Origin of the sequence: Cupriavidus sp. DF5525, from assembly GCF_040149425.2 — a bacterium.
Taxonomy (GTDB): domain Bacteria; phylum Pseudomonadota; class Gammaproteobacteria; order Burkholderiales; family Burkholderiaceae; genus Cupriavidus; species Cupriavidus pickettii_A.
In genome coordinates this window covers 455,880-511,344 of record NZ_CP168266.1, presented here as the reverse complement: position 1 = coordinate 511,344, position 55,465 = coordinate 455,880, and the positions used below count along the sequence as shown (strand labels likewise).

The following is a 55,465-nucleotide window of genomic DNA, read 5'->3' as shown; positions in this document are numbered from 1 at the left end:
GCCGCCGCATCACCGGCACCGATGCGGTGGCCATCGGCCTGGCCGACGAACTGGTGGCCAAGGCCGACGTCAACGACCGCGCCATGGCGCTGGCGCAGGAGATCGCTACCTCCGCGCCGCTGGCCGTGGAGACCACGCGCGCCACGCTGCGTGAGGGGCTGGCCGACCGCATCGCCGAAGTCAACCAGCGCGAGCTGGCGATCCAGCGCGGTCAGTTCCGCAGCGAAGACTTCCGGGAAGGCGTGGCCGCGATGGCCGAACGCCGCACGCCGGTGTTCCACCGCCGCTAAGCCATGCAGCCGACAAGGAGGGAACCCGTGCCCCGACAAGACCCCCGCGCCACGCCCGCCGGCCCGCTGGACGGCATCCGCGTACTGGACCTCACCTCGGTCGTGCTCGGCCCGCTGGCCACGCAGGTGCTGGCGGACTTTGGCGCCGACGTGATCAAGATCGAAGGGCCGGAAGGCGACCTGATGCGCGCCAACGGTGTGTCGCAGCACGCCGGCATGAGCTCGATCTACCTGGCGCTGAACCGCAACAAGCGCTCGGCCGTGCTCGACCTGAAGACGCCAGAGGGCGCCGAAGCGCTGCGCGCGCTGATCGCCGGTGCCGATGTGCTGGTGCACAACATGCGCGTGGCGGCGATCGAGCGGCTGGGCTTTGGCTATGACGCGGTGGCGCGCATCAACCCGCGCATCGTCTACTGCGTGGCGACCGGCTTCGGCCAGGACGGCCCGCACCGCGACAAGCCCGCTTTCGACGACATCATCCAGGCTGGCTGCGGGCTGGTGGCGCTGGGCTCGGGCAGCGGCGAACGGCCGGAATACGTGCCCAGCCTGATCGCCGACAAGACCACCGGGCTGGCGCTTGCCAATGCCGTGCTGGCGGCGCTGCTGCACCGCGAGCGCCATGGCGTGGGCCAGTCGGTCGAAGTGCCGATGCTCGAGACCATGGCCGCCTTCGTAATGGCCGAGCACCTGGGCGGCCTGACCTTCGAGCCCGCCCCTGCCGGCGCCGGCTATGCGCGGCTCTTGCAGGGCGGGCGCCGCCCCGCGCCCACCCGCGACGGCTGGATCTGCGCGCTGCCCTACACCGAACGCCACTGGCACGCCTTCTTCCGCGCGGTCGGCCGGGACGACCTTGCCGACCGCTACGAGGTAGGCGACCGTGCACAGCGCAATGCCAATATCCGCGCACTGTACGGCCACCTGGCCGAACTGACGCCTGAGCGCAGCACCGACGAATGGATGGCGCTGTTCGAATCGCTCGACATCCCCGCCACGCCGATCTACGGCCTCGATGCGCTGGTCGAGCATCCGCACCTGCGCGCCGTGGGACTGTTCCAGGCCACCCACCACCCCACCGAAGGCCCGCTGCGCGAAGTGCGCCCGGCTGCGCGCTTCTCGGCCACACCCTTGTCATTGCGCCGCCACGCACCGGCGCTGGGAGAACACACCGCCGAGGTTCTGCAGGAAATCGGCATCACCCCGCCCGCCGCGCATGGCGGCGGCCCGGCATAGCAAGGAGAGACACGCATGAATTTCGAGCTGGATGAAGAACACCGCATGCTCAAGGACCTGGTCGCGCGCTTCGTACGCGAGCAGCTGATCCCGCTGGAGCCGGCGGTACTGGCCCGCGAGGCCGAGGGCGGGCAGCTCACGCTGCTGCCGGAAGAACACGCGCGCCTGGACGGCATGTCGCGCGAGCTTGGCCTGTGGGGGCTGGACGCCCCCACCGAGATGGGCGGCGCCGACCTGCCCGCGGTGGCGATGGTCGGCGTCAACGAAGAACTCGGCAAGACCATCACGCCGTACGAGCTGCCGCCGGACTCGCCCAACCTGCGCATGCTGATGCTGACCGCCAGCGAGGCCCAGCGCGAACGCTACCTGGCGCCATATGCGCGCGGCGAAACGGTCTCGGCCATCGCCATTTCCGAGCCCGGCGCCGGCGGCGACCCCGCCATGATGACTACGCGCGCGGAACGCGACGGCGACCACTGGGTACTCAACGGCCGCAAGATCTGGATCAGCCGCGCAGCGCGGGCCGACTGGACCATCGTGATGGCCGTCACCGACAAGGCAAAGGGTGCGCGTGGCGGCATCTCGGCCTTTATCGTCGAGCGCGGCACGCCCGGCCTGCGCGTGGAACGGCGCATCCCGATGATCGGCGGTGCCTCCACTTATGAAGTCGTGCTGGAAGACTGCCGCATCCCCGCCTCGCAACTGCTGGGCACCGAAGGCCAGGGCTTTGCGCCGATGCAGGCGCGCCTGTCCACGCGCCGCGTGCAGATGGCCGCGTGGTGCATCGGCCGCGCCCAGCGCGCGCTCGACATGATCTGCGAGTACGCACCGCAGCGCCAGACCTTCGGCGCGCCGCTGGCGCAGCGCCAGGCGATCCAGTGGTGGGTGGCGGATGCCGCCACGCGCATCCACGCCTGCCGCCTGATGACGTACGAGGCCGCCAGCCGCATCGATGCCGGCGATGAGGCGCGTACGCAGGTATCGATGATCAAGGTCTTCGCCACGGAAATGGCCTGGGAGGTGATCGACCACGCGATGCAGACCTTTGGCGCGATGGGCATGACCAAGGAGCTGCCGCTGCAGCAGATGGCCAATGAAACCCGCCTGATGCGCATCTATGAAGGGCCCAGCGAAGTCCACCGCTGGGTGATTGCGCGCGACCTGCTCGGCCTGCGCCGCTGAGCCACACCGATCCCTTGCACCGGCGGGAACACGCCGGGTTTTCCGACCGAAGGAGACACCATGCAACAGCCTTTCCGTTCGCGCCGCCGCTTCCTGGGCATGGCCGCTGCAGCGCTGGCCGGCATCGCCGCACCGCTGGCCGCGCCGGCCGCGGAAGATGCCTTCCCCACACGCCCGATGCGCTTTATCGTGCCGTTCCCGGCCGGCAGCGGCACCGACACAACCGCCCGCATGTTCGCCAAGAAAATCGGCGAACTCACCGGCCAGGGCGTGGTGGTGGAGAACAAGCCCGGCGGCAACGGCTTTATCGGCGTGCAGACCGCGCTGAATGCGCCGGCAGACGGCTACACGGTGTTTATCGGCAGCAATTCCACGCTGTCGACCAACGCCGCCACCTTCCGCAAGCTGCCCTATGACCCGCTGACCGACTTCGCGCCGATCACCCTGCTGTCACGCGGGCCGTGCCTGATCATCGTGCCGGCCAGCTCGCCCTACCGCACGCTGGCAGACCTGCTGGAAGACGCCCGCAAGCGGCCCGGCGCGCTCAACTACGGCTCGGGCTCGATCTCATACACGTTGTACAGCGAATGGCTCAATGAGCTGGCGAAGATCAAGACCACCTCCGTGCCGTACAAGGGCGCGGGCGATGCCATCAATGGCGTGATGGCGGCCAACGTGGACTTTGCCGTGGTCGATGCCACTGGTGCCATCGAACTGGCGCGCGGCGGCAAGATCCGCGCGCTGGCCTTTACCGCGCCGCAACGCTCGCCGCTGCTGCCGGAAGTGCCGTCGATCGTCGAGGCCGGCCTGCCGGACTTCCTGGCCTACAACTGGGTGGCCGCGGCGATTTCCGCCAAGACCCCGCCGGCGGTGGTGAAGCGGCTGCAAGACCTGTTCACGCAGGCCGGCAACGCACCGGACGTGCGCGACTACTACACGCGCCAGTCGACAAAGCTGATCCTGTCGTCGCCGGCGGAAATGCGCCAGTACCAGAAGGACGAGATCGTGCGCTGGAAGCGGCTGGCCGCCGTGGCGAAGATCCCGCTGCAATAAGCGCCGGCGCTGCTATCGGCTGTGCTCGCGCAGCAGCGACGTCAGCCGCTGCGCCAGCGGCGACAGGTAGGCGCCGGCGCGAGTGATCACGCCGATGCGCCGGCGCAGGTCGAGCTCCTCCAGCGCCAGCGGCAGCGCGCGCAGGCCGTGCTGCATGGCATCGCCGCCTTCATTGGCGATGCTCAGCATCTGCGTGCCCTGCATCAGCGCGAACAGCGAGGTGCTGCCGAAATCGATCTCGATACGCAGCTTAGGCTCGGGCAGCCCGCGCTGGCGGAACGCGGCATCGACCTGCTGGCGCAGCGTGATATGCGCTTCCGGCAGCAGCCACTCCTGGTCGGCCAAGTCCGCCAGCCGCAGCTTGCGCCGCTGCAGCAGCGCATGTCCTTCATCCGCCACCACGACCAGGCGGTCGTCGAACAGTGGCTCCACCGCAAAGTCCCCAGCGCTGGTCGGCTTTTGCGGGGCAGGCGCTACTGCCATATCCAGTTCACCCGCGGCCAGCAGGTCCAACAAGTCGCGCGCCAGGCGCCGGCGCAGCCGCAGCCGCGCCACCGGCCGCTCGCGCACCAGTTGCCGGCAGGCACCCAGGATCACCTTGCCCGGTATCGACGGTGAATAGCCCAGCCGCAGGATGCCCTGCTCACCGGTGCGGATGCCCAGCATCTCCTTGATCCCGTCCTCGTACTCCAGCCGGATCCGCTGCGCCCGCTCCAGGAACCGCGTGCCGGCGTAGGTGGCGGTCATGCCGTTGGCGGTGCGCTCGAACAGCGGCAGCCCCGCCTGCATCTCAACGCGCTGTACCGCCTTGGTCAGCGCCGGCTGGCTGATGCCCAGCGCGTCGGCCGCGCGGCCAATGCCGCCGTGCGCCGCCACGGCGAGGATGTATTCGATATCCCGCGTCTCCATTACCTCATTCCCAATGGTTATGACTTTATAGCCATTGCTTCATTGTGGTGATGCCAGCCATCTTACAGACTACGGCGCACGGGTACACACAAAAATGCCCGCCCAGAACCATCGAGCATCACGGAGACAGCATGGGTTTCGCGTACTTCCTGCGCCGCGCCGCGCGCTACTGGGGCGACCAGCCCGCCATCCTTTATCACGACCAGGTGGTGACCTACCGCCAGCTGGACGAGCGTTCTACCCGCCTGGCCAACGCACTGCTGGCGCTGGGCCTGCAGCGCGGAGACCGCGTGGCGGTACAGGCGCGCAACCGGCCCGAGCTGGTCGAGCTGGAATGCGCGCTCTACAAGGCCGGGCTGGTCAAGGCGGCGCTTAATCCGCGCTTCACCGCATCCGAGGCCAGCGATGTGGTCGAGAACTGCACGCCGCGCGTGCTGATCGCCGGGCCCGGCTATACCGGGTATTCGGGCGCGACGCCGGGCTTTGGCAGCATCGAGACCTTTATCGCCATCGGCGAGGCGCCGGCAGGCTATGTCGAATATGAAGCGCTGCTCGCCAATGCCGGCACGGAGTCGCCTGACATCACCCCCGCTGCGGACGACCTGGCGGTGCTGCACTTCTCATCGGGCTCCACCGGCAAGATCAAGGCCGCCATGCAGAGCTACGGCAACCGCATGGCAGCGCTGCGCAAGATGGTTTCCGGCATGGACCGGCCGGCCCGGCCCGGTGACCGGCTGGCGCTGATCGGGCCGGTCACGCACGCCTCCGGCATGCTGATGCAGCCCTACCTTTACCTGGGCGCCACGCTGGTGCTGTTCGACAAGTTCGAGCCCGCGCACTTCCTGGCCGAGGTGGCGCGGCTGCGCATCACGCACGTGTTCATGGTGCCGGCGATGATCAACATGCTGCTGGCCGAGCCCACGCTGGCGCAGGCGGACCTGTCCAGCCTCAAGACCCTGGCCTACGGCGCCGCGCCGATGGCGCCGGCGCGCATACGCGAGGCGTGGGAGCGCATCGGGCCAATCCTGTCGCAGGGCTACGGCGCCAGCGAATCGACCTCCGGCGTTACGCGCCTGTCGACGGCGGACCACGCGCAAGCGATCGCACATCACCCCGAACGCCTGGCCTCGTGCGGCCGCGCCTTGAACGAAACCGAAGTGCGCGTGGTCGACGAGCAGGGTCAGGAGGTCGCGGTGGGCGAGATCGGCGAACTGGTGATCCGCGGCGAAGACGTGTTCCAGGGCTACTGGGGCGAGCCGGAGCTGACCCGCGAAACCATCGTCGACGGCTGGCTGCACACCGGCGACATGGCGCGCGTGGACGACGCCGGCTACCTATACCTGGTGGACCGCAAGAAAGACATGATCATCTCCGGCGGCTTCAACGTCTATCCGACTGAAGTGGAAGCCACGCTGTACCAGCACCCCGACGTGCTGGAAGCCTGCGTCATCAGCATCCCCGACGACACCTGGGGCGAAAGCGTCAAGGCCGTGGTGACGCTGCGTCCGGGCCGCGAGGCGACCGCGCAACAGCTCATCACCCATTGCCGCGAGCGCATCGCGGACTACAAGTCGCCGCGCTCGGTGGATTTCGTCGCCGAGCTGCCCAAGAACGCCAGCGGCAAGCTGGCCCGCAAGATCGTGCGCGAGCGCTACTGGCAGGGCGTCGAGCGCCGCGTCAACTAAGGAGCCAGACTGTTATGTTCGATCACCTGACCAATCCCGTCCTGGCCGAAACGCGCGCCGGCATCCGCCGCTTTATCGACGAAGAGCTCCTCCCGCTGGAGCGCGAACTCGGGCTGGACTCTGAAGACGTTTGGCCGCGCGAGACGCTGCGCAATGTCTGGCGCCGCTCCGGCGAGCTGGGTTTCTACGCCGCCTGCCTGCCCACGGCACTCGGCGGCAAGGGCCTGAACATCCAGGAACAATGCGCGCTCAAGGCCGACCTGGCCGCCAGCGGCTCTGCCCTGGCCCCGCACGTGCTGGGCGACCTGGGCGGCCCGCCGCGCGTGGGCAATATGCTCAGGTACGCCACGCCGGCGCAGCTGAAGCAGTACTTCGAGCCCGTCATCCGCGGCGAGAAATCGACCTGCTTCGCGCTGACGGAAACGCACTCCGGATCGGACGCGCAAAGCATCAAGACCAGCGCCATCGCCGACGGCGACGACCTCATCATCAACGGCGGCAAGCATTACATCAGCGGCGCACCGTTCGCGGACTTCGCCATCGTCATGTGCGTGACCGACGCCAGCACCACGCCGCCCGCCATCAGCGCGGTGCTGGTCGACCTGGACCTGCCCGGCGTGACCGTGACCAACGAGTACGTGCCGATGTCCGGCCAGCACATCGATGGCGATATCCACTTCGACAACGTGCGCGTCCCGCGCGCCAATATCTTCGGCGGCGAGGGCAATGGCTTCAAGCTGGGCATGTCGCGCATCAACGTCAACCGGCTGCTGCACTGCCCGACCATGCTGGGGCTGGCGACACGGGCGTACCAGTCGTCGGTGGAATACGCCGGCAAACGGCGCCAGTTCGGCGGCCCGATCGCGCGCTTCCAGGCGATCCAGCACATGCTGGCCGACATGGCCGCGGCGCTGTGGGCCTGCGAAAGCATGATCGCGCACACCGCCGCGCTGGCCGATGCCGGCGCCGACCTGCGCATGAAGGCCGCGGCCTGCAAGCTCTTTGTCTCGGAGCGCTGCTTCGAGGTGGCCGACAAGGCCGTGCAGATCCACGGCAACGTCGGCGTCACCCGCGGCCACCCGGTCGAACAGACCTTCCGCAAGCTGCGCATGTTCCGCATCTTCACCGGCACCAGCGAGATCCAGCGCAACACCATAGCGCGCGCTATTCTCGAACCGATGCAGCAGAACGCCTGACCGTGCCGGCGGCACGGTCGCCGCCGGCATGAGGACAATACGACAAGACCACGGAGACTACGCATGAACCGCCGAGACTGGCTTGCCACCGCCGGCGCCGCCGCGCTGGGCAGCCTGCTGCTGCCCGCGCGCGCCGCCACCCCGTACCCCAGCCGCCCGATCCGGCTGATCGTTCCTTTTATCGCCGGCAGCACGCCGGACAACGTTGCCCGCACGCTGTCGGCGGAGCTGGGCAACAAGCTCGGGCAGCCGCTGGTGGTCGAGAACATGCCCGGCGCCGGCGGCATCATCGGCGCCAGCGCGCTGCGCCGTGCCGCGCCGGACGGCTATACGCTGGGGATTCTCGCCAACACACATGTGATCAACGTGCACATGTACCGCAAGATGCCGTACGACCCGGCGCGTGACTTCACGCCGATCACGGCGCTCTCCGGTGGCCCGACGGCGCTGGTCGTGCCGGCATCGTCGCCCTACAAGACCGCCGGCGAACTGGTCGCAGCGATGAAGAAAGCGCCCGGCAGGTTCAACTACGGCTCCGGCGGCAAAGGCAGCATCGCCCATCTCGCGGTCGAAACCATGCTGCACCAGGCCGGCTGCGATGCCGTGCACATCCCCTACAAGGGCGCGCCGGAGATCATCACCGCGATGCTGACTGGCCAGACCCAGTTCGGCATGCCGGTGCTGGGCACTGCCACGCAATACGTGCGAAACGGGCAGATCCGCGTACTGGCGGTCACCGCCGCGGCGCGTTCGCCATTCTTTCCCGACGTGCCGACGATGGCCGAGGCACTGCCGCCGGGCTTTGTCATCGACAACTGGAGCGGGCTGTTCGCACCGGCCAATTTCCCGGCCGAACTGACGCAGAAGCTCCATGCCGCCGTCAGCGCCCTGCAGACCGCCGGCGTCTTCGACGCCCAGCTCAAGGCCAACGCGGGTGAGCTGCGCCGCAGCGCCTCACCCGCGCAGTTCGGCACCGTGGTCGCCGCCGACAATACCCGCTATGCCGAGCTGATGAAGTCGATCGGCATGCTTGGCGACCTGGGCTGAGCCCCTCCGCATTGAAAACGGGATTCCGCATGAAGCCAGAATGGTCCTGCCTGAAGGACGTCACCATCATCGATGCCAGCCAGCTGTTGCCAGGACCGCACGCGTGCAGTCTGCTGCGGCAGTTGGGGGCCGATGTGATCAAGGTCGAGCAGCCCGGTACCGGCGATACCGCACGACAGCTTGGGCCGGCGGTATTTGCGCAGTTCAATCGCGGCAAGCGCTCGGTTGCGCTGGACCTGAAGACGGACGCGGGCCGCGAAGCCTTTCTCGAGCTGGTGCGCAATGCCGATGCCGTGGTGGAAGGCTTCCGGCCGGGCGTGATGGCGCGGCTGGGGCTGGGCTATGAAGCGCTGGCGGCGGTCAATCCGGCCATCGTGCTTTGTTCCGTGTCCGGCTTCGGCCAGACGGGTCCTTATGCGAAGCACGCCGGACATGACCTGAACTACCTGGCGCTGGCGGGATACTGGGCGACGCCGGTACAGGTGCATGACGTGGTGTCGCGTCCGCGCGTGCGGGTGTCAGACTATGCCGCTTCCGGCTACGCGGCGCTGTCGCTTGCCGTTGCGATCATGAGTGCGCGACAGCATGGGCGAGGACAGCATCTCGATGTCTCGATCCATGATGCGATCCTGTCCTGGACCGCGCACGGGGCATGGGCGGCGCGGGGACATGAGGCGGCGCCGCATGAATCGCCGACAGTGATGCCGGAGAACGACCTGTTCGAGACGCGCGATGGCCGTCATCTCGCGATGGGGATTCTGGAGAACAAGTTCTGGGTCAACCTGTGCGAGGCGCTTGGCGATGAGTTTCCCGACCTGCGTGATCCGCGTTTTGCCACGCGTGCGGGGCGGCACGGGCACAAGCTGGCGGTGAATGACCTGCTGGCAGCGGTGTTCCGTACCCGTGACCTGGCGGATTGGGAGGCGCTTTTCGGACCACTGGATATTCCATTCTCCCCGGTGCTGGGGGCGACGGCGTTGTTCGAAGACCCTCACGTCCAGGCGCGGCAGGTGGTGCGGCGGGTAGCCGGCGAGGACGGGATTGCTGTGAATTTTCCGGTAAGGTTTTCGTTGGGGTTGCCGGAGGGGGAGGATTTTGTGGCGGGTGTCGGCGAGCACAGCGCCGCTGAAGGTTGAAAGGGATTCGCCCCAATAAGATATCTTTGCTGCACTTACAGAGGCAACGGTCACGCCCATAGCGCATGGTTTAGTACAAATTATGGCTAGGCTATAATTATTGGAATCCAATAATTTCCATTAAGTGCGCCATGGCCAACATCTATCGCCGCCCTGCCCTTGCCGCCCAGATGGCGCGGCAATTGCTGCACCCTGGGGTCCTGGACGAAGGCTTGCGTTCCGGCCTCTTCTTGTCCGGCCTAAGGCGCACCGGCAAGACCACGTTCCTGCTCAACGACCTCGTTCCGGCCCTGGAGGCCGACGGGGCGATCGTGATCTATGTCGATCTCTGGAGCGACACGCAGCGCAGCCCTGCCGCACTCATTCTGGCAGCAGTGAAAAGAACATTAGCCGATCTGGAGCAGCCCGGCTCTGCAGCCCTCAAGCACCTGAAGCGAGTTGCCGGTGCTGACATCGGCGCCTTTGGCTTCAAGTTCGGATTCAAGCTGGACAGCGTAGGGGAGCCCGGCGGGGCCACGCTGGCACAGGCGCTGGCGGAAGTGGTCGACAAGGCAAAGACCAACGTGGTCCTCATCGTGGACGAGGTGCAGCACGCCATTACCTCCGAGGAAGGCAACCGGATGTTGCTCGCGCTCAAGGCCGCGCGCGACGCCATCAACCCGCGCCCCGGCACGCCAGGGTACTTCCTCTTCGTAGGCACTGGATCGCACCGGGCGCTGGTGGGCGAACTGACGGCACGCCGCAACCAGGCCTTCGCCGGTGCCACCTCGATCTCTTATCCGGTACTCGGCGAAGACTATGTCGCGTACCTGCTTGAACGCCTGTCGGCCGAGGGATTCAGCGCCCTGCCGTCGCCGGAGGTAGCGGTCCAGGCGTTCCATGCGTTGGGCAGCCGTCCAGAAGAGATGATCAAGGCCTTGCGGCAATTGCACTTCCACCTGCCGCCAGGCAGCGATCCGGACGAACATCTGCCGGTGATCGCCAACACGCTCCGATCGACAGCCGCGGACCTCGAACTGATGAAGCTCGAACAGTTGGGCGGATTAGCCACAGCGATTTTCGACCGCATAGCCTGTTCTGACGGTGACGCCCGCGGGTTGTTCTCGGCGGAGTCCGCCGCCGCGTATTCCGCGGCAATCGGACGCGAAGTCCGGATTGAGGAGGCACAACCGGTGGTCAATGAACTGATGGCGACGAACCTGATCATGCGCAAGGGGCACGGGGTCTATGGCGTCACGGATCCCTTCGTGCAGGAAATCTGGCTGGAGCGCAAGTCGATTGAAGGGAAGCTGTAGGGCCTGCCGGGCCGCCCCCCCCAGAAGGGCCAGCGATACAGCACTCCGTCGGCTGCTTGCTGGCTCTCGCACTCATTTGAGAATCACTGGATAGGAAGCCAACCAACCTTCAAACCGCCAGCGTTCCAACCACCCTCTCACGCCGTACCACCCCCAGCGAGAACATCGACAACGCGGCGACCAGTGCAGGCACGCCGATCAGCGCGAACAACGCCGGCATCCCCAGCCCCATCGACAGCATCGTCGCCCCGCCAACCGATCCGACCACCGATCCGATCCGGCCAACGCCGTTGGCCCAACTCACGCCGGTAGCACGGCAATCGGTCGGATAGAAGCTGGCGGACAGCGCATTGCCACCCACTTGCGATCCCGAGATGCAGAAACCTGCAAAGAACACCGCGATGCCTGCCGCAACCGGATCGGTCGCAACGCTTCCCACCGCCGCGACGCATACCGCAGCCAACGAATAGCTCGACGCCAGCACATAGTGCGGATTGAACCGATCCATCAGCCAGCCCAGCACAATCGCCCCCACCGTCCCGCCAACCTGGAACATCGTGGTCACCAGCGCCGCGGTCCGCATCGACTGGCCGGTCCCGCGCAGCAACGTGGGCAGCCAGCTCGACAGCAGGTAGATCACCAGCAAGCTCATGAAGAACGTCAGCCAGAACAGCAGCGTGCCGCGCAGCAGTTCGGGGCGGAACAGGTGCCGCACCGGCGAACTGGCGGTGCGCTGTTCACCCACCGAGAACGTAGCATCCCGCAGATCCTCCTTCGGCGCGATCCGCTGCAGCGTGGCCACGATCCGGTCCCGCGACTTGCCCTTGAGCACCAGATAGCGCACTGACTCCGGCAGCAGCCACACCAGAAGGACAACCAGCGCCAGTGGCAGCACACCACCCACCACAAGCACCGAGCGCCAGCCGAACGCTTCGATCAGCCCGGCCGAAGCAAGGCCGCCAAAAGCCGAACCCAGCGTAAAGCCGCAGAACATGGTCGTGACGAGGAAGGAACGGCGCTTGTCCGGGCAGAACTCGGACGTCAGCGTGATCGCGTTGGGCATCGCGCCACCCAGGCCGAGCCCCGTCAGGAAGCGCAGCAGCACCAGCGTCCACAGGTCATGGGACCACGCCGAAGCCAAACTGGCCGCGCCGAAGAACAACACCGACAGCACCAGCACGCTCTTGCGACCAAAGCGGTCGGCCAGCGGGCCGAACAGGAACGCGCCGACCATCAGGCCGCCGAGCCCGGCGCCGAACAAAGGTGCGAGCTGCGCCGGCGTGAGCTGCCATTCCGCACGGATGGCAGGTGCGATAAAGCCGATCGCGGCGGTATCGAAGCCATCGACAGCCACGATCAGGAAGCACAGTACGACGATAGTCACCTGGAACGCCGACAGCGGCTGGCGGTCGATGAACGCGGTGACGTTCAGGGGTTGGCTGGCAGGCATGGTGTCTCCTCCTTGTTGCCAGGGATTAGGGGCGAGTCACGGCCGGCGGCTCCATAGGCCGCCGGTTCGCTATCGGGATTTACGGTGAGAGAAAAGAAACCCGCCGTCAGCGGACTAGAGCCACGGCGTCTGACTGAGGCACTTCTCGGCGCGCCAGCCGTGCAGCCACTGCAGCGCGTCGTAGAACTGGGCCTGCGTGCGGCCGGTCCACAGGCTGTTGCGCACCAGGCGGTCGACGCCCTTGGCGTGATAGACCCGGCCCATGTCGCGCGCGGCGTACAGCACGCGTGCGGTGCGCGGGATGCGTGCCTGCTCGTAAAGCTTGAACGCCGCTTCGAAATCACCGCCCGCCGCCTTCACCGCTTCGCCCAGCGTGACCGCATCTTCCAGTGCCTGGCAGGCGCCCTGCGCCACGTACTGCGTCATCGGGTGCGCGGCGTCGCCCAGGATGGTGGCGCGGCCGAAGCTCCAGCGCTCCACGGGGTCGCGGTCGGCGGTGGCCCAGCGCTTCCAGGAGGTCGGGCGGTCCAGCATCTGGTGCGGCAGCGGGTGGATGCCTTCGAAGTACGACAGCACTTCTGCCTTGCTGCCGTCGCGCACGCCCCAGGTTTCCTGTTCGCGGCTGTGGAAGGTCACCACCAGGTTGTACTGCTGGCCGCCGCGCAGCGGGTAGTGGACCAGGTGGCAGTGCGGGCCGGCCCATACCACCGGTGCGTTGACCTGCAGGTCCTGCGGCATGTTGGCGACGTCGACCACGGCGCGGTAAACCACATGGCCGGTGACGCGGGGCTCATCGCCGATCAGCGCCTGGCGGATGGCGGACTTGACGCCGTCGCAGCCGATCACCGCATCGCCACGGTGGTGCTCGCCGTGCTGGTCGATCACGGTCACGCCCTTGTCGTCCTGCAGCAGCTGCTCGACGCGCGTGCTGGTGCGGAAGGTGATCAGCGGGTGGTCCTGCACCGCCTCCAGGATCGACAGGTGGATATCGGCGCGATGGATCACCGCATACGGATTGCCGAAACGCTCGCGGTAGGCCTGCCCCACGTCGACGCGGGCGATCTCGCTGGTGTCGATGGCATCGCGCAGGCTGAGGTAGTCGGTAAAGACCGCGCGGCTGCGTGCGGCCTCGCCCACGCCGAGCGCATCGAGCGCGGCAAAGGCGTTGGCGGCGAGCTGGATGCCGGCGCCGATCTCGCCGATCTGTTCGGCCTGCTCCAGCAGTTCGATGCGGATGCCCTGGCGTGCGAGCGCCAGCGCCGCGGCCAGGCCGCCGATGCCGCCGCCGATGATGAGGACCTTGCCGGTCGCGTTGTTGGTACTGCTCATGTCTTGTCTCCTGGCCTGCGCGATGCGTCAGGCGGTGTAGTCAGGCTGGCGTCCAGGCGCCGCCTGGGCAAAGGCGGGATGGGCGCTGGCGTGGGCGTAGACCGCCATCGCGCGCTCGTAGCGACCGAGGTCGCAGCCCATGCGCAGCGCATTGGCTACCTGCGGCACCAGCGTGACGTCGGCCAGCGTGGGCGCATCACCGAAGCACCACCTGCCATGCCCGTGCAGCGCCAGCAGGCGCTCCACGCCGGCCATGCCTTCATCGATCCAGTGGCGGTACCAGGCGTCCTTCTGCTCGGGCGTGACCTTCAGCACATCCTGCAGGTAGCGCAGCACGCGCAGGTTGTTGACGGGGTGGATATCGCACCCGATCAGCGTGGCCAGTTCCAGCACCCGCGCACGCTGTACCGGGTCTTGCGGGAGCAGGCGCGGCTCGGGATGGCGGGCGTCCAGGTAGTCGATGATCGCGAACGACTGCCCGAGCGTAAAACTGCCATCCACCAGCGCGGGCACGGACGCGGACGGGTTAATGCCGTCGACATACTCCGGCTCGTGGTGCTGGCCGGTGCGGATATTGACCGGCAGGTAGTCGTACGGCAGGCCTTTGAGGGCCAGCGCGATGCGCACCCGGTAGGACGTCGAGCTGTTGAAGAAACTATAGAGCTGCATGATCGGTAATGCCTGTGTGCTGCAATTCACGCGGGTTCAGACTACGCGCACGGTCAACTCGCCGAGGCCATCGACGCCCGTGACCATGGTCTCGCCGGCCTTGACCGCGCCCACGCCTTCCGGCGTGCCGGTGAAGATCACATCGCCCGGCTCCAGGCGGAAGAACTGTGACAGGTAGGCCACCGTCTCCGCCACCGACCAGATCAGGTGCGACACGTCGCTGCGTTGTTTGGTCTCGCCATTGACGGTCAGCCAGATGCCGGCCTGTTGCGGGTGGCCGATCTCGCTGGCGCGGTGGATCGGGGCGACCGGCGCCGAGGCATCGAAGGCCTTGCCGATTTCCCAGGGGCGGCCCATTTCGCGCATCTTCATCTGCAGGTCGCGGCGGGTCATATCGAGGCCGACGGCATAGCCCCAGACGTGTTCGAGTGCCTGTTCGACGGGGATATCCGAACCGGCCTTGCCGATGACTGCCACCAGCTCGGCCTCGTAGTGGTAGTTCTGCGTCTGCGCCGGATACGGCAGGTCCAGCGTGGTGCCGGCCTGCACCGGGACGATCGCGTCGGCCGGCTTGCAGAAGAAGAACGGCGGCTCGCGGTCGGGATCGAAACCCATCTCGCGGGCATGGGCGGCGTAGTTGCGGCCCACGCAGTAGACGCGGCGCACGGCGAACTGGTCGTCGCTGCCGGCAACGGGAATGGAAACGATGGCGGAGGGCGTGAAGACGTAGGACATGGTTCGGAGTTTCCGGAAATCGTCAGGTATGCGGGAGGCCTCCGGCGGTGCGCGCAGGCACCGCCCGGGGCAGATCGGACCAGGGTTGCGGGATGCTCAGGTGCGCGCTTCGCGCAGCAGGTTCATCGCGGACAGCACGGGCCGGTCGGAATAGCTGAACAGCACCGCGTCTTCCAGCGCCCCCAGCTGCACCGGCGCCCACGACGGGGCGACGAAAACATCGCGCGGCTCGAACTGGAACTGCGCGTCGCCAATGCGGACCGTGCCGCGCCCTTCCACCACGCAGTACACGGTGGCATCGGTGCTGCGGTAGGTCTTGCCCTGGAAGCCCGCGGGCAGGTACTGCATGAAGGTGGCGATGGTGGGCATCGGCCAGCCACCGGTGGCCGGGTTGATATAGCGCAGCTTGACACCGTCCCACGCATCCAGCTCGCCGTTGCGGTAGAGCTGGTCCAGCGCCACGCGCGAGCGCTCGTACGGGTAGCTGAAGATCGGCGACGTGGGATCGGTCACGCGGTGCCGCACCGGCACCATGTTGTGCCCGAAGCGGGCAAAGCTGTCGCCCTCGGCGCGGGTCACGGGCTGCTGGGCTTCCGGGTAGTTCTCGGCAAACCCGGCATCGAACTGCTGCACCAGCGGGATATCCAGCCCGTCCAGCCATACCACCGGCTCGCCACCGTCCTCGACGGCCGGGTTGCCATGGTCATGCCAGGTCCACGACGGCGTGATGATGAAGTCGCCGGGATGCATGGTGGTGCGCTCACCGTTCACGGCGGTCCAGGCGCCTTTGCCTTCGACGATAAAGCGCAACGCCGACTGGGTATGGCGGTGGCTGGGCGCCACCTCGCCCGGCAGGATCAGTTGCAGGCCGGCGTAGAGCGTGGAGGTGATGCTCGACTTGCCGGGGATGCCAGGGTTCTCCAGCACCAGCACGCGGCGTACAGCTTCCTCGGCGCTGATGACGCTGCCCGCCTGCATCACCAGCGGGCGGATCTGCGCGTACTTCCAGATGGCGGGAACGATCTGCGGCCGCGGTTGCGGCGGCACCAGCGCGTGCAGCGACTCCCACAACGGGGTCATGTGGCTGCGGCCGATGTGTTCGTAATAGGCCACGCGGGCCGGATCAGGGGTGTGCTCGGACATGCTGTCTCCGTAACTTTGTGCAGGGCTTTGGGAGCGCTCTTGTGGGTGCGTCGTCATCGCTCGCACCGTGTTGTTGTCGTTATACGCCCGGCCCTATAAGATTTGAAATGAACTTTTCATCTTATCGATACGATTTTTTATATAGGTAGCCCCATGGACTGGACCCAGAGATTGCGGCTGCGCAACCTGCAGATGCTGCTGAGCCTGGCCGAGACCGGCAACATGAGCCAGTCGGCGGCCATGCTGAATACGACCCAGCCGGGCCTTTCCAAATGGCTGAAGGACCTGGAGGACGATATCGGGCTGCCGCTGTTCGAACGCCAGGCGCGCGGGCTGCGGCCCACGCCCTACGGGGAGTCGCTGATCGAGCACGCGCGCCGGATCGAGGCGCAGCTCGATTCCGCACGCGACGATCTGCAGGCCATGCGCGATGGCGGCAGCGGGCTGGTGGTGGTGGGCACATCCGGGGCCTCGGCGGCCGATACGGTGCCGTTGGCTGCCCTGCAACTGCTGCAGCAGATGCCGCGCGCCAGCATGCGGCTGGTGGAAACCACCATGGACCGGCTGATGAACCAGCTGGCGCGCAGCGAACTCGATATCGTGGTGGGTCGCTCCGCTCCAGAGTTGCAGGGCGCGCATATGCGCACGGAATCGCTCTACATGGAGCCGATCCACTTTGTCGCGCGGCCGCGCCATCCGCTGCTGCAGGGTGGGCGCATTGGCTGGGACGACCTGTACCGCTACCGCTGGGTGGTATGGCCGCGCGGTACGCCGATCCGCAATGCGCTGGAAGGTGCGCTGGTCAGCGCCGAACGCGCGCTGCCCGCCGACTGCGTGGAAAGCAATTCCACCGTCCTGAATCTCACGCTGTTCAACAACAGCGACATGATCGGCCTGGCTTCGCACCGCACCGCGCGCCGGCTGGAGGAAATGGGCGCGCTGCGCATCGTGCCGCTGCGGCTGGCGGGCTTTGGCTCGGTGTCGATGTACTGGCGCGAGGACGGGTTGTCGCGCGCGGCGGTGGTGGCGATGCTGGAGTGCTTGCGGCGGGCGGCCGGGGCGCAGCAAACCCCGGCCGAGTTTCCGGCGTAGACGCGGTGCTCAGAAGCGGTGGCGGATGCCGACGGCTACCGCCGTCATGCTGCGATGGCCGCTGCCGAGGAAATACCCGTTGGCGAGGCTGACGGCTGAAGTGTCGAAATTGATGCCGGCGTGCTGCACGTAGGCCATGGTCATGGTAGACATCGGTGCGAACCAGCGGTCATGCGGAAGCGAGAGAAATCGCGAAGGGAATGCCGGCGCTGCCGGCCGGCTCAGCGGCTGACCGCGCGGTGGATTGCCAGTGCCGCGGCCACCATGGCTTCGGCTGACTCCAGCGCGCGCGACGGATCGTCGCGCTTGCGCACGCCGGCGGCGCTGGTCGCGCGCGCGGCGCTGTCCGGGCTAGCGGAGAATTTCACTACCGTCAGCGCCTTGGCCGGATTGATGTAGATCTTTTGGCCGAAGCGCCCGCTGGCCTCGATGCTGCCGTCGCCGTCGTTGCGCTGGAACCAGTAGTTGCGATAGCCATAGCCATCGCGGCCCGGCGCGGTATTGCCTCGCGCAACGCGGGCCTGGTTGCCGGCCGGCTGCAGCGCGATGCGCACGGCGCCGGGCGAGATCCCGCCCGAGGCATCGCCCGCCGCCGCCCTGCGCACCGCCTCGGCAAAGCGCGCGGCGTCACGCAGCGTGGAATTCAGCCCGCCGCTGGCCATCTCCGTGCCCTGGCGATCCACGCTGGTATAGGCGTCATCCTCGGCAAAACGCGACCACAGCCGGTCGGTGACCAGTTGCGCCCAGCTCTTGCCGGTGATGCGGCGCATGGCCCAGGCCACCGCTTCGGGCGAGCCGTTCTGGTAGTACCAGACCCCGCCGTCGCCGGTGCCGCTGGTCGCGTGCACGACCTTGAGGAAGTCATAGATGTTGTCCGGCGCATCCGCCTTGCGCGGCACGATGCCCACTGCGCCGAACAGGCCCAGGTCCGGCGGCAGTGCTTCCGGATAGCCCACCGGCACCTCCATGTCCAGGTTCTGCTGTACCGTGGCCTCGCCGAACGGGTTGTCCGCCAGCTCCGGCACATACTGCGCCAGCCGCGCCTGCGGGTCGAGCTTGCCCTCCTCGATCAGCATCGCGGCCAGCAGCCCGGTCACCGACTTGGTCATCGAGGCCCAGATATGCGGCTGGTACGGGCCAAAGCCTGCCAGGTAGCGCTCATACACGATCCGCCCCCGGTGCAGCACGATAAAGCCGTCGGTATGGGTATCGCGCAGGTAGTCGGCCAGCCGGACCGTGTTACCCGCTACGGCGAACGTGGCGCCGTCCAGTTCGGTGCCCTGCTGTCCCGCCAGCGCCGTTGGCTGGCTGGCATGCCGGATGCCCGCCGTCGGAGACATCTCGCGCGCGTGGCTCAGCGCCCAGCGCATGAAAGGCGGGCGCAGGCCGTTGCCGCGGCTGACCTGCTTGTCGGATGGCGGCGGAAAGCCCTGCATGATGCCCTCCCCGGCCGCGGCGTCCTGCGCCAGCGACACGCCCGCCGGCACCGCCAGCAGCACCGCGGCCAGCCATGCCCGACCCAGCCCGAACCCCGTCCTGCGCGATGGCGAATGCGCTCGCATGCTGTCTCCTGTCTTGTTGCGGCGTCCGCACGCATGGTCCGGCGCCGCTGTTTGCCTGGTTGCAGGCCTGGGTGATACAGGCTGCGGGCGCCATATTGACGGAGGCAAGGCATGACCACAATGACGTATTCGGCATGGCGCCATAACCCGTTGGAATGTCCTCCGCGCCCGCGGCGCTCAAGGTTGGGCGGCCGTGGCCGTCATTGGGAACTGGCGGCGGCTCCGTCCCGACCGCCGGCCGGCGGCGCTCCCGCCGTGTCTTTCCCAACCTTCAACGAGGAACCCCCTTCATGGAAATTTCCAACGTCACCGCCGGCCTGGCGGGCGATCCGGGCGCCGATCCGGTGGCCCTGCTGATGCTGCGCAAGTCGCTGGACATGCAGGCACAGGGCGTGGCTGCACTGCTGCAGGCCATGCCCCAGCCGGTTGCGGCCAGCAACCCGCCGCACCTGGGCCAGACCATCGACATCAAGGTCTGACTTCACGCGGTGGGAACCGCCGCGGCGCGGGCGCTGCCGGCACCACAGGCCGGACACATGGGCGCCCGCCGACGCATAATGTCGGCACCTGCCCTCTCCGGTGTCCGCCATGCAGCTTCTCGACGCCCGCGTCCGCGACCTGCTCCGTCATCCGGGGCGCTTCGTGTGGCGCACGCTGGTGCAGTTCCGTGCTAACCAGGGCCTGCTGCTGGCCGGCGCAGTGGCCTACTACGCGCTGCTGTCGATCGTGCCCTTGCTGATCTTGATGGTGATCGCGCTGTCGCATGTGATCGACCCTCGACTGCTGCTGTCGACGCTGGCGCGCTACCTGGAGTGGGTAGTGCCGGGTCAGTCCAAGGCGCTGGTGCCTGAACTTGCGGCGTTCCTGCGCAACCGCGCCACGGTGGGCTGGGTGCTGCTCGGCACGATGCTGTTCTTCAGCTCCCTGGCGTTCACGGTGCTGGAGAACGCCATGTCGGTGATCTTCGTCCATCGCGTGGCGATCCGACGCCGGCATTTCCTGGTCTCGGCGGTGCTGCCCTACTGCTATATCGCGGTGCTGAGCGTGGGGCTGCTGCTGGTGACGCTGGTATCGGGTGGACTGATCGCCATTGGCGAACGGCATGTGGAAGTGATGGGCCATGACTGGTCGCTCGACCGGCTTTCGACCACCCTGCTCTACCTGCTTGGCTTCCTGGGCGAGGTCCTGATGCTGACGTCGATCTACATGGTGATGCCGGTGGGCCGGCTGTCGCTGTGGCATGCGCTGTGCGGCGCGGTGCTGGCCGCGGTGCTGTGGGAGATCTCGCGCCATGTGCTGGTGTGGTACTTCACCACGCTGTCCCAGGTGGGGCGGGTCTATGGCTCGCTGACCACCGCGATCGTGGTGCTGCTGAGCCTGGAGATCGCGGCGACGCTGCTGTTGCTGGGCGCGCAGGTGATCGCGGAGTTCGAGCGCAGCGGCTGGGAGCGGCCACCTTCCTCGGATGCCCCCACTGGCGAGTTCCATACCTGACGCCTGCCGCTTCGGGCCAGTGCAGACTGCCATGCAGGCGCGAATGGAATCGGCTCCCGCGGCATCGAAGGCGCCGATGAAGACCAGCGCGGATTCGCCAGCTTCGCCGTGCGGCAGCGGCCGCACCATCTCGCCGACAAGCGGGCGCCGGATCGAGCAGCCCGATCTGCGCCGCTGCGGCCGCTATGGCATCGCGCGCATGGCCGCGCGCTCGCTGTCGCCCGCACTGGAAACGTTCTACGCCTTTACGCGGGAGCACTGGAAAGAACTGTCGTCAGCGCCCGCCGGCAACGGCGCGCGACGCTGACCAGCGCGCAGCCGCTGTTGTATCCTCCGCCCTGACCCCTAGCTCAAACCCGGCATGCCCGACTCCAAGCCAGACCGCCCCCGCCGCCTCACCATCCATGACGTCGCCCGCGCCGCCGGCGTGTCGCTGACCACGGTCTCGCACGCGCTGAACGACCGCGGCGTGCTGGACCCGGCCACGCGCGCGCGGGTCAAGCGCATTGCAGCGGAGTTGGGCTACCGCCCCAGCGTGCGCGCACAGCGGCTGCAGTCGGGCCGCGCCAACTGCATCGCGCTGCTGTCGTCGATGCCGTTCGCGGTGGCGGGTGGCACCTCGCGGCTGGGGTTCATGATGGAAGTGGCGGCGATCGCGGCGGAAGCGGCGATGGGCCGTGGGCTGGGCGTGGTGCTTGTGCCGCCGCTGGAGGGCGCGGGCGGATTGCTGGATACGCTCGATATCGACGGCGCCATCGTGATCGAGCCAATCGCCGGCGACCCGCATATCGCACGGCTGCGCGAACGCGGTGTCAGCATCGTGTCGATCGGGCGCGAGCCGCTGACCGATGCGCCGGTGCCCTGCGTCGACCTGCAATCGGCCGAGACCGCCCGCCTGCTGCTGGAGCACCTGCATGGCCACGGCCGCCGGCATATCGGCCTGATGATAGGCGCTGCACCGCGCCAGTCGTACGTGGAAACCGAGCGCGCCTATCGCGAGTTCACGCAGGCGGCCGGGCTGCCCTGCCATATCGTCAAGGCGCCCGAGGAGCGCGGCGAGGCCGCCGGTGCCGATGCCTGCGCGCAATTGCTGGCACTAATGCCGCAGCTGGATGCACTGTGCGCGCCGGTGGATGCGTTTGCCGTGGGCGCGATGACCTACCTGCAAGGCCTGGGCAAGTGCGTGCCCGACGACGTGCTGCTGGTGACGCGCTACGACGGCATCCGCGCCCGCGGCGCACAGCCGCCGATCACCGCGGTCAACCTGCATCTGGAGCGTGTGGCGTCGCTGGCGGTCGAGTTGCTGTTCGCCCATCTTTCCGGCGACCGCAGCCGCACGGTGATCGCAGGGCCCGCCCCAGAGCTGGTGGTGCGGGCCTCGTCCACGCCCAGCGCTTAGCCGCGCAGCAGCACCACCGCACCCGACACCAGCGCGAACACCAGCACGCCGATGCGCAGCATGCGCTGGTTGATGCGCCGGTGCACCAGGTGGCTGGCCACCATGCCCACGCCCAGCACCGGCAGCAGGCCGACGGCATAGAGCACCTGCTCCATGCCGAGCTTGCCACTTAGCGCCAGCACCACCAGCGAGATGACCTCACCCACCAGGAAGCACAGCGCCACGGTCGCGCGCAGCGTGGCCACGGGCGCGTGCTGGTAGGCCAGCGCCAGCGGCGGCCCGCCCACGCCGGTGGCGGTCTCGGTGACGCCGGTGATGAGTCCGGTCGAGGCGAACGTCAGCCGCCCCGGCGTAAAGGCCGGCGCCAGCAGCGACGCCAGCGCGGCCGCAATGGTGCTGCCGCCCACCAGCGCGTTGAGCCACGCCATCGGCATCGCCACCAGCACCCACAGCCCGCCGAAGGTGCCGGCCAGCCGTCCGGCGCTGATCCAGCCCGCACCGCGCAAGTCGATGGCGTGGCGCTCGCGCCAGGCCACGTAGGCGTTCAGCGGCAGCATTGCCAGCAGCAAGGCGCCCGGCAGCATCGCCGGCGCGGCCAGCGCCAGCACCGGCACCACGATCAGCGCGAAGCCCATGCCGGTCGCGCCCTGGATCAGCGCGCCGGTGAAGACCGCCACGCCGACACTGAACCACGTCATGTCCATCGTCAGGCTTCCGTGTTGGTGGGCGCAGCGCTGGTCGCATGGCGCGCGCGGTGGATGTCGGCGGCTTCATGCAGCTTGCGGATCGGCGCGTTGGCGACGGTGTCCTCGGCCATCGCATGGATGGCCCGCATCAGCGCGCGGGCATCCCAGTCGGTGGGCCAGCCCTGCCACAGGCGCAGGCTGCCATCGACAAAGACTGCGCGGATCTGGTCGCGGTTGGCCAGCCGCACCAGTTCCCAGGTCAGGTCCCAGGATGGCGCCAGTTCCGGCACGTCCAGGTCGACCAGCAAGAAGTCAGCGCGCTTGCCTGTAGCGATCTCGCCGGTCAGCGCACCCAGGCCCGCGACATCGGCCGCGTCATGCGTGGCCATGTCGACCCAGCGCCAGCCCGCGCCGCACGACGAATCGCCCACGCCGATGCCGAAAGCGAAGCGCTGCGCGGCCTCGGCATAGTCGAGCAGGCGGAAGCCGTCGCTGCGGGTGCCGTCGGTGCCCAGGCCAAGGCGCACGCCAAAGGTGGCCATGGTTTCCGCCGGCGCCACGGCATTGCCCTTCCAGGCGCTGGCGACGGGGTTGTAGGCCACTGCCGCGCCGCTATCGGCGAGCAGCCGGATTTCATGCGGCGTCACCAGCGTGGCATGGGCCAGCAGCGCCGCGGGGCCAAGCGCGCCCACCGCCGCCAGGTGTTCGATCGGGCGCCGGCCGCAGGCGTTGAGCGAGCGCTCCACCGCCACCAGATGCTCGTTGGCGTGCGTCTGGAAGATGCGGCCGGACTCCGCGCAGAGCTGGTAGACGTGGTGCAGCATCGCGTCGGAAGCGACCTCCGGGATCGAGATCGCCAGCGACGGCGCCACCAGCGGATCGCTCGCGTACTTGTCCACGTGCGCGGCAGCGCGGCGCAGGATCGGCGCGGCGTCAAGCGTCTCGGCGCCGGGCTTGTCGTTGCAGATCAGGCCCAGCACGCAGCGCACGCCGGCATCGGTGACCGCGCGGGCCACGGCGTCCAGCCCCGCGTCGCTGCGCGTGCCGGCATCGACCACGGTGGTAAAGCCGCCGCGCAGCGCCTCCAGCGCCGCCAGCTTGGACGACAGGTACAGGTGCTCCGCCTTCAGGCTGCCCTCCAGCGGCACCCATACGCGCCGGAAGATCTCGGACGGCTCGCCGAACACCAGCGACTTGCCGAACGACTGGGTCAGGTGGTGGTGCGTGTCGATCATGCCGGGCATCAGCAGCATGCGCGGCAGCGGCAAGGTTTCCAGCTCCGGGAAGCGCGCCGTGATTTCGTCAGCCTTGCCCACGGCCGTGAAGCAGCCGCCCTCCACCACCACCGCGTGCCCGCGTACCGCGCCCTGGCGCAGCAGCGTCCATTCCGGCAGCAGGATGCGCGGTTGCGCGAACAGGTCCGGCTGCAGCGCCGGGGTGTTGTCGCCGGGCCAGGCCGGCGCGTATGCATTGCGTTCAGTCATTGCGATTCAGGAAACGGGATCAGTGCGTGGCGGCGGCATCGTCGCCGACCGCCGCGGCCGGTGCCGCGGCACGCAGTCCCGTGTGGAAGAACAGGAAGTTGAGCAGGGCCGCGGTAATGGCCCCCATCGCCACGCCGTTGCCCACCAGGATGCGCAGGTTTGCCGGCAACCCGCCGTAGATGCCCGGCACCAGGATCGGCAGCAGGCCCACGGCCAGCGCCACGGCCACGACGTACATGTTGGCGTGGTGGCGCAGGTCGACCTTGCGCAGCATGTCGATGCCCATGGTGCCGACGATGCAGAACACCACCAGCCCGGTGCCGCCGACCACCGCCTCGGGGATCGCGCTGATCAGCGACGACACCGGCACCAGCAGGCCAAAGACCACCAGGATCGCGCCCGACACCGCGGTGACAAAGCGCGAGCGCACGCCGGTGGCCCGCACGATGCCAATGTTCTCGCCGCTGGTGATGATCAGCGAGGTGCCAAACATGCCGCCCAGCAGCGAGGTCAGCGCATCGGCGCGGATGGTGCGCGGCACGTCGCGCTGCTGGTCCACCGGCCGGCCCACTGCATCGCTGATTGCCAGCGTCTGCCCGGTGGCCTCCACCATCGAGATCACGGCAAACACCATCAGCGGGATCGCAGCCACCACATCGAAGTGCGGCATGCCGAACGGGAACGGCGTGGGCAGCGCCAGCACCGGCGTCATCGACACATGGCCGACGTGGAACGCGCCGACCAACGCGGCTACCAATGCCCCGCCCAGCAAGCCGAGCAGGATCGCCAGTTGCGCCAGCATGCCGGTCAGCAGCCGCGATGCGGCCACCGTGCAGGCGATGGTGGCAAAGGCCAGCAACAGGTTGACCGGATCGACCGTGGCGCCGGCGGCAGGGTGCCCCGCAACCAGCCGGCCCGACACCTGCGCCAGGTTGATCGCCACCAGCAGCAGCATCGTCCCCACCACCACCGGCGGGAAATAGCGCAAGCAGCGCCGGAACACCGGCAACACGCAGAAGTAGAAGACGCCGGTCAGGATCACCGCGCCGGCCGCGGTCTGCACGTCGGTCTGCTGCGCGATCAGGATGAACAGCACGATCGGCGCGCCGCCGGGCAGCATCACGAACGGCAGCCTTGCGCCGATGCCGCGCTTGCCCAGCGACTGCAGCAGCGTGCCGAGGCCGCAGATCACAAAGGTGGCGCTGAGCAACTGCACCGCCAGCGCCGGCGGAAAGTTGAGCGCCTTGCTCATCAGGAACACGGACGCGATCGGCGACGCGGCCATGACCAGGACATGTTGAAGGCCGAAGACGAACAGGCGCCGCCATGGCAGCAGTTCATCCACCGGCGCGGGGGCGGCGTGGGACATGCAGTTGCTCCTCGTTTTGGTGTGTCGGGCGTTGTGCGGCTGGGTTTCAGGCCGGCCGCTGCGTCTGTGCGCAATTCGCCTCAGATATTATCGATTTCCGCTAACAAAAACGTTTTGGTAAGTGTAGGGAAACGGATTCTGCGATGCAAGCGGATTCTTCAGGGCGTTTACCGCGGACTTCCCTATATCGATTGAATCGATAAGCTCTAGCAGGAAAAGCCGTTTCACAAGTTGACGCGCCGGCAGCAAAGTTAGCGCCACAACGCATTGCGCACGCCCAACGCGCCAAGGAGACGCCCCCATGCGAGACAAGAACAACCACGCCGACCCTGACGGCGCTTCCCGGCTGCTGTCCGACCGCCGCCGCTTCGTCCGCAACGCCGGCTTGCTGGCGCTGGGCGCCACGCCGCTCGGCGCGCTCGCCGCCAAGACCGCCGACGGCGTCACACTCGCCGACGGCCCGCGCCCGCTGGTGCGCTACCCCGGCAAACGCCCGCTGGTGCGCGTCAGCACCCGCCCGCCGCATCTGGAAACGCCCTTCTCCACCTTCAATGAAGGCCCGATCACCGCCAACGATGCGTTCTTCGTGCGCTACCACCTGGCCAACATCCCGCTGTCGGTAGATCTGGCCACCTTCCGCCTGAGCGTGGGAGGGCATGTCAACAAGCCGCTGCGGCTGGCGCTGGAAGCGTTCAAGAAACTTGGCGAGCCGGTCGAAGTGGTTGCAGTGAACCAGTGCTCGGGCAACAGCCGCGGCTTCTCCGAGCCACGCGTGTTCGGCGCACAGCTGGCCAATGGCGCGATGGGCAATGCGCGCTGGACCGGCGTGCCGCTGCGCAAGGTGCTGGAGCATGCCGGCGTCAAGGCCGGCGCCAAGGTAGTCACCTTCAACGGCATGGATACGCCGGTGCTGCCGAGCACGCCGGACTTCCGCAAGTCGCTCGATATCGCCCATGCGATGAACGGCGAGCCGCTGCTGGCGTGGGGCATGAACGGCGAAGACCTGCCGCTGCTCAACGGCTATCCGCTCAAGCTGGTGGTGCCGGGATACTTCGGCACCTACTGGATCAAGCACCTGTCCGAGATCGAGGTGCTGGACCACCCCTTCGAAGGCCATGACGCCTTCTTCATGACCAAGGGCTACCGCGTGCCGGACAACGACTGCCAGTGCGTGGCGCCGGGCACCCCCGCCACCAAGACGCGGCCGATTTCGACGCTGGCGGTGCGCAGCTTTATCACCAGCGTGGGCCCGGACGGCGTGCTGCCCGCGGGGCGCACCGTAGAACTGAAGGGCATCGCCTTCGACGGCGGCTCGGGCATTCGCACCGTGGAAGTCTCGGTCGACGGCGGCCTTCACTGGCAGGCTGCCACGCTCGGCCAGGACCTGGGGCGCTTCTCGTTCCGTGCGTGGCAGCTGCCGGTGAAATTCGCCCGCAAGGGCCCGGCGGTGCTGATGGTGCGCGCAACCAGCAACAACGGCGAAACCCAGCCGGCCAAGGCCAGCTGGAACCCCGCCGGCTACCGCCGCAATGTCATCGAAGCCACACCGGTCACCATCGCCTGAGGAGCGCGCCATGAAAGCAACCATCGCCCCCGCGCTGCTGGCGCTCGCGCTGCTCGGCGCCGGCCACGCCTGCGCGGCACCGCAGGACATCAAGCTGCCAGCGGAGAACGTCAGGCTCAAACCCGCCAAGCTTCCGGGCTACGGCGTCGCCATGCAGAAATGCGCGATCTGCCATTCGGCCGACTACGTCTCCTACCAGCCGCCCGGCTTGAGCCTGGCGCAGTGGACCGCCGAGATGAAGAAGATGCAGCAGGCGTACGGCGCACCGATCGACGATGCCGAGGTCGAGCAGCTCGGCGCCTACCTGGCCGTGGCGTATGGCTCGGCCAAGGCGAAGGATCCGGAGATCGTGGCGATCGCACAGAAGGCCGCCAAGCCGGCCGCGCCGGCTTCCGCGCCGGCGGCCGCCTCGGCCGCCGCGGTCGACGTGCAAGGCCTGCTCGCCAAGAATGCCTGCCTCAGCTGCCACAGCGTGACGCAGAAGGTCGTGGGCCCGGCGTACCACGAGGTTGCCGTGCGCTACAAGCAAGACGCACAGGCCCAGGCAAAGCTGGAAGCCAGCATTCGCGGCGGCAGCAGCGGCAAATGGGGTGCGGTACCGATGCCGCCGTTTGCCAGCCTGAAACCGGACAAAGTGCGCGCGCTGGCAGCATACGTTCGCCAGCAATAGGCCCGCCCCGCCCCCTTGCTCGCCTGACAGCGCCCCGGCTTATCCCCGGGGCGCTGCGCATTTAAGTCTTGCAAGTCGCGCCGCCCTCCCTATACTTAGCCACATGGCTAACCATTACGCCGAGCTTGCCACCGTTCCCGAGCTGTCCGACGTGTTCTACGCGCTGGCGGATCCCACCCGCCGCGCCATCGTCACCGTGCTCGGGCGCGGGCCGGAAACGGTCTCGGCGCTGGCGGCCCCGTTCGCGATGGCGCTGCCCTCGTTCATGAAGCACCTGCAGGTGCTGGAGCGCAGCGGGCTGATCCGCTCGCGCAAGACGGGGCGCGTGCGCACCTGCGAGCTGGTACCGCAGCCGCTCACCGACGCGCAGCAATGGCTGGCCGATCAACGCGCGCTATGGGAAGCCAGGACGGATCGCATGGCCGCCTTTGTCGAAGCGCTCCACCAGGAGGAACTGTCTGATGCCGAACCCGGAAGCAAACCAAAACGCCGCCAGCCCTGAGAGCCAGGACCTGGTGATTTCGCGCCTGATCAAGGCCCCGCGCGCCAAGGTCTGGCGCGCCTGGAGCGATCCGCAGCTGCTCAAGGAATGGTGGTGCCCCAAACCCTGGACCACCGAGGTGCGTGCCTTCGACATGCGGCCCGGCGGCGCATTCCATACCTTCATGAAAGGCCCCGACGGCGGCACCAGCGACAACCCGGGCTGCTTCCTGGAAATCGTACCGATGGAGAAGATCGTCTCCACGTCGGCGCTGGTGGCGGGCTATCGGCCGGCTACGCCGTGGCTGTCGATGACCGCAGTCATCTCCATGGCTGACGAAGGTGACGGCACGCGCTACATCGCCCGCGTCATGCATCCGGACGAGGCCACGCGCAAGCAGCATGAGGAGCTGGGTTTCTACGAGGGCTGGAATACCTGCATTACGCAGCTGGAGGAGTTTGCGTCGCAGCTGTAGTCCGAGTTCTTATGGATCAGATGTGGGCCGCCGCCGCACCCCTCAGTGCGAGAACAGCACCGGCACCGTCATCGACTGCAATACCACCCTGGTCACGCCGCCGAGCACCAGCTCGCGCAGCCGGCCGTGCCCGTAGGCGCCCATCACGATCAGGTCGGCACCGAAGTCCGCCGCGCGCGACAGGATCAGCTCGCCGATGGCCAGATCGGCGCCGCCGGGGCCGTGCTCCACCTCCACCGCCGCGCCCTGCCGTTCCAGCACGCGCACCGCGTGGCTGACCGGCGTGGCATCGGGGCGCGGCTCCCTGGCCACGGTTTGGGCGCTCAGCACGCGCGCCCGCGCGCCGGCCAGCAGCGGCAGCGCGTCATGCAGCGCGCGCGCGGCCTCGCGGCTGCCGTTCCATGCCACCAGCACGCGCGTGCCGACGCTGGCGAACTCACCGGCGCACGGCACCACCAGCGTGGGCCGGCCGGTTTCGAGCACAAGCGCCTCCAGCAACTGCCGCGCGACCGGGCCTTCGGCGTTGTCGGCATCGTACTGGCCGGACACGATCAGGCCGGCCTCGCGCGCTTCGCGCAGCGCCAGCACGACCGGGTCGCGGTCGACCGTGCGCCACTCGCATGCGAGCGGCAGATCCGCGGTGGCGGCCTCGAACGCGCAGCGCATGTTCTCGCGCTGCAGCCGGCGGCGCTCCTGGTCTTCGGCCAGGCAGCGCTGGGCATTGTTCATGCGGTAGAACCAGGTGGGGTCGGGCACGCGCCCGGCGAGCAGGCCGATCAGCGCGCACTGGCTGGCGGCGGCGATACGCCCGGCCACGTGCAGGCGCTGCATGGCCTGCCTGTTCCCGTCGAGATGGACCAGGATGCTGTCGTACGCCATGATGTCCCCCGCTCCGGAATCGTTTGTTCCAGTCTAGGCCGCAGGGCGGCGCGGGGCTTGATGGCAGGCAAGTCCCGCGTACCCTCAGGGTGGATTGAACATCACCAGCTCCAGCCCGGCTCGGCGCTACCGCGCTGTCTCGTCGCTCCCGGCCCGCAACGCCCGCGTGATCAACCTGCTCAACGGCCCATTCGGCCACGCGGCGTTGGTCCGGCTATCGAAGCGCCGAACAATGGTGATCTAATCGCCTGAAGCCTTGCGGTCCGGGCCAGATTTGTATAGGCTTACAACTACGATATAAATAGTCTGAGTTAAAAAATGTCACACATCAGCACCGGCGTTGAGTACGGTCTGCACTGCCTGCTGTACTTGACGCGTTCGCAGGCCGCAGTGGACGAAGCCAGCGTGCGTGACCTTGCTGAGCTGCAGGGCATTCCCAACGACTTCCTCGCCAAGTTGTTCACCAAGTTGGCCAAGGCGGAACTCGTCGTGGCGACTGAAGGCATCAAGGGCGGGTTCAGGCTGGCCCGCGCCGCTGACCGCATTACTGTGCACGACGTGGTGGTAGCCATCGACGGCGACAAGCCTTTGTTTGACTGCCGCGAGATCCGCGGCCGCTGCGCGGTATTCGAGAGCGGTCCGCCGGCGTGGGCGACGCGCGGCGTATGCTCAATCCACGCTGTGATGCAGTCGGCGGAAAAGGCCATGCGTGCAGAACTCAAGCAGCACACGCTGGCTGACCTGGCCCATCGCACCATGGACAAGGCACCGGCCAGCTACGGCCCGCAGGTGGTTCAATGGTTGACCGATCGCGCAGCCAACCGACGCGGCGACAAGGCCGAACCCGCGCACGCAAAAACGCGCAAGCGTGCCTGAACTGCATCAGTTCTATCAACACAGAAGGGGCAAAGAGGGCGATCCACCAGGATCGCCCTTGCGCTCGAGCATGATCACGGCCGCGTCCGGTCAGGCCGCTGCGATACGCCACGCCTTGGGGCCGTGCTCATGGACATTGCCGCCCTTGGCATCCACGGCGACGACCACCGGAAAGTCTTCCACCTCGAACTCGTAGATGGCCTCCATGCCGAGATCGGCAAACGCCAGCACACGTGACGAACGGACGGCCTTCGAGATCAGGTAGGCAGCGCCACCGGTCGCAGCCAGATAGACGCAGCCGTTCTCGGCGATCGCTCGCACCGCGGCTGGTCCCCGCTCTGCCTTGCCGATCATGCCTAGCACACCGGTCGCCCCGAGCATGCGCCCCGTGAACTTGTCCATGCGCGTCGAGGTGGTAGGCCCGCAAGGGCCGACGACTTCATCACGCACGGGATCAACCGGGCCGACGTAATAGATCATGCGATTGCGGAAATCGACAGGCAGCGGCTCGCCACGCGCGAGCATGTCGTCGATGCGCTTGTGCGCCGCATCGCGCCCGGTCAGCATCCGGCCCGACAGCAACAGCGTTTCGCCGGCGCGCCACGTAGCCGTCTCCTCTCGCGTCAGCGTATTCAGATCGACGCGGCGGCTCGTGCTGCCGTCCGGCAGGGGCAGATCGGGCCAGAGATCGGGCGATGGCGGCGTCAACAGTGCCGGGCCGGTGCCGTCGAGCACGAAGCGCGCATGCCGCGTGGCCGCGCAATTCGGCACGATCGCCACGGGCATGCTGGCCGCATGCGTCGGATAGGTGGCGATCTTGACGTCGAGCACCGTAGTCAGTCCCCCCAGCCCCTGCGCGCCGATGCCTAGCGCATTGATGCGGTCATGGATGTCGATCCGCAGCGCCTCCACGGCGTTGGCCGGCCCGCGCGCCTTCAGCGCGAGCATGTCCAGCGGCTCGGTCAGGCTCTGCTTGGCCAGCAACATCGCCTTCTCTGCCGTACCGCCAACGCCGATGCCGAGCATCCCCGGCGGACACCAGCCGGCCCCCATCGTCGGCACCATGTCGACTACCCAGTCCGCCACCGAGTCGCTCGGCATCAGCACGGCGAACTTGCTCTTGTTCTCGCTGCCGCCGCCCTTGGCCATGACATCGACCGTCACCGTGTTGCCGGGCACGACTTCGACATGGACCACCGCGGGCGTGTTGTCACCGGTATTGCGGCGCGCGAACAGCGGGTCCTCGACGATGCTCGCGCGCAGCGTATTGTCCGGATCGAGATAGGCGCGGCGTACGCCGTCGTTGACCGCTTCGACGATCGACGCGGGAAAGCCGGCCAGCCGCACGTCGATGCCGACCTTCACGAACACGTTGACGATGCCCGTGTCCTGGCAGATCGGACGCCGGCCTTCCGCGCACATCCTGGAGTTGATCAGGATCTGCGCGATGGCCTGCTTCGCCGCGCCGCTGGCCTCGCGCGCGTAGGCTTGCGCGAGGTGCCCGATATAGTCGGCCGGATGATAGTGACTGATGAACTGAAGTGCCGCGGCAACGCTGTCGACGAGGTCATCATGCGAGATGACGGTGGGCGAGACGACGGTGGTCATGACGGTCACCCTGCCTCAAGAACGCTGCTCGCGGAACAGGCCGAGCTTCTCCTGCGCGACGCGATCCGAATAGGAGAACAGCACGAGGTCGTTGTTCGCATGGAGCGTATAGCGGCTCCAGCCCGGCACCACCACGATATCGTGCGGCGCAAGTTCGAGCCGCTTGTCACCGACCGTGATGTGGCCGCCGCCTTCCACGCAGACGAATACCGTGCTGTCGGTCGATCGGTATGGTGTGGTCGAGAAACCCGTGGGCAACAGCCGGATCATCGTGGCGAGGGTCGGCATCGCCCAGCCGCCGTCGACCGGATTCGTATAGCGCATCAGATGCCCTGCATTCGCGTCCGGATCACCCGCGCGGGTCAGGGCGAACAACGCCTCGCGGGTGCGTGCGTAGGGGTAGTTGAACACCGGAGAGTTGAGCGTCGACGCCGTATAGCCCACCGGCATCAGCCCCGTTCCGTAGCGTGCCAGCGCATCGCCGGCGGGACGCGTGATCGGCGCCTCCTCGGCGTCGAATTCCTCGCGGAAGCCACCATTGAAGAATGACACGATGGGAATGTCCAGCCCGTCGAGCCAGACCATCGGCGCGTCGCCTTCGTGGCCATGGTGGTGCCAGGTCCAGGCTGGCGTAATGACAAGATCGCCCGGCTCCATATACGACTTCTCGCCATCGACAGCCGTGAACGCGCGCGAGCCCTCGACGATGAAGCGAAACGCCGATTGCGTATGGCGGTGCGCCGGCGCGACCTCGCCCGGCAGGATCAGTTGCAGCCCCGCATACATCGTGTTGGTGATGCGCGAAGTGCCCGGCAGTCCGGGGTTCTCCATCAACAGCACGCGACGCTCGGCTTCTTCGGCCGAGATCAGCGTGGCGGATTCCATCAGATATGGCCTGGCCGTCTCGTAGGCCCAGCGATGAGCCACACCGGCCGGTGTTGGTTCGGCGGGGATCAGTTTGCGCAACCGCGTCCAGAGTGCGGCCATCGCGTGCGGTTCCAGCTCGTTGTAGAACGACTCGCGGCGCGCGAGCAGATCGGGGGTGGGAGAGTCGGTCATGACTGAGACTTCCTGAATCGATATCAATGGGCGACGTAGTCGGGTTGCGTGCTCGGCGCAGCCACCCGGAACGCTTCGTGGCGCATGCAGTGCTCGTAGACGCGGCGCACGCGCGGGTACGGATCCAGGCTGAATCCCGCACGCAACGCATTGGCGACCTGCGGCACCAGGCAGCAGTCAGCCAACGTGGGCGCATTGCCGACACACCAGCCGCCTTCCTCGGACAACCACGGCTCGAGCGCGCTGAAGCCAGCCGTGAGCCAGTGCGCGACCCACGCGGACTTGTCCGCATCGGCGATGCCAAGTGGTCCGGACAGGTACTTCTGCACGCGCATGTTGTTCAGCGGATGGATGTCGCAGGCAATCGTCAGCGCCATTTCCAGCACGCGCGTGCGCGCCAGCCCTTCCAGCGGGATCAGGCGCGGCTCGGGCCACTGGCGATCCAGGTGGTCGATGATTGCCAGGGATTGCGTGATCGCCTGCTCACCGTCGTGCAACGTCGGCACGAGCCGGTTGGGATTGAGCGCGCCGTACTCCGGGCGATGCTGCTCGCCGGCGCGCAGGTTCACGCCGACGTGGTCCCATGGAATGTTCTTCAGCGCCATGGCGATGCGCACCCGGTACGCCGCGGAGCTGTTGAAGAAGTTGTACAGTTCCATCGTTGTCGGCTCCTCAGGCCACGCGCACTTCGAGGTCGGTTAGGCCGGCGATGCCACCGCGCATCACCTCGCCGCTCCGCACCGGGCCGATGCCCTCGGGGGTGCCGGTGAAGATCAGGTCGCCGGGCTGCAGCTCGAAGAACTTCGACAGATTGGCGACGATCTCGGGCACGGACCAGATCAGCTTGTTGAGATCGCTGCGCTGGCGATCGTTGCCGTTGACCTGCAGCCAGATCGCGCCAGCGACCGGATGCCCGACCTCGGCGGCCGGATGCAGCGCCGAGATCGGCGCCGACTGGTCAAAGCTCTTGCCGAGTTCCCATGGCCGCCCCTTGTCGCGCGCGGCGATCTGCAGGTCACGGCGCGTCATGTCGATACCGACCGCGTACCCCCAGATATGGGAATTGGCCTGCTCGACCGGGATGTTGCGGCCCGCAGCACCGATCGCCACCACCAGTTCGATCTCAAAGTGAAACTGCTCGGTGGCGGGCGGATAGGCAATCTGCGCATGGCTCTCGGGACACGCGACGACGATTGCGTCGGTTGGCTTGCTGAAGAAGAACGGTGCCTCCCGGGCCGGGTCCATGCCCATCTCGCGTACATGCGCCGCGTAGTTGCGGCCCACGCAGTAGATCCGGCGCACAGGGAACTGTCCGTTGCCGCCGGCAACGGGAATCGTCACAGCGGGAACGGGAGGAATTACGAACGTCATGGGGACTCCAGTTTCGGATCTCGGCATCGAGATACCGCGTTTGAATCAGCTGCACCGATGGCGGTGCCGTATTGCAAAGGTTGGGGGCCAGCACCCCCTTCAGGCTGTCAGGCAGGTCTCGGCCTTCCAGCCGTAGAGCCACTCGAGCGCGTCATAGAAGCGGTCGGGCGAGCGCGACTTCCACAGCGAGTTGCGCACCAGGCGTTCCACGCCGGCCGCGTGACAGAGGCGGCCGAACTCACGCGTGGATAGCACGACGCGCGCGGTGCGCGTGATGCGCACATCCTGGTAGATCGAGAAGGCGCGCGGCAGATCGCCGTCACACGCGCGCACGGCGGCGCCGAGCGTTACCGCGTCCTCGACCGCCATGCAGGCGCCTTGCGCGAGGTACTGCAGCAGCGGGTGCGCGGCGTCGCCGAGGAGCGTCACGCGGCCGTAGCTCCATTGCCCGATCGGTTCGCGATCGGCGGTGGCCCAGCGGCGCCACGTGGGCGGAAGCGACAGCAACTGGTGTGGCCGGGCATCGATACCCTGGAAGTAGGACAACACCTCCTCCTGGCTGCCGTCGCTGACGCCCCAGGTTTCCTGTTGGCGGCTGTGGAACGTGACCACGAGGTTGTACTGCTCGCCGGCCCGCACCGGGTAGTGCACGACGTGGCAATTCGGCCCCACCCACAGGACCGGGGCATTCCATTTCATCTCATCCGGAAACTGCGCGGCGTCGATCACCGCGCGATAGACCACATGGCCGGACACGCGCGGCGCATCGCCGACCAGTTGCTGGCGGACCGCGGATTTCACACCGTCTGCGCCGATCAGCGCGCTGCCGTGGTAGCGATTGCCCTGCTCGTCGATCGCGGTGACGCTGTCGGCAGTCTGGCTGACCTCGACGATGCGCGTCGCGGTAACGAACTCGATCCGGTCGGTTTCACGCACGCCTTCGAGCAGGGAGTTGTGGACATCGGCCCGATGCGTGACGGCGTACGGATTGCCGAAGCGCTTGCGAAACGCCTCGCCGACCGGAATGTCGGCGATGGTCTTCCCGTCGATGGCATCGATCATCATCATGTGGTCGGTATAGACCGCATGGCTGCGCGTGCGCTCGCCGACGCCAAGCGCGTCGAATGCGGCGAACGCATTGGGGCCGAACTGCACGCCGGCACCAATCTCCCCGATCACGCTGGCCTGTTCCAGCACCTTCACATGACAGCCCTCGCGCGCCATCGCCAAGGCGGCGGCAAGTCCTCCGATTCCGCCGCCGACAACGAGTACGGGGGCAGACTGGCTGGTATTACGCATGACACTCCTTCGATTAAGACGCGCGATGGCATGCCGCGGCCCACGCGGCCACCATCGCTTGCAACCATGAACAACGGTGGTTGCGCGGCGGGACACCTGGCAGCGCCCGCCGCGCGAACGGCTCGGCTACTGCCGTTCCAGGCCGGCCGGCAGTGAGCCGGCTTGCGCGAGGGACTGGTCATGCCCCTCGCCAGTCGCGCGCACCGCGCGCAACACCAGAATCGCGGCGGCAGCGATCGCTGCCGGCACGGCACTGCACAGGAAGATGGTCTTGATGCTGAAGCCGCTCGCAAGCAGCGCGCCGACGATCAACGGCCCCGTGACCTGGCCCATCCGGCCCAGCGCCATCGCCCAGCCCACGCCAGTGGCACGCATGCCGCTCGGGTAGCTCAACACCGCGAGGCTCAACAGCCCGGAGCTACCGGCGCCCATGAAGAAGCCCGACAGCGTGGCGGCAATGGCCAGCGATATCAACGAGTGCGTGACATAGCCCAGCGGCGACACGCTGAGCGCGCCGAGCATGAACAGCAGCGGCAGCGTCACGAACGGACCGAAGCGGTCGACCAGCCGGCCGCCGGCGGCAGTGCCGGCCACGCTGCCGAGATTGATCAGCGCCACGACGAGTGCGGCGTTGTGTTCGTCGATGCCCTCGCCGCGCAGCAGCGCGGGCGTCCACAGCACCAGCACGATCAACAGCACGAAGCACATGAAGAACCCGACCCAGAGCAACAGCGTCGGCGCGAGCCGGCCGCCCGAGAGCAACTGCCGGAACGGCATGCCGCGCACGCGCTCCTCGAGATCGACATAGGTGACGGCCTGGTCGACTGGCCGGCCCGTGATGCGTGCGACGATCGTCCTGACCTGGTGCTGTCCGTCGTGTCTGCGCAGCAGGAACGGCAGCGATTCAGGCAAGCTGGCAATCACCAGCAGCGCCAGCCCGAGCGGCAACAGCCCGCCGAGATAGAACAGAGCCGGCCATCCATGGTGCGGGACGATGTACGAACTGGCGAACGCACCCACCGCACCGCCGAGCGGAAAGCCCGCATAGAGCACGCCGGTCATCATCCCCCGCATCCGGCGCGGAGTGTATTCGGCCGATAGCGCGAGCAGGTTGGGAATGGCGCCGCCGAGTCCGAGACCGGCCAGAAAACGCACCAGCAGCAGTTCAGGCAGATGCGGCGCATGCGGGGTCAATAGCGAGAACACGGCAAAGATCACGATCGCGGCCGCGAGCAGCCAGCGGCGGCCGAAGCGGTCCGCCAGCGGACCGAGCAGGAATGCGCCGAGCATTGCGCCGAGCAGGCCGGCCGAGAACACCTGGCCGAACACCGCGATCGGAATGTCGAGCGAGGTCGACATCGCCTTCGCGGCAAAGCCGATCGCCTGGGTATCGAAGCCGTCCATCAGCACGATCAGGAAGCAGACGATGAAGATGCGGAGCCGATGGGCACCGAGTGGTTCCGCGTCGATCACCGACGCAATGCTGATTGGGGGTGGATGCATGGGTCTCCTCCTGTGCACACGGCTAGTTATGTTTGGTCCGTGCCGTCGATCGATCGCACGCCCCGACGGCCGGTGACAGGAGTCTCGTTCCGTGCGTATCATTCTGCAATCAGATTACGGGAATGACGCTCATGAACGAAATGAATGACTTCGACATGAACCTGCTGCGGGTCTTTGACGCGTTGTGGCGTCATGGACACCTCGGCCGGGCGGCCGAAGAACTGGGCGTAAGCCAGCCGGCCATGTCGCACGCGCTGCAACGCATGCGCGAGCAACTCGGCGATCCGTTATTCCTCAAGGTGCGCACCGGCATGCAGCCGTCGCCCCGGGCGGTGGAGCTGGCGATCGTGGTGCAGAGTGTGCTGTCCCAGGTACGCACGCACCTGCTGACCGCGCCGCGCTTCGATCCGGCGCAGGCGCGCCGGACCTTTACGCTGGCGCTGTCTGACGTCGGCGAGGCGGCGTTCCTGCCGCGTCTGCTCGCGCGACTCATGCTGGATGCACCGAACATCGACGTCCGCACGATTTCCGCGCGGCATGCCGACCTCATGGATCGGCTAGAGCGAGGCAAGGTGGACCTGGCGATTGGCTATTTCCCGGACCTCGGCGGCTCCGACGTATTCCAGCAGCGGTTGTTCCGGCACGGTTTTGTCTGCCTCGCACGCAAGCAGCACCCGGTGGCGCGCGGACGCATCTCGGCGCGGCAATTCGTCGAACTGCCGCATGCGGTGATTCAAAGCGAAAGCCGAAGCCAGGAACTGGTCGAGGAATACCTACGCCAGCACGGCGTCAAGCGGCGCGAGTTGCTGCACTCACCGCACTTCCTGAGCATTCCGCTCGTGATTGCTTCGACCGACCTGATCGTGACCGTGCCACTGCCGGTCGGCGAACTGTTCGCGCGCATCGCCGATATCCAGGTGCTCGAACCCCCGTTCCCGATACCGGCGTTCGATCTCAAGCAGCATTGGCACCGCTGCCAGCACGACGATCCGGCCAACCGCTGGCTGCGCGCGATCACGCTGGAACTGTTCGGCGAGGGCGACAGCGGCCTGCCGCGCTGAGTGACGCCACCGCCGGGTGCTCCTGGTAATCAGGCATACCGCTTGATTACCTGATGCAGGCGCCCGCAAGCCGTCGCTTGCTGCGTTTCGATGGCGGTGGCGACGCCGAGAAGAAGACCCGACCGTTTCGTCGCGGCAGCGCCATACCATGCTGAAAGGGGGGCGGGAGCGAGACCGTAGGCAAAGGCTTCACGAGCGACAGCCTTGTCGTCAGCACCATCTGGCAGTCGAAGTACGACGGCCAGCCCGGCCGGATAGGCTTGAAGGCCTCGGGCTGCAAGGTTGTCGAGCAAAGCATTGCTCCGGCAAGCATAGATTCGCTTCATCTTGCGCAGGTGCCGCAAGAAATGGCCGTCGCGCATGAATTCCGCTGTAGCGGTCTGCACCGCGGGCCCGGGAGCGGGGGCAAGGCAGGCCACGGCCTCATCGAACTGGGGAACCAGCGCTGGCGGCGCGACCACGAAGCCGAGTCGCAGCGTCGGGCTGATCGTCTTGCTGAACGAGCCGATATGGATGACCCGTCCGAACTGATCCTGTGAGGCCAGGGCTGGGGCGGCGCGGCGCCTCAGTTGCAGTTCACCGAGGTAGTCGTCCTCGATGATCCATGCGTCCGCATGGTTCGCCCAATCGATGAGCTGGAGTCTGCGCGAGAGCGATAAAGTCGGACCCAGTGGCGCTTGCTGGCCTGGTGTCACGAGCGCCAGGGCGGCTTCCGGCGCATGCTGCTCCCCATACGAAACATCGATCCCGTCTTCATCAACGGGAATCGGGACCGTGGAAATCCGGGAGATCTCGAGTGCCCTGCGGCTCGGCAGGTACCCCGGATTTTCAACCCACGCGGTTCGCCCTTCCGCACGCAAAACCCGCAACGTAACGCCAAGTGCTCCGGAAGAACCTGCTGTAATAAATATCTGCGACGGGCGACATTCGATGCCTCGCGAGAGCGCCAGATGCGCGGCAATCTCTCGCCTGAGTTCGTGCTCGCCGCGTGGGTCCGGATAGACGGCAGGGGCTTCGACTTCATCGCGCACAGCACGCGCGCGCAGGCGCGCGAACAGGGTTGCGGGAAAGCAATCGGAAGCAGGCACCCCCATCTGGAAGACCGCCGGCCCGGGAAGAAAATGCTGGTACAGGTCCGACTGCAGAGCCGTCTCGATTGACCTTGACCGCTCCGCTGACGGAATCCTGGTGGGATGGTCGGCCACCCTGCTCCCCCCGGGCCGGGACGCGACGATCAGTTGCGCATCCGCCAGGCGCTCGTACGCCGTCTTGACGGTGCCCCTTGCCACACCCAGCTGCGCCGCGAGGTCGAGCCACGACGGCAGCCTGGCGCCCGGCGCCAGTACGCCACTCTCGATGGCGCCGGCAATCCCGATGCGAATCTGTTCAGCCAACGAAGTCTTGGCTGTGCGATCCAGTTTGAAGTCGAAGATGGTGTCCATGGCCCATGGTACATCCAAGATTTCGATTTTTGGTTCTTTCGTATGAACTAGGGCGAGCGCATGCTGCTTCCAGCTCGCGTAATTTCAAAAGGCTTACCATGCTCTACCCCGAACTGTTCAAATCGTTGGAAGCCGTCCGCTGGCACATGGACAAGGACATCCCCTGGGATACCTTTGACGCCAGCCTGTTGACGGACGACCAGGCCAGGACCATCCGGATGAACGCGATCACGGAATGGTCCGCCCTGCCCGCGACCGAAATGTTCCTGCGCGACAACCGCCACGATTCCGACTTTTCGGCGTTCATGAGCATCTGGTTCTTCGAGGAACAGAAGCACTCGCTGGTGCTGATGGAGTACCTGCGCCGCTTCCGCCCGGACCTGGTGCCGACCGAGGAAGAGCTGCACGCCGTGCGCTTCGAGTTCGACCCGGCCCCGCCGCTGGAAACGCTGATGCTGCATTTCTGCGGCGAGATCCGCCTGAACCACTGGTACCGCCGCGCCGCCGAATGGCACACGGAACCGGTGATCAAGCATATCTACCGCACCCTGTCGCAGGACGAAGCCCGCCACGGCGGCGCCTACCTGCGCTACATGAAGAAGTACCTGGCCCAGTTCGGCGACAACGCGCGCGCCGCCTTCGCCAGGATCGGCGTGCTGATGGCCTCCGCGCGCCGCACCGAGAAGCCGCTGCACCCGACCAACCTGCACGTGAACAAGGCGCTGTTCCCCAACGACACGGTGCAGTCGCGCCTGCCGGACCCGGACTGGCTCGAGCACTGGCTGGACGAGCAAATCCGCTTCGACGAAGGCTGGGAGAAGAAGGTCATCGAACGGATCCTGCACAACATGTCGCTGCTGTTCGAACGCACCTTCGAGACGGTGCAGGACCTGAACCGCTACCGCAAGGAACTCCGGAGCGAATCGCAAATGGCCGGCATGGCGGCCACCGCATAGTCCCTGCGCCATGACCCTCTCCGCGACCGCCGTCCGGCGGTCAGCGGGCGCGGGTCGCGTTGCCAGCGCGCTTCAGGATCCGATTTCGTGATTGGCCATCAGCTCCAGCGCCCGCACGATCGCCGAATGGTCCCAGCCCGCGCCGCCATGGCTGGCGCACGCGTTGAACAACTCCTGGCACGTCGCCGTATTGGGCAGCGACACACCCAGCTCGCGCGCGTTGGACAGCGCCAGGTTGAGGTCCTTCTGGTGCAGCCCGATGCGGAAGCCGGGATTGAAGGTGCGCTTGATCATGCGCTCGCCATGCACCTCCAGCACCTTGGACGAGGCGAAGCCGCCCAGCAGCGCCTCGCGCACGCGTGCCGGGTCCGCGCCCGCCTTGGAGGCGAACAACAGGGCCTCGGCAACCGCTTCGATGTTCAGCGCCACGATGATCTGGTTGGCCACCTTGGCGGTCTGCCCGGCGCCGTTGTCGCCGACCAGCGTGATGTTCTTGCCCATCAGCGCGAACAGCGGACGCACCTTGTCGAAGGTCGCTTCTTCGCCGCCCACCATGATCGACAGCGTGGCATTGCGCGCGCCGACTTCACCCCCGGACACCGGCGCATCCAGGTACTGGCAGCCGAGCGCATGGATGCGGGCAGCAAAATCCTTGGTCGCGATCGGCGAGATCGAGCTCATGTCGACCACGATCTTGCCGGCGCCGAGCCCCTCGGCAACCCCGCCCTCGCCAAACAGCGCCGCTTCCACATGCGGGGTATCGGGCACCATCAGGAAGATCACGTCGGCCCCCTCGGCCACTTCCTTGCCGGAGCCGCATGCCACGCCGCCCTTGTCCAGCAGTGCCTGCGGCGCGCCGCTGCGGCTGTACAGCCTGACCTCATGCCCGCCGGCGATGAGGTTCTCAGCCATCGGGCTGCCCATGATGCCAAGTCCGATAAATCCCAGTTTCACGTGTTTTCTCCGTTAGTTTCGTTGGCCTGCCTGGCCGGGCTCAATACCCCGACGCAGTCTCCGGCGGTGGCACGAGCCCCGCGCGCATCTGCGATATCACCTGCCTTGCCCCCGCCGCCATCAAGCGCGCGTCGGAACTCACCGTCACAAAGCGGAAGCCCTGCTGGATCCGCCGCAAGGCAGCTTCCGGCGCGCCGTTGTGGATGCCCGCAACGCGCCCATGCGCCTTGGTCCGTGCGATCACGTGTGCGATGGCCTGCACCACCGGCGGGTCGACATCGTCGAAGGTCGGGCGGCAACCGAGCGCGAGCGACAAGTCAGAAGGGCCGATATACACGCCATCGAGCCCGTCGACCGAGAGGATCTCGTCCAGGTTGTCCAGCCCTTGCAGGGTCTCGATCATCGCCAGCACCACGACCGTGTCGTTGGCGCGTTCCGGATAGTCCGCACCGCCGTACAGCAGGCCGCGGATCGGCCCGAAGCTGCGCGCGCCCAGCGGCGGATAGCGCGTGGCGGCCACCAGGCGTTCGGCGTCCGCACGGTTGTTGACCATCGGGCAGATCACCCCATACGCGCCGGCATCGAGCACCTTCATCAGGACGCCCGGCTCGTTCCACGGCACGCGCACCACCGGCACGGTATTCGTGGTGGAAATCGCCGTTAGCAGCGCCAGCGCATCCGCGTAGTCCAGCGCGCCGTGCTGCAGGTCCACTGTCAGGGAATCCCAGCCCTGGTGGGCCATCGTCTCCGCCGCAAAGGCGCTGGGGATGGAAAGCCAGCCGTTCACGACCGCCTGGTCGGCGGCCCACATGGTTCGAATCCGGTTCTCGCGCATACGGTCTCCTCCAATTGCAGGTTGCATGCGGCGGCGTGCGAGCGCGTCGCGATGGCTCGATCGGGATCTTCCAGTCTGGATCACATTCTCCCAACGGGCCAGTTCGCGCTGGTTGAACTTATCGAACCGCAAGAATGTAATACGTTGTCGTACAACATTGTACGGACTCCGGGCAAGCTTTGCCGGTTGGGGATTACCCGATGTCAACGATGGCGATTGGCAGCCATTCCGCGTGAATTTCCGCCTTTCATTGGCCAGACGCCTCGCGTTTACCCGAAATTCAACCGGTTTTTCTTGGTGACGGCCGCATCCATGTCATAGGATGACTGATGACATGCGGCGCAGCATGTCGCCTGTTTCCTGTCTACGCCCCGCGCTGCCCAAAACACAGCGCCCACGACAACGAGCCCAATGAAACCAGACATCCTCCAGCTGAGCCCCATCCTGATCCCCGCCATCAACGACAAGCTGGACGCGCGCTACACCGTGCACCGGCTCTTCGAGCAGGCCGACAAGGACGCTTACCTGCGTGAGCACGGCCCCGGCATCCGCGCCGTCATCACCGGCGGCCACACCGGCATCACGCGCGCGATGATGGAGCAACTCCCTGCCCTGGAGGTAGTGGCAGTCAACGGCGTGGGCACCGACGCGGTCGACCTCGAATACGCCCGCGCCCGCGGGTTGCCGGTGACCGGCACCTTCGGCGCGCTGACCGAGGACGTGGCCGACCTCGCCGTGGGCCTGCTGCTCGCGACCTGCCGCGGCATGTGTGCTGGCGACCGCTTCATCCGCGCCGGCGAGTGGTTGCGCAACCCGCAGCCGAGCGCGATCCCGCTGGCCCGCCGCGTCAGCGGCATGCGCGTGGGCATCGTCGGCATGGGGCGCGTCGGCCGCGCCATTGCTGCGCGCCTGGCGGCATTCGGCTGCCCGATCGCCTACACCGACCTCAGGGCGATGGATGACGTGCCCCACATTTTCGTGCCCGGGCTGGTCGAACTCGCCCGCCAGAGCGATGCCCTGGTGCTGGCCGCCGCCGCGGACAAGGCCGAGGGCATCGTCGATGCCGCGGTACTCGACGCGCTGGGCAAGGACGGCTACCTGATCAATATCGCGCGCGGCCGGCTGGTGAAGGAAGACGACCTGGTCGCGGCGCTCAAGGCCGGCCAGATCGCGGGCGCGGGGCTGGACGTCTTCGTCGACGAGCCCAACGTTCCCGAGGCGCTGTTCGCCATGGACAACGTCACGCTGCAGGCGCACCGCGCCAGCGCCACGCACCAGACCCGCGCCGCAATGGGCGAGATGGTGCTCGACAGCATCGCCCAGGCCCTGGCGGGCCAGCGGCCCGAGTTCAGCCTGACCACCTGAGCCTGGCGTCCACCGGCAAACCCCATAACAAACCCAAGGAGACATCATGCGTATCCCCCACCTCGCGGCACTCACGCTGGCATTGCTCGCATCCGGCATCGCCGGCGCACAGTCCTATCCGGCCAAGCCCATCACCATCGTGATCGGCTCCAGCCCCGGCAGCACCACCGACGGTCTCGCCCGCGCGGTGGGGGCGCAGATCACCAAGGAGACCGGCCAGCCCGTCGTGGTCGACAGCCGACCCGGCGCGTTCGGCGGGATTGCCGCGCAACAGGTCGCACGCGCGGCGCCGGACGGCTATACGCTGTTCATGACGACTAACACCACGCAGGCCGCCAATCCGCACCTGGTCAGGTCCCTGCCCTACAACCCGATCAAGGATTTCACGCCGATCGGGCAGCTGGTGCAGGGCTATATGCTGATGGTGGTGAATCCCAACGTGCCGGCCAAGACCGTGCCCGAGTTCGTCGCGCTCGCGAAGAAGGAGCCCGGCAAGCTGACCTACGGGTCCGGGTCGTCGTCCGCGCGTGTTGCCACCGAGCAGTTCCAGCACATGACCGGCACCAGGCTGACCTACGTTCCGTACAAGGCCAACCCGCCCGCCGTGATCGACCTCGTCGCAGGCCAGACCGACGTGATGATCGTCGACCTGACCACCAGCCTGCCACAGGTCAAGGCCGGCAAGCTGCGGGCGCTCGGCGTCAGCAGCCCGCAGCGCTCGGCGCTGTTGCCCAATGTGCCGACTGTTGGCGAGCAGGGTATCTCTGGCTACGAGTTTGGCTACTGGAATGCGCTCTACGCGCCTGCCGGCACGCCTGCGCCGATCGTCAACCGGGTGTATGCGCTGATGCGCAAGGCGATGTCCAGCGAACAGGTAAAGCACTTCGTGGCGGAGAACGGGATGGAGGTGAAGGTGTCTTCGCCCGAGGAGTTGGGCAAGTTCCAGGTGGCGGAGCTGGAGCGGTGGGGGAAGATTATCAAGACGGCGGGAATTCAGCCGGAGTAGGAGTGGTTGGAAGTCTTCACAGTCGCTGTCCAACGGAGTAAAGGCCGAACCGATGCCGGGAATACCCCGGTATCGAAACGCCAATCCGCGACAGTCTTCATCGGATCCCGCCCCAGATAATCGCTTCCCGGAGCGCTGCCATCCGCAACGGATCGGCGGCGTCCCTCACAAAAGCGACGGAGACTTCGATGACGACACCAACCACTGGCGCTGACCTGCGCACGCTTCGCGAACGCGTGGTTCGCGATCATTTTGCCGACGAGATCCGGCAGGACTTCGACGCCGTCCTGTCGACGTTTCCACACCCTCACTACGAGCTCATTGCCAGCGGCGCGGTATTCGACGGCAACGACAACGTCCGGAAGTACTACACGCAGAGCCGCCAGGCATTCCCGGACCAGCGCAGCCAAATCATCCAGCTTCGGCATACCGACGATGCCGTGATCGTCGAGTTCTGGCTGTCCGGCACGCATCGCGGCAACCTGAACGAACTGCCACCGACGGGCAAGCCGTTCCGCTGCCGCATGATTGCGCTGTTCCTGTTCGACGCCGAGACGCTGATCTGCGAACGGATCTACTACGACAGCCTGACCATGATGCAGCAGCTGCTGGCCGGCCTGCCGCCCGGGCAGAAGGCGCAGGCCATTGCCGGCCTGTTACGTGACAAGACGGCGGACCTGTCCGCCGCGGCGTAAGTTCCCATCACCGATCACGATTCCTACGGAGACATCGACATGCCCTTGCCGGAAGTCACGACGCATCAGGAACACCTGCTGACGATCAATATCAACGAAGTCCCGCGCCTGCCGACCGAAGTGCCGGGAACCAACATCACCCCGCTGTTCCTGGACCGTGAAAACGGGGTCTGGGTGCTCTACGGGAGATTCGAACCGGGCACGGTCCTGCCCACGCATTTCCATACGGGCACGGTGCATTTCTATACCACGCGCGGCATGTGGCACTACGCCGAGTATCCGGACGATCCGCAGACGGCCGGCAGCTACCTGTTCGAGCCCGGCGGCTCCATGCACACGTTCATGGTGCCGGCCGATGCCAGGGAACCGGCCGAAGGCTTGATGGTGGTCTATGGCGCCAACATCAACTTCGTCAATGGCGAGTACCACAGCATCATGGACGCGGGCGCGATCGAGGCCGCGATCCTGGGCGCCGTGAAGCTTGGCGCCATGCCGATGCCGAAGTACATCCGCCCCAAGGGCGGCGCGGAGTTTGCCAGCGCGACGTAGTGAGCGCGTCTGCGAGCGCGTCAGGCCAGGCGCCTCAAGGCGTCCTGGTCCAGCAGCGTGACGCGTCCATAGTCGAGCCGCAGGATCCGTTGGCCCTCCCACTCCTTGAGCTGCCGGTTGATGCTCTGCCGCGAGACGCCCAGCATGTGGCCCAGGTCCTCCTGGGACAGCTGCAGCGCAGCGTTCCCGTCGGCCGGCGCCGACAACGCGTGCGCATGCTGCGCCCCCAGCAGCCGGCGCGCCAGGCGAACCGGCAGCGGTTGCAGGATCGTCTCGTCGATCCATTCCAGTGCCCAGCGATAGCGCCGGCAGATCAGCCGCGTGAATTCCATCAGGAATGCCGGGCGGTGGTCGACGATGGCGTGGAACGCCTGCGCGGGCAGCATGAGCACCTCGCAATCGACCACCGCACGCGCGTCATAGACGCGTGGCGCGTCCATGAACAGTGAGACCTCGCCGAACCATTGCCCGGGCTCCAGCACGCTGAGCACCGCCTCGCGGCCGTTGGCTGCCGTGACGCTGAAGCGCATGCGTCCGCGCTCCACGCAGAACAGCGCCTGCGGCGACGAGCCATAGGTGAACAGCACTTCGTTCTTCGCCAGTTGCCGGCGCATGGCATGGGCGCGCAACGCGGCCTCCAGCTCGGGGGACAGCAGTTCGGGAACAGGATGGCGGCTGGCTTCGGCGAGGTCTGTCATGGGCAGTCAATCCAGCGTGATGTTGGCCTCCCTGGCCACGCGCTTCCAGACTTCGATCTCCCGGACGTTGACGGCTGCCTGCTCTTCGCCGCCGAGGTAGTCGGGCGTGATGCCCCAGTCGGTCATCTTCGACTTGACGGCGGGGTCCTGCAGCGTGTCCTTCAGCGCCGCCGCGATCTTGTCCACGATCGGCCTGGGCACGCCCGCCGGCGCGTACATCGCCCAGCCCGTCCATTGGTCGAAGTCGACGCCCTGCTCCTTGTACGTGGCAACGTTCGGGAAATTGGAGGTCCGCCGGGTACACATCGCCAGCGGCTTGATCTTGCCTGTCTTCACCGCGGTTGTGCCAGAGCCGATATCGAGCCAGCCAACCTTGATCACATCGCCCATCATGGCCGTCATGACCGCAGCACCGCCCTTGAACGGAATGTGGTCGAGCTTAATGCCCGCTTTCTGCGCCAGCACTTCGGCACAGAAATGGCCGGTCGAGCCCTGGCCCCAGGTGCCAAACTGGATCGGCTTCGGGCTTCGCTTCGCGAGTTCGATGAACTCCTTGAGATTGTTGGCCGGCAGGTCGGCGGTGGCGACCAGGATGATCGGCGAGGTGCCGACCCTTGCCAGCGTCGTCAGGCCCTTGACCGGATCGTAAGGCAGTTGGTGGTAGACCGCCGGCGCCAGCGTGGTCGTCGTCATCGTGCCCAGCGCGATCGTGTAGCCATCGGGCCTGGCGTGCGCCAGCTGGCCGATCGCAATCGTGCCGGCCGCGCCGGCGATGTTATCGACGACGAACGGCTGCCTGAGGCGCTTGCTCAGCTGCTCGCCGAGCAAACGGCCAAAGGCGTCCGCGCCACCGCCAGGGGCTGAGGGCACGATCAGCTTGACCGGGCGGTTGGGGTAGTCGCCGGCCGGCTGTGCAACGGCGACGGTGGCGATCGACATGCAGAGCGCCACGAGGCCGCTGCAGAAAGAGTGCTTCATGACAGTTGTCTCCAAAGTTTCTTGTTCTGACCTGCCAGCTCCGGGAACGCCTCAGTCCGCGGAGAACTCCGCGCCCCCTTTGGGACGGATGTAGCGCGGCACGGGAATCCCGGCCTTGCGCGCGGCGGCGAGGATGCCCTCTTCGATCGCGCCGGCATCGCGGACGCTCTGGAATTCGCCTTCCGAAAAAATCACGTTAGCGCCGTAGACAACCATGAAGCCTTCGGCGGGCTCCTTTGCATCCGCCGGCACGGAGAAGGTATGCACCGAGCCGCCGGGTTCGTACAGGTAGCTGCCTGCGGTTTGCGGGTCCTCGGGATACTCGATGTAGTTCCACTGCCCCTTCGTCGTGAAGAAGTGCACGGTGCCGGTGTGGAAATGCGGCGGGAGCGTCGTGCCCGGTTCGAACTTCCCGTAGAGCACCCAGACGCCGTTCTCGCGATCGAGGAACAGCGGAATGATGGTCGAGCCTGGTTCCGATCCGGGAAACTCGTGCGATGCGTGGATGTTGACCGACAACAGCCGGTCCTGGTGCGTGACAACCTGCGGCAATGCCATTGCTATCTCCAAGGATGAGGGGTATGGGGAATGGGGAATGTCTAGTCCAGCTTGATGTTGGCTTCGCGCGCGACGCGCTTCCACACTTCGATGTCGCGCGCATTGATCGCGGCCTGTTCGCTGCCGGCGACGTAATCCGGCGTGATGCCGAGATCGGCCATCTTGCTTGCCACCGCCGGATCCTTGAGGGTCTCCTGCACGGCTGCGGCAAGCTTCTCCGTGATCGCCTTTGGCACGCCCGTGGGCGCGAACATGGCCCAGCCCGTCCATTGGTCGAAATCGACGCCCTGCTCCTTGTAGGTGGGAACATTGGGGAAGTTGGCCGTGCGACGCGTGCACATGGCCAGCGCCTTGATCTTGCCGGTCTTGACGGCCGATGTGCCGCTACCGATATCGAGCCAGCCCAGCTTCACCACCCCGCCCAGCATGGCTGTCACCACGGGCGACGTGCCCTTGAACGGGATGTGGTCCAGCTTGATACCGGTTTTCTGGGCCAGGACCTCCGCGCAGAAGTGTCCGGTGGAGCCAAGTCCCCAGGTGCCGAACTGCAGCGGCGAAGCGCTCTTCTTCGCCACGGCCACGAGTTCCTTCAGGTTGTTGGCGGGAAAGTCCTTGGTGGCGACCAGGATGATCGGTGACGTGCCCACGCGGGCGATGGTCGTCAGGTCCTTGACCGGGTCGTATGGCAGCGCCTGGTAGACGGCAGGGGCCAGCGTGGTGGTCGTCATCGTGCCAAGGCCGATCGTGTAGCCATCCGGCGTGGCCCGTGCGAGCTGCGCGATCGCGATGGTGCCGGCCGCGCCGGCGTTGTTCTCGACCACAAGCGGCTGCTTCAGGCGTCGGCCGAGCTGGTCCGCGAGGATGCGGGCGAACACGTCGCCGCCACCGCCCGGTGCGGTCGGGACAATCAGGCGGATCGGCTTGGTCGGATAACTGGCATCGCCCTGCGCTTGCGCGCCAAAGGACAACGCGGCTGCGGCAAGGAAACCGAGGGCGGCGTACTTCTTCATCTTTGTCTCCAGCTTCTGTGTTTCACGGGTCCATCGCGCCGTGTTCCGTGGCCCTTGGGCAAGGCATTTTTTGGAACACAGGGAAACGTTTCCACTTATTGTGCGACCATGGGGGCGCGGATCAAATGGTGGTAAACCCGAGAGTTTTTGTGAGGCGTTGTGGGCGCAAATAGCACCGCCGGGAGGGCGTGCGCGGCCTGCCTGGCGACAGTCGCCAGGCCATGGGTCGCGCGCGCCTTATGCGTGCTGCGTCAGGACAATCTTTCCGAAATGCGTGTTCCTGCGCATCATCTCGCAAGCCTCGGCGACACGATCCAGCGGCAACCTGGCATCGATCGGCAGGCGCAGCTGTCCTTGCCGGAGAGCCGGCCAGAAGTCTCGTTGCACGCGCTCTGCAATGACACCGAAATCCTCGACGGTGCGCGTCCGGAAGGTCATGCCGAGGTACTGGATCCGGCGCAACGAATGGAGATCGAAGTCGAATTCTCCGCTCTCCCCTGCCATCCGGCCGATATTGACGATGCGCCCACCGATCTTCACCGCGCGCATGCTGTCGTTGATAAAAGGACCGGCCAGGAAATCGACCAGCAGATCCACGCCGCGGCCTTCGGTGTGTTCCAGCACGGCCTTCACCCAGTTCGGATCGTTGCTGTCGAGCGCGATGTCAGCGCCAAACTCCGCCAGGCGCGCGCGGCGGTCGGGCTTGGTCGACGTGCCGATGACCAGGCTGGCACCGAAGTGTTTTGCCACCTGCAATGCCATCAGACCCACGCCGGAGGAAGCGCCCAGCACCATCACGGTTTGCCCGGCTTCGAGCCCGGCCAGATGGCGCATCGCCGTATGGGTCGTGCGCAGTGCGACCGACAGGCAGGCACCGGTCTCGTAGTCCATCTCTTCGGCGGGAAACGGGAAGGCGCGCCGCCAATCCGTCACGGCATATTCGGCAAAGCCGCCAAGGCCGGAGCACATCACCCTGTCGCCAACCTTGTATGCCGTGACGTCCTCGCCAATCTCGACGACATCCCCAGCCCATTCCAGGCCCAGCGGCGTGCCGGTACCGCCGGCCGTGCCATGCGCCTTCCCGTCGACCAGCGACAAATCGGCGCGATTCAGGGAACTGGCCCGGACTTTCACGAGAATTTCAGTGGCCTTGGGTCGAGGGATCTCCATCTCGGCAAAAACAAGTCCCGTCTCACCGCGAATCGCAGCTTTCATTGCGCATGTCTCCTGTTGAATAGTTCTGGCGCATTCATTGTAGAAACGTTTTCGCACTTTACGCAAGGGCCTGCCGGCCAAAAAAATGCCGCCTCGGATGGAGGCGGCATTGCTGCTGCAAGACAGGATTGCGCTGCGCCTAGGCGGTTACTTTCTTGCGCGCGGTGGCGGGGCCGCATGACTCGCGCAGCACGAGCTGCGTGGTAATGACAATGGTCTCGGGCTCGATGCCTGCCTCGCGCTCCAGCTGCTTGAGCATGAGCTGGGCGAGCACGGTGCCAACGATATCGAGATCCCAGGTCAGCGAGGTAATCGATGGGCTGAACAGTTGCGACAGATCGGTGTCGCCGATGCTGATCACGCTGACATCGTCGGGCGCGGTCCGGCCGGTATGCCGCAGCGCCTGCAACACCCCGGCCAGGATGCGCGTGCCCAGACACATGAAGGCCGTGGGCGCTTCGGGCCCGGACAGCAGGGACAGCGCTTCGGTGAACGCGAAATCCATTGCGGACTTCTCGCAGCGAATCAGCTTCGGCACCGGCTTGAGACCCTGCTCCTTGTACGCCTCCTTGAATCCGGCGATACGTTCCCGGCCCGGACGCAGGACGCTGCCCGGCGTCAGCAGCGCGATGCGTGTGTGGCCCAGGTTCAGCAGGTAGCGGGTCGCCTGCAGCGCCCCGTTGTAGTGGTCGACATAGACGCCGGTGCCGGTCGGGCCGAAATCCCGGTCGAGTGCGATCACCGGCATATCTTGCGAGAGCTGCTCCAGCAGCTTGGGGTTTTCCACCTCGCAAGGGCCCAGGATCAGCCCGTCCACGCGTCGGCGGCGGAACAGGTCGATCAGGTTCTTTTCGCGCTTCCCGTCGTTATGCGTACTGGCGATCAGCAACGCGTAGCCGGCCGCCTGCAGCGCCGCCTCGACGGAAGTGATGATCCTGGCGTAAAGCGGGTTGGCGAGATCCGACACGATCAGGCCGATCGCGCCCGACGAGCGCGTGCGCATGCTCTGTGCGATCGCATCGGGCTCGTATCCCAGCCGCCTGGCCGCCTTGGTAACGGCGGCAATCGCCGCTTCGCTGACGCGCCCGGCGCGATTGAGCGCGCGGGATGCCGTGCCAATCGAAACGCCGGCCTCCTTGGCAACTTCCCGGATCGTGATGCGTGGCTTCATCGGCGACGTTTCACGATACGTTGCGCCACCACGGGCACCACACGAGACTGCAACATCTGCTCCCTCCCCTCTTCTTTTACCGTCGGCCCGCCACGGCAGCGCGGCGAGCCAGCGACGAGTCATGCGTCATTTCCTGAACGCTAAGCATTCTAGCTCACGGAATGACGCATACTCCTCGGGGGTCCGCGGCCGGCAAGACAAGCGCCCGGGATGGGGCGGGCCCGCCGGCCACGTCGGGCGCTATCGCGGTGCGCCGATCTGATGGATCGCCTGACCCTTGCCATCCCACGCCAGCCCTGCCCGCCTGACCTCGGCAAAGTACTCGCCTTTGCCGCCGGTCAGTTCGGAGATCTCGAACATGCCGCTGGGCAGTTCCGGATGCACGAAGTAGGCAAAACGTCCACGCGGGCCCATCCGGCCGCCATGCCCCTCCACATACCCCGCCTCCAGCAGGTGCGCCACGATTTCGTCGAACCGGTCTTCCGTCCAGTAGGCGATGTGCTGCGCACCTTCGCCGCTGCGCTTGAGCGAGTCCAGGTAGAGCGATGGGGCTTCGTCCCGCTGCTGGATCAGTTCGATCTGCAGGTCGCCGGAGTTGGCCAGCGCGATCGACAGCGTCGGCGGCGTCGCAGGCTTGCCGTAGTAGCGGTATTCCGTGGTGCCCACGTCTTCCTTGTAGAACCACGGCCCGACGCCGAGCTTTTCGGTCCAGTGAGCCATGGCCTTCTCGATGTCGCTCACCACGTAGCCAAGCTGCCGCACGCCGCCGAACAAATAACTCATTGCTGTCTCCTTGTCGTCTGAGGGTTGCTGTTTCGCTTTTGCAGAAACGTTTTCACAATATACGCGCAACCATCGAATTCATGGGGGTAGTGTTTACCATGATTGCCCCTGTTTTCTGCGGCACCAACAATCCAGAACAGTTGTGGAAACGTTTCTCTTATTTGCGCAACGATGGCTGGCATGCAGGAAACTGCGCTTGCAGAACAACACTCAGGAGACTATTGCAATGGCTCAATTCACGGACAAAGTGGCCTTGGTAACCGGTGGCGCGAGCGGCATCGGGGCCGCGACGGCACGCGTGCTGGCAGAGCGCGGCGCACGCGTCGTCATCGCCGATCTGGCGAACGGCAACGGCGCCGCGGTGGCGGACCGGATCGGCGCCGAGTTCATGGCGCTCGACGTCACCAGCGAGCCGGACTGGAAGACCACGATCGCGGCAATCCTTGAGCGCCACGGGCGACTCGACGTGCTCGTCAATGCGGCCGGCATCGTCGGCGACGTGGTCAATGGCACGCTCGCCAACACCACCCTCGCCGACTTCCGGCGTGTCCTGGCGGTGAACCTGGACGGGACGTTCCTGGGCTGCCGCGAAGGCGTGGAGGCAATGCGCAAGACCGGCAGGGGCGCCATCATCAATCTCGCTTCCGTCGGCGCGTATTACCCGACACTCCAAAGCGTCGCCTATGGCGCCAGCAAGGGCGCCGTGATGCAGCTGACGAAAACCGTGGCGCTGGCCGGAGCCGAGCACGGCCACCAGATTCGCTGCAATTCCGTCCACCCCGGCAAGATCGCCACGCCGATGCTCGAGACGATCTTCGACCAGTACAAGCAACGCGAGGCAACCGGCGGCGTCGATCCCCGGACGGCTGGCCGGCGCATCCCGCTCGCCGAGGAAGGCAAGCCCGAGGATGTTGCCAACCTGATCGCCTTCCTGGCGTCGGACGAAGCCGGCTACATCACGGGCGGCGAGTTCACCGTGGATGGCGGCTGGCGGCTGTTGCGCTGACACCGCATTGCATTCCCATATGGCGACTGGCTCAGTACCAGCCGAAGCCGGTCGCCGATCCTTCCCGCAAAACCTGATGGAGAACATGATGTCTGAATCCCTGAACGCCGCACGCATCCAGACCGTGCGTGATCACATGGCCCTCGAGTGCACGCACGAATGGGATGCCGTGATCGATACCTTCGCGCATCCCCGCTATGAAATGCACGCCACCGGCACGGTGTTCGATGGCGAAGAAGAGGTGCGCGGCTACTTCGACTCGTCGCGCGCTTCGTTTCCCGACCTGGCCAACGAGATCATCGCCATCGCTGCCGCGGACGACACCGTGCTGGTCGAGTTCTGGCTCTCCGGCACGCACCTCGGCGATCTGAAGGCCAATGGCAAGATCTTCCCGCCCACTGGCCGCAAGTTCCGCGTGCGCATGGCCGCGACGTTCGAATTCGCGCCGGATTCGGACAAGATCATTTGCGAGCGCCCCTACTCCGCCACGGACGCCAAGCTGCGAGCGCTCGGACTAGTCTGACGATCGGCGGCGAGTCCCGGAAGAGGCGAGCGGCTGAGAGGCCCCTCGCCTTTTTTGTCAGGCGGCCGACGTGTGGCTTGCCGGGCGGGCCACGCGGCGTGCGCCAGCCCCCTCCCGGAAGTAGTACGCGAAGATGACGGCTGCGCAAGCCAGCGCCCCGCTGAGGACGTAGAGGCTGGCGGTAAAGCCGCCGGTGAGCGTCTTCAAGGCCCCTACGAGCAGCGGTGCGACCATGCCGGAGCTTGATCCGATCGTAGTGATGACGGCAATGCCTGCCGCGGCGCTGGGGCCCGACAAGATGCTCGCGGGCATCGCCCAGAACACCGCATAGGCGCTGGACATGCCGATCGACGCCAGCGTCAGGCAGACGATGGTCATCACGGGATTCTGCGGGAACAGCGACGCGCAGAGCATCCCGACGGCACCCACCATCGCCGCAATCGCAAAGTGCCACCGGCGCTCGCCGGTCTTGTCCGAGTGACGACCGACCAGGATGGCGGCGGTCACCCCGAACAGCGCAGGTATCGTTGCCGCGAGGCCCACCTGCATGACGGTCAGCCCCATGCCCTTGAGCATGGTCGGCTTCCAGAACGACAGCGCGAAGACGCCGAACACGACCAGGAACACGATCAGCCCCAGCACCCAGACGCGCGCATCAAAGATCGCATCGCGCAGCCGGGCGTGGCCATGGCCCGCGCGGTCCTGGCTCAGCATCTGCTCAAGTTCGGTTCGCTCGCGTTCGCTCAGCCAGCGCGCCTCCCTCGGGTTTTCAGACAGCAACAGGTACGCCATGATGCCCAACGGCACACACGGCAGGCCTTCCAGCAGGTAGAGCCATTGCCAGCCGCGAAGCTGGAACATCCCGTCGAGCCAGGTCATGATCGCCCCGGCAGCCGGGCCGGCCAGGATCGGCGCAAGGGTGTAAGACATATAGAAGATCGCGGTCGCCTGGGCGATACGCCGTCTTGGATACCACAGCGTCAGGTAGTACAGGACGCCGGGAACAAACCCGGCCTCGAACACGCCGACCAGGAAGCGCACGATGTAAAACTGCGTGGGTGTCCTCACGAAGATCATGGCCGCCGAGGCGAGCCCCCACAGGATCAGGATGCGCAGGAAGGTTTTCCGGACCCCGATGCGCGACAGCAGCATGTTGCTGGGCACTTCGAACAGCGCATAGCCGATGAAGAAGACGCTGACGCCCAGCCCGAATACAGCATCGCTGAACCCCAGCTCGTCGCGCATCTGGAGCTGGGCGTAGCCCACGTTGGTGCGATCGAGAAAACTGAAGACATAGCAGACGCACAGCACCGGCAGTATTCGCCAGCTCACCTTCCGGAACAGCCTGCTTTCGTTGTCCGCCGTCACGTCGATATGCACCGTGCCCATGCCATGTCTCCGACTGTTGTAGATGTCGCGCCGATTATCGGAGCCGGGTCC

The 55,465-nt window shown here is 66.5% G+C and carries 55 protein-coding genes and 1 pseudogene (1 of these 56 running past the window's edge); 27 read left to right on the top strand and 29 right to left on the bottom strand.

The window, feature by feature from the left end; genetic code table 11:
• The 4 genes in view from ABNX08_RS23540 to ABNX08_RS23525 are tightly spaced (at most 60 nt apart) and all read left to right on the top strand, a layout consistent with a single transcriptional unit that may run on beyond the window.
• A protein-coding gene (locus tag ABNX08_RS23540) for an enoyl-CoA hydratase/isomerase family protein (RefSeq protein ID WP_022538113.1) crosses the window boundary here: on the top strand, positions 1-290 show its 3' end. The gene continues 481 nt to the left of window position 1, outside the view; the window shows 290 of its 771 coding nt (coding positions 482-771); its start codon lies off the left edge, out of view; the stop codon is at positions 288-290.
• A 27-nt stretch (positions 291-317) separates the two neighbouring features.
• Positions 318-1,520, top strand: a complete 1,203-nt coding sequence (locus ABNX08_RS23535; protein ID WP_022538112.1) for a CaiB/BaiF CoA-transferase family protein — start codon at positions 318-320, stop codon at positions 1,518-1,520.
• A gap of 15 nt (positions 1,521-1,535) precedes the next feature.
• Positions 1,536-2,702: an acyl-CoA dehydrogenase family protein gene (locus ABNX08_RS23530; protein ID WP_022538111.1), complete on the top strand. Its 1,167-nt coding sequence runs from the start codon at positions 1,536-1,538 to the stop codon at positions 2,700-2,702.
• 60 nt (positions 2,703-2,762) lie between these two features.
• Complete coding sequence (locus tag ABNX08_RS23525; protein ID WP_022538110.1) at positions 2,763-3,755, top strand: tripartite tricarboxylate transporter substrate binding protein; 993 nt, start codon at positions 2,763-2,765, stop codon at positions 3,753-3,755.
• A 12-nt stretch (positions 3,756-3,767) separates the two neighbouring features.
• On the opposite strand, the gene ABNX08_RS23520 is transcribed toward ABNX08_RS23525, so the two are convergent.
• Positions 3,768-4,664: a LysR family transcriptional regulator gene (locus ABNX08_RS23520; protein WP_022538109.1), complete on the bottom strand. Its 897-nt coding sequence runs from the start codon at positions 4,662-4,664 to the stop codon at positions 3,768-3,770.
• Between the two features lie 131 nt (positions 4,665-4,795).
• Here ABNX08_RS23520 and ABNX08_RS23515 point away from each other — a divergent pair, with 131 nt between their 5' ends.
• The 5 genes from ABNX08_RS23515 (at position 4,796) to ABNX08_RS23495 (ending at position 11,023) form a co-directional block, all read left to right on the top strand.
• Entirely contained in the window at positions 4,796-6,349 is a 1,554-nt protein-coding gene (locus tag ABNX08_RS23515) for a long-chain fatty acid--CoA ligase (RefSeq protein ID WP_022538108.1), read from the top strand.
• Between the two features lie 14 nt (positions 6,350-6,363).
• A complete protein-coding gene (locus ABNX08_RS23510) occupies positions 6,364-7,545 on the top strand; it encodes an acyl-CoA dehydrogenase family protein (RefSeq protein WP_022538107.1) in 1,182 nt (393 codons plus the stop codon).
• Positions 7,546-7,608: 63 nt separating this feature from the next.
• Entirely contained in the window at positions 7,609-8,592 is a 984-nt protein-coding gene (locus ABNX08_RS23505; RefSeq protein ID WP_022538106.1) for a tripartite tricarboxylate transporter substrate binding protein, read from the top strand.
• A 29-nt stretch (positions 8,593-8,621) separates the two neighbouring features.
• The gene (locus ABNX08_RS23500; RefSeq protein WP_022538105.1) at positions 8,622-9,728 is read left to right on the top strand and encodes a CaiB/BaiF CoA-transferase family protein; all 1,107 of its coding nucleotides are present in this window, start codon (positions 8,622-8,624) and stop codon (positions 9,726-9,728) included.
• Between the two features lie 131 nt (positions 9,729-9,859).
• Complete coding sequence (locus ABNX08_RS23495) at positions 9,860-11,023, top strand: AAA family ATPase (protein WP_022538104.1); 1,164 nt, start codon at positions 9,860-9,862, stop codon at positions 11,021-11,023.
• A 109-nt stretch (positions 11,024-11,132) separates the two neighbouring features.
• Here the strand turns inward: ABNX08_RS23495 and ABNX08_RS23490 are convergent, their stop codons facing one another.
• From ABNX08_RS23490 to gtdA (ABNX08_RS23470), 5 genes are all read right to left on the bottom strand, one after another.
• Positions 11,133-12,473, bottom strand: coding sequence for an aromatic acid/H+ symport family MFS transporter (locus ABNX08_RS23490; protein WP_022538103.1), 1,341 nt, complete (start codon positions 12,471-12,473; stop codon positions 11,133-11,135).
• 114 nt (positions 12,474-12,587) lie between these two features.
• Positions 12,588-13,802 (bottom strand): 3-hydroxybenzoate 6-monooxygenase, encoded by a 1,215-nt coding sequence (locus tag ABNX08_RS23485; protein ID WP_022538102.1) that lies wholly within the window; start codon positions 13,800-13,802, stop codon positions 12,588-12,590.
• 27 nt (positions 13,803-13,829) lie between these two features.
• A complete protein-coding gene (gene maiA, locus ABNX08_RS23480; RefSeq protein ID WP_022538101.1) occupies positions 13,830-14,471 on the bottom strand; it encodes a maleylacetoacetate isomerase in 642 nt (213 codons plus the stop codon).
• Between the two features lie 36 nt (positions 14,472-14,507).
• On the bottom strand, positions 14,508-15,206 hold the full coding sequence (locus tag ABNX08_RS23475; RefSeq protein ID WP_022538100.1) for a fumarylacetoacetate hydrolase family protein: 699 nt from the start codon (positions 15,204-15,206) through the stop codon (positions 14,508-14,510).
• 96 nt (positions 15,207-15,302) lie between these two features.
• Positions 15,303-16,349, bottom strand: a complete 1,047-nt coding sequence (gene gtdA, locus ABNX08_RS23470; RefSeq protein ID WP_022538099.1) for a gentisate 1,2-dioxygenase — start codon at positions 16,347-16,349, stop codon at positions 15,303-15,305.
• Between the two features lie 153 nt (positions 16,350-16,502).
• Between gtdA (ABNX08_RS23470) and ABNX08_RS23465 the strand changes: the two genes are divergently transcribed.
• On the top strand, positions 16,503-17,441 hold the full coding sequence (locus ABNX08_RS23465) for a LysR family transcriptional regulator (RefSeq protein WP_022538098.1): 939 nt from the start codon (positions 16,503-16,505) through the stop codon (positions 17,439-17,441).
• 9 nt (positions 17,442-17,450) lie between these two features.
• Here ABNX08_RS23465 and ABNX08_RS23460 read toward each other — a convergent pair.
• Positions 17,451-17,601, bottom strand: a pseudogene (locus ABNX08_RS23460) (porin); the annotation flags it as partial.
• A 61-nt stretch (positions 17,602-17,662) separates the two neighbouring features.
• Positions 17,663-19,003, bottom strand: coding sequence for a serine hydrolase (locus ABNX08_RS23455; protein WP_022538096.1), 1,341 nt, complete (start codon positions 19,001-19,003; stop codon positions 17,663-17,665).
• A 290-nt stretch (positions 19,004-19,293) separates the two neighbouring features.
• Here ABNX08_RS23455 and ABNX08_RS23450 point away from each other — a divergent pair, with 290 nt between their 5' ends.
• The 4 genes from ABNX08_RS23450 (at position 19,294) to ABNX08_RS23435 (ending at position 21,896) form a co-directional block, all read left to right on the top strand.
• Complete coding sequence (locus ABNX08_RS23450) at positions 19,294-19,482, top strand: YjfB family protein (RefSeq protein WP_022538095.1); 189 nt, start codon at positions 19,294-19,296, stop codon at positions 19,480-19,482.
• Between the two features lie 109 nt (positions 19,483-19,591).
• Positions 19,592-20,497 carry a YihY/virulence factor BrkB family protein gene (locus ABNX08_RS23445; protein ID WP_051369951.1) on the top strand — a complete coding sequence of 302 codons (906 nt, stop codon included), beginning with the start codon at positions 19,592-19,594 and terminating at the stop codon, positions 20,495-20,497.
• Positions 20,498-20,540: 43 nt separating this feature from the next.
• A complete protein-coding gene (locus ABNX08_RS23440; RefSeq protein WP_349606096.1) occupies positions 20,541-20,804 on the top strand; it encodes a hypothetical protein in 264 nt (87 codons plus the stop codon).
• A gap of 54 nt (positions 20,805-20,858) precedes the next feature.
• Complete coding sequence (locus ABNX08_RS23435) at positions 20,859-21,896, top strand: substrate-binding domain-containing protein (RefSeq protein WP_022538092.1); 1,038 nt, start codon at positions 20,859-20,861, stop codon at positions 21,894-21,896.
• Here ABNX08_RS23435 and ABNX08_RS23430 read toward each other — a convergent pair.
• The 3 genes from ABNX08_RS23430 to ABNX08_RS23420 are packed head-to-tail and all read right to left on the bottom strand — an operon-like array spanning position 21,893 to position 25,435.
• On the bottom strand, positions 21,893-22,600 hold the full coding sequence (locus ABNX08_RS23430; RefSeq protein ID WP_022538091.1) for a sulfite exporter TauE/SafE family protein: 708 nt from the start codon (positions 22,598-22,600) through the stop codon (positions 21,893-21,895). The genes ABNX08_RS23435 and ABNX08_RS23430 overlap by 4 nt on opposite strands.
• A 2-nt stretch (positions 22,601-22,602) precedes the next feature.
• Entirely contained in the window at positions 22,603-24,066 is a 1,464-nt protein-coding gene (locus tag ABNX08_RS23425; protein ID WP_022538090.1) for an amidohydrolase family protein, read from the bottom strand.
• Between the two features lie 19 nt (positions 24,067-24,085).
• On the bottom strand, positions 24,086-25,435 hold the full coding sequence (locus tag ABNX08_RS23420) for a solute carrier family 23 protein (protein ID WP_349606094.1): 1,350 nt from the start codon (positions 25,433-25,435) through the stop codon (positions 24,086-24,088).
• A 301-nt stretch (positions 25,436-25,736) separates the two neighbouring features.
• On the opposite strand from ABNX08_RS23420, the gene ABNX08_RS23415 reads away from it, so the two are divergent.
• The 4 genes from ABNX08_RS23415 to ABNX08_RS23400 all read left to right on the top strand — a co-directional run bounded on the left by ABNX08_RS23415 (position 25,737) and on the right by ABNX08_RS23400 (position 28,625).
• A complete protein-coding gene (locus tag ABNX08_RS23415; RefSeq protein WP_349606092.1) occupies positions 25,737-26,999 on the top strand; it encodes a molybdopterin-dependent oxidoreductase in 1,263 nt (420 codons plus the stop codon).
• Between the two features lie 10 nt (positions 27,000-27,009).
• A complete protein-coding gene (locus ABNX08_RS23410; protein ID WP_022538087.1) occupies positions 27,010-27,669 on the top strand; it encodes a c-type cytochrome in 660 nt (219 codons plus the stop codon).
• Positions 27,670-27,772: 103 nt separating this feature from the next.
• On the top strand, positions 27,773-28,171 hold the full coding sequence (locus tag ABNX08_RS23405; protein ID WP_022538086.1) for a helix-turn-helix transcriptional regulator: 399 nt from the start codon (positions 27,773-27,775) through the stop codon (positions 28,169-28,171).
• Positions 28,131-28,625 carry an SRPBCC family protein gene (locus tag ABNX08_RS23400; protein ID WP_022538085.1) on the top strand — a complete coding sequence of 165 codons (495 nt, stop codon included), beginning with the start codon at positions 28,131-28,133 and terminating at the stop codon, positions 28,623-28,625. The genes ABNX08_RS23405 and ABNX08_RS23400 overlap by 41 nt, the downstream gene beginning before the upstream one ends.
• 42 nt (positions 28,626-28,667) lie before the next feature.
• On the opposite strand, the gene ABNX08_RS23395 is transcribed toward ABNX08_RS23400, so the two are convergent.
• Positions 28,668-29,504, bottom strand: coding sequence for a universal stress protein (locus ABNX08_RS23395; protein WP_022538084.1), 837 nt, complete (start codon positions 29,502-29,504; stop codon positions 28,668-28,670).
• Between the two features lie 318 nt (positions 29,505-29,822).
• Between ABNX08_RS23395 and ABNX08_RS23390 the strand changes: the two genes are divergently transcribed.
• Positions 29,823-30,380: an Rrf2 family transcriptional regulator gene (locus tag ABNX08_RS23390; protein WP_022538083.1), complete on the top strand. Its 558-nt coding sequence runs from the start codon at positions 29,823-29,825 to the stop codon at positions 30,378-30,380.
• Positions 30,381-30,470: 90 nt separating this feature from the next.
• Here ABNX08_RS23390 and ABNX08_RS23385 read toward each other — a convergent pair whose 3' ends face one another.
• The 6 genes from ABNX08_RS23385 to ABNX08_RS23360 all read right to left on the bottom strand — a co-directional run bounded on the left by ABNX08_RS23385 (position 30,471) and on the right by ABNX08_RS23360 (position 37,220).
• The gene (locus tag ABNX08_RS23385; protein ID WP_051369950.1) at positions 30,471-31,988 is read right to left on the bottom strand and encodes a fumarate hydratase; all 1,518 of its coding nucleotides are present in this window, start codon (positions 31,986-31,988) and stop codon (positions 30,471-30,473) included.
• Positions 31,989-32,003: 15 nt separating this feature from the next.
• On the bottom strand, positions 32,004-33,047 hold the full coding sequence (gtdA, locus tag ABNX08_RS23380; protein ID WP_022538081.1) for a gentisate 1,2-dioxygenase: 1,044 nt from the start codon (positions 33,045-33,047) through the stop codon (positions 32,004-32,006).
• A 23-nt stretch (positions 33,048-33,070) separates the two neighbouring features.
• Positions 33,071-33,706, bottom strand: coding sequence for a maleylacetoacetate isomerase (gene maiA / locus ABNX08_RS23375; protein WP_022538080.1), 636 nt, complete (start codon positions 33,704-33,706; stop codon positions 33,071-33,073).
• A 13-nt stretch (positions 33,707-33,719) separates the two neighbouring features.
• Positions 33,720-34,418 (bottom strand): fumarylacetoacetate hydrolase family protein, encoded by a 699-nt coding sequence (locus ABNX08_RS23370; protein WP_022538079.1) that lies wholly within the window; start codon positions 34,416-34,418, stop codon positions 33,720-33,722.
• 99 nt (positions 34,419-34,517) lie between these two features.
• Positions 34,518-35,717: a 3-hydroxybenzoate 6-monooxygenase gene (locus ABNX08_RS23365; RefSeq protein WP_022538078.1), complete on the bottom strand. Its 1,200-nt coding sequence runs from the start codon at positions 35,715-35,717 to the stop codon at positions 34,518-34,520.
• 126 nt (positions 35,718-35,843) lie between these two features.
• On the bottom strand, positions 35,844-37,220 hold the full coding sequence (locus tag ABNX08_RS23360; protein ID WP_022538077.1) for an MFS transporter: 1,377 nt from the start codon (positions 37,218-37,220) through the stop codon (positions 35,844-35,846).
• Between the two features lie 32 nt (positions 37,221-37,252).
• Here ABNX08_RS23360 and ABNX08_RS23355 point away from each other — a divergent pair, with 32 nt between their 5' ends.
• The gene (locus ABNX08_RS23355) at positions 37,253-38,281 is read left to right on the top strand and encodes a LysR family transcriptional regulator (protein WP_349606088.1); all 1,029 of its coding nucleotides are present in this window, start codon (positions 37,253-37,255) and stop codon (positions 38,279-38,281) included.
• A 29-nt stretch (positions 38,282-38,310) separates the two neighbouring features.
• Here ABNX08_RS23355 and ABNX08_RS23350 read toward each other — a convergent pair whose 3' ends face one another.
• Positions 38,311-39,723 (bottom strand): PLP-dependent aminotransferase family protein, encoded by a 1,413-nt coding sequence (locus ABNX08_RS23350; protein ID WP_022538075.1) that lies wholly within the window; start codon positions 39,721-39,723, stop codon positions 38,311-38,313.
• A 98-nt stretch (positions 39,724-39,821) separates the two neighbouring features.
• Between ABNX08_RS23350 and ABNX08_RS23345 the strand changes: the two genes are divergently transcribed.
• Entirely contained in the window at positions 39,822-40,679 is an 858-nt protein-coding gene (locus ABNX08_RS23345) for a ferritin (protein WP_022538074.1), read from the top strand.
• A 72-nt stretch (positions 40,680-40,751) separates the two neighbouring features.
• On the opposite strand, the gene glxR is transcribed toward ABNX08_RS23345, so the two are convergent.
• Positions 40,752-41,633, bottom strand: a complete 882-nt coding sequence (gene glxR, locus ABNX08_RS23340; RefSeq protein ID WP_022538073.1) for a 2-hydroxy-3-oxopropionate reductase — start codon at positions 41,631-41,633, stop codon at positions 40,752-40,754.
• A gap of 40 nt (positions 41,634-41,673) precedes the next feature.
• Positions 41,674-42,468 (bottom strand): HpcH/HpaI aldolase/citrate lyase family protein, encoded by a 795-nt coding sequence (locus ABNX08_RS23335; protein WP_022538072.1) that lies wholly within the window; start codon positions 42,466-42,468, stop codon positions 41,674-41,676.
• 411 nt (positions 42,469-42,879) lie between these two features.
• On the opposite strand from ABNX08_RS23335, the gene ABNX08_RS23330 reads away from it, so the two are divergent.
• From ABNX08_RS23330 to ABNX08_RS23315, 4 genes are all read left to right on the top strand, one after another.
• Complete coding sequence (locus ABNX08_RS23330; RefSeq protein ID WP_022538071.1) at positions 42,880-43,833, top strand: 2-hydroxyacid dehydrogenase; 954 nt, start codon at positions 42,880-42,882, stop codon at positions 43,831-43,833.
• A 46-nt stretch (positions 43,834-43,879) separates the two neighbouring features.
• Complete coding sequence (locus ABNX08_RS23325; RefSeq protein ID WP_022538070.1) at positions 43,880-44,839, top strand: tripartite tricarboxylate transporter substrate binding protein; 960 nt, start codon at positions 43,880-43,882, stop codon at positions 44,837-44,839.
• 188 nt (positions 44,840-45,027) lie between these two features.
• A complete protein-coding gene (locus tag ABNX08_RS23320) occupies positions 45,028-45,534 on the top strand; it encodes an ester cyclase (protein WP_022538069.1) in 507 nt (168 codons plus the stop codon).
• Between the two features lie 39 nt (positions 45,535-45,573).
• Positions 45,574-46,083 (top strand): 2,4'-dihydroxyacetophenone dioxygenase family protein, encoded by a 510-nt coding sequence (locus ABNX08_RS23315; RefSeq protein WP_022538068.1) that lies wholly within the window; start codon positions 45,574-45,576, stop codon positions 46,081-46,083.
• A 20-nt stretch (positions 46,084-46,103) separates the two neighbouring features.
• Here the strand turns inward: ABNX08_RS23315 and ABNX08_RS23310 are convergent, their stop codons facing one another.
• The 7 genes from ABNX08_RS23310 to ABNX08_RS23280 all read right to left on the bottom strand — a co-directional run bounded on the left by ABNX08_RS23310 (position 46,104) and on the right by ABNX08_RS23280 (position 52,496).
• Positions 46,104-46,781, bottom strand: a complete 678-nt coding sequence (locus ABNX08_RS23310) for a Crp/Fnr family transcriptional regulator (RefSeq protein WP_022538067.1) — start codon at positions 46,779-46,781, stop codon at positions 46,104-46,106.
• Between the two features lie 6 nt (positions 46,782-46,787).
• Positions 46,788-47,759: a tripartite tricarboxylate transporter substrate binding protein gene (locus tag ABNX08_RS23305; protein WP_041681725.1), complete on the bottom strand. Its 972-nt coding sequence runs from the start codon at positions 47,757-47,759 to the stop codon at positions 46,788-46,790.
• A 51-nt stretch (positions 47,760-47,810) separates the two neighbouring features.
• Positions 47,811-48,317, bottom strand: a complete 507-nt coding sequence (locus tag ABNX08_RS23300; protein ID WP_022538065.1) for a 2,4'-dihydroxyacetophenone dioxygenase family protein — start codon at positions 48,315-48,317, stop codon at positions 47,811-47,813.
• Positions 48,318-48,358: 41 nt separating this feature from the next.
• Complete coding sequence (locus tag ABNX08_RS23295) at positions 48,359-49,327, bottom strand: tripartite tricarboxylate transporter substrate binding protein (protein ID WP_022538064.1); 969 nt, start codon at positions 49,325-49,327, stop codon at positions 48,359-48,361.
• A gap of 237 nt (positions 49,328-49,564) precedes the next feature.
• Positions 49,565-50,599: a zinc-binding dehydrogenase gene (locus ABNX08_RS23290; protein WP_349607427.1), complete on the bottom strand. Its 1,035-nt coding sequence runs from the start codon at positions 50,597-50,599 to the stop codon at positions 49,565-49,567.
• Positions 50,600-50,681: 82 nt separating this feature from the next.
• Positions 50,682-51,713, bottom strand: coding sequence for a LacI family DNA-binding transcriptional regulator (locus ABNX08_RS23285; RefSeq protein WP_041681724.1), 1,032 nt, complete (start codon positions 51,711-51,713; stop codon positions 50,682-50,684).
• 240 nt (positions 51,714-51,953) lie between these two features.
• Positions 51,954-52,496, bottom strand: a complete 543-nt coding sequence (locus tag ABNX08_RS23280) for a VOC family protein (protein WP_022538061.1) — start codon at positions 52,494-52,496, stop codon at positions 51,954-51,956.
• A gap of 226 nt (positions 52,497-52,722) precedes the next feature.
• Between ABNX08_RS23280 and ABNX08_RS23275 the strand changes: the two genes are divergently transcribed.
• Together ABNX08_RS23275 and ABNX08_RS23270 are read left to right on the top strand one after the other, a co-directional pair.
• Positions 52,723-53,502, top strand: coding sequence for an SDR family NAD(P)-dependent oxidoreductase (locus ABNX08_RS23275; RefSeq protein ID WP_022538060.1), 780 nt, complete (start codon positions 52,723-52,725; stop codon positions 53,500-53,502).
• Between the two features lie 88 nt (positions 53,503-53,590).
• Positions 53,591-54,025 carry an ester cyclase gene (locus ABNX08_RS23270; RefSeq protein ID WP_022538059.1) on the top strand — a complete coding sequence of 145 codons (435 nt, stop codon included), beginning with the start codon at positions 53,591-53,593 and terminating at the stop codon, positions 54,023-54,025.
• 57 nt (positions 54,026-54,082) lie between these two features.
• Here the strand turns inward: ABNX08_RS23270 and ABNX08_RS23265 are convergent, their stop codons facing one another.
• Positions 54,083-55,414 carry an MFS transporter gene (locus ABNX08_RS23265; protein WP_022538058.1) on the bottom strand — a complete coding sequence of 444 codons (1,332 nt, stop codon included), beginning with the start codon at positions 55,412-55,414 and terminating at the stop codon, positions 54,083-54,085.
• Between the last annotated feature and the right edge of the window lie 51 nt (positions 55,415-55,465).

Excerpts from the sequence above, each read along its gene's own strand:
- ABNX08_RS23505 (WP_022538106.1), top strand. The coding sequence starts at position 7,609 with ATGAACCGCCGAGACTGGCTTGCCACCGCCGGCGCCGCCGCGCTGGGC.
- gtdA (WP_022538099.1), bottom strand. The coding sequence starts at position 16,349 with ATGTCCGAGCACACCCCTGATCCGGCCCGCGTGGCCTATTACGAACAC.
- ABNX08_RS23530 (WP_022538111.1), top strand. The coding sequence starts at position 1,536 with ATGAATTTCGAGCTGGATGAAGAACACCGCATGCTCAAGGACCTGGTC.
- ABNX08_RS23325 (WP_022538070.1), top strand. The coding sequence starts at position 43,880 with ATGCGTATCCCCCACCTCGCGGCACTCACGCTGGCATTGCTCGCATCC.
- ABNX08_RS23415 (WP_349606092.1), top strand. The coding sequence starts at position 25,737 with ATGCGAGACAAGAACAACCACGCCGACCCTGACGGCGCTTCCCGGCTG.
- ABNX08_RS23295 (WP_022538064.1), bottom strand. The coding sequence starts at position 49,327 with ATGAAGAAGTACGCCGCCCTCGGTTTCCTTGCCGCAGCCGCGTTGTCC.
- ABNX08_RS23315 (WP_022538068.1), top strand. The coding sequence starts at position 45,574 with ATGCCCTTGCCGGAAGTCACGACGCATCAGGAACACCTGCTGACGATC.
- ABNX08_RS23305 (WP_041681725.1), bottom strand. The coding sequence starts at position 47,759 with ATGAAGCACTCTTTCTGCAGCGGCCTCGTGGCGCTCTGCATGTCGATC.
- ABNX08_RS23330 (WP_022538071.1), top strand. The coding sequence starts at position 42,880 with ATGAAACCAGACATCCTCCAGCTGAGCCCCATCCTGATCCCCGCCATC.
- ABNX08_RS23425 (WP_022538090.1), bottom strand. The coding sequence starts at position 24,066 with ATGACTGAACGCAATGCATACGCGCCGGCCTGGCCCGGCGACAACACC.
- ABNX08_RS23395 (WP_022538084.1), bottom strand. The coding sequence starts at position 29,504 with ATGGCGTACGACAGCATCCTGGTCCATCTCGACGGGAACAGGCAGGCC.
- ABNX08_RS23475 (WP_022538100.1), bottom strand. The coding sequence starts at position 15,206 with ATGTCCTACGTCTTCACGCCCTCCGCCATCGTTTCCATTCCCGTTGCC.
- ABNX08_RS23405 (WP_022538086.1), top strand. The coding sequence starts at position 27,773 with ATGGCTAACCATTACGCCGAGCTTGCCACCGTTCCCGAGCTGTCCGAC.
- ABNX08_RS23435 (WP_022538092.1), top strand. The coding sequence starts at position 20,859 with ATGCCCGACTCCAAGCCAGACCGCCCCCGCCGCCTCACCATCCATGAC.
- ABNX08_RS23520 (WP_022538109.1), bottom strand. The coding sequence starts at position 4,664 with ATGGAGACGCGGGATATCGAATACATCCTCGCCGTGGCGGCGCACGGC.
- ABNX08_RS23350 (WP_022538075.1), bottom strand. The coding sequence starts at position 39,723 with ATGGACACCATCTTCGACTTCAAACTGGATCGCACAGCCAAGACTTCG.
- ABNX08_RS23525 (WP_022538110.1), top strand. The coding sequence starts at position 2,763 with ATGCAACAGCCTTTCCGTTCGCGCCGCCGCTTCCTGGGCATGGCCGCT.
- ABNX08_RS23410 (WP_022538087.1), top strand. The coding sequence starts at position 27,010 with ATGAAAGCAACCATCGCCCCCGCGCTGCTGGCGCTCGCGCTGCTCGGC.
- ABNX08_RS23500 (WP_022538105.1), top strand. The coding sequence starts at position 8,622 with ATGAAGCCAGAATGGTCCTGCCTGAAGGACGTCACCATCATCGATGCC.
- ABNX08_RS23285 (WP_041681724.1), bottom strand. The coding sequence starts at position 51,713 with ATGAAGCCACGCATCACGATCCGGGAAGTTGCCAAGGAGGCCGGCGTT.
- ABNX08_RS23280 (WP_022538061.1), bottom strand. The coding sequence starts at position 52,496 with ATGAGTTATTTGTTCGGCGGCGTGCGGCAGCTTGGCTACGTGGTGAGC.
- maiA (WP_022538101.1), bottom strand. The coding sequence starts at position 14,471 with ATGCAGCTCTATAGTTTCTTCAACAGCTCGACGTCCTACCGGGTGCGC.
- ABNX08_RS23365 (WP_022538078.1), bottom strand. The coding sequence starts at position 35,717 with ATGCGTAATACCAGCCAGTCTGCCCCCGTACTCGTTGTCGGCGGCGGA.
- ABNX08_RS23515 (WP_022538108.1), top strand. The coding sequence starts at position 4,796 with ATGGGTTTCGCGTACTTCCTGCGCCGCGCCGCGCGCTACTGGGGCGAC.
- ABNX08_RS23430 (WP_022538091.1), bottom strand. The coding sequence starts at position 22,600 with ATGGACATGACGTGGTTCAGTGTCGGCGTGGCGGTCTTCACCGGCGCG.
- ABNX08_RS23300 (WP_022538065.1), bottom strand. The coding sequence starts at position 48,317 with ATGGCATTGCCGCAGGTTGTCACGCACCAGGACCGGCTGTTGTCGGTC.
- ABNX08_RS23445 (WP_051369951.1), top strand. The coding sequence starts at position 19,592 with ATGCAGCTTCTCGACGCCCGCGTCCGCGACCTGCTCCGTCATCCGGGG.
- ABNX08_RS23360 (WP_022538077.1), bottom strand. The coding sequence starts at position 37,220 with ATGCATCCACCCCCAATCAGCATTGCGTCGGTGATCGACGCGGAACCA.
- ABNX08_RS23270 (WP_022538059.1), top strand. The coding sequence starts at position 53,591 with ATGTCTGAATCCCTGAACGCCGCACGCATCCAGACCGTGCGTGATCAC.
- ABNX08_RS23320 (WP_022538069.1), top strand. The coding sequence starts at position 45,028 with ATGACGACACCAACCACTGGCGCTGACCTGCGCACGCTTCGCGAACGC.
- ABNX08_RS23510 (WP_022538107.1), top strand. The coding sequence starts at position 6,364 with ATGTTCGATCACCTGACCAATCCCGTCCTGGCCGAAACGCGCGCCGGC.
- ABNX08_RS23390 (WP_022538083.1), top strand. The coding sequence starts at position 29,823 with ATGTCACACATCAGCACCGGCGTTGAGTACGGTCTGCACTGCCTGCTG.
- ABNX08_RS23420 (WP_349606094.1), bottom strand. The coding sequence starts at position 25,435 with ATGTCCCACGCCGCCCCCGCGCCGGTGGATGAACTGCTGCCATGGCGG.
- ABNX08_RS23400 (WP_022538085.1), top strand. The coding sequence starts at position 28,131 with ATGCCGAACCCGGAAGCAAACCAAAACGCCGCCAGCCCTGAGAGCCAG.
- ABNX08_RS23265 (WP_022538058.1), bottom strand. The coding sequence starts at position 55,414 with ATGGGCACGGTGCATATCGACGTGACGGCGGACAACGAAAGCAGGCTG.
- ABNX08_RS23485 (WP_022538102.1), bottom strand. The coding sequence starts at position 13,802 with ATGAGCAGTACCAACAACGCGACCGGCAAGGTCCTCATCATCGGCGGC.
- ABNX08_RS23385 (WP_051369950.1), bottom strand. The coding sequence starts at position 31,988 with ATGACCACCGTCGTCTCGCCCACCGTCATCTCGCATGATGACCTCGTC.
- ABNX08_RS23345 (WP_022538074.1), top strand. The coding sequence starts at position 39,822 with ATGCTCTACCCCGAACTGTTCAAATCGTTGGAAGCCGTCCGCTGGCAC.
- ABNX08_RS23335 (WP_022538072.1), bottom strand. The coding sequence starts at position 42,468 with ATGCGCGAGAACCGGATTCGAACCATGTGGGCCGCCGACCAGGCGGTC.
- ABNX08_RS23310 (WP_022538067.1), bottom strand. The coding sequence starts at position 46,781 with ATGACAGACCTCGCCGAAGCCAGCCGCCATCCTGTTCCCGAACTGCTG.
- ABNX08_RS23440 (WP_349606096.1), top strand. The coding sequence starts at position 20,541 with ATGGAATCGGCTCCCGCGGCATCGAAGGCGCCGATGAAGACCAGCGCG.
- ABNX08_RS23495 (WP_022538104.1), top strand. The coding sequence starts at position 9,860 with ATGGCCAACATCTATCGCCGCCCTGCCCTTGCCGCCCAGATGGCGCGG.
- ABNX08_RS23370 (WP_022538079.1), bottom strand. The coding sequence starts at position 34,418 with ATGACGTTCGTAATTCCTCCCGTTCCCGCTGTGACGATTCCCGTTGCC.
- ABNX08_RS23490 (WP_022538103.1), bottom strand. The coding sequence starts at position 12,473 with ATGCCTGCCAGCCAACCCCTGAACGTCACCGCGTTCATCGACCGCCAG.
- ABNX08_RS23275 (WP_022538060.1), top strand. The coding sequence starts at position 52,723 with ATGGCTCAATTCACGGACAAAGTGGCCTTGGTAACCGGTGGCGCGAGC.
- ABNX08_RS23455 (WP_022538096.1), bottom strand. The coding sequence starts at position 19,003 with ATGCGAGCGCATTCGCCATCGCGCAGGACGGGGTTCGGGCTGGGTCGG.
- gtdA (WP_022538081.1), bottom strand. The coding sequence starts at position 33,047 with ATGACCGACTCTCCCACCCCCGATCTGCTCGCGCGCCGCGAGTCGTTC.
- maiA (WP_022538080.1), bottom strand. The coding sequence starts at position 33,706 with ATGGAACTGTACAACTTCTTCAACAGCTCCGCGGCGTACCGGGTGCGC.
- ABNX08_RS23465 (WP_022538098.1), top strand. The coding sequence starts at position 16,503 with ATGGACTGGACCCAGAGATTGCGGCTGCGCAACCTGCAGATGCTGCTG.
- ABNX08_RS23450 (WP_022538095.1), top strand. The coding sequence starts at position 19,294 with ATGGAAATTTCCAACGTCACCGCCGGCCTGGCGGGCGATCCGGGCGCC.